The sequence below is a fragment of the Arthrobacter sp. FW306-1B-F12A genome (genome assembly GCF_058781865.1).
On the sequence record NZ_JBYSXD010000038.1, the window covers coordinates 1 to 46,261 of the forward strand.

The 46,261-nt window shown below is 63.8% G+C and carries 40 protein-coding genes; 12 read left to right on the forward strand and 28 right to left on the reverse strand.

The features are described 5' to 3' along the window. The first annotated feature begins 206 nt into the window (after positions 1-206). From AC3WJU_RS16490 to AC3WJU_RS16500, 3 genes are read left to right on the forward strand one after another with little or no spacing between them, the layout of a single operon-like run. Positions 207-1,337, forward strand: coding sequence for a cupin domain-containing protein (locus tag AC3WJU_RS16490; RefSeq protein ID WP_492260366.1), 1,131 nt, complete (start codon positions 207-209; stop codon positions 1,335-1,337). After that, the gene (locus tag AC3WJU_RS16495) at positions 1,334-2,170 is read left to right on the forward strand and encodes a fumarylacetoacetate hydrolase family protein (RefSeq protein WP_492260367.1); all 837 of its coding nucleotides are present in this window, start codon (positions 1,334-1,336) and stop codon (positions 2,168-2,170) included. The genes AC3WJU_RS16490 and AC3WJU_RS16495 overlap by 4 nt, the downstream gene beginning before the upstream one ends. Then, positions 2,170-2,901, forward strand: coding sequence for a maleylpyruvate isomerase family mycothiol-dependent enzyme (locus AC3WJU_RS16500; RefSeq protein WP_492260368.1), 732 nt, complete (start codon positions 2,170-2,172; stop codon positions 2,899-2,901). Before AC3WJU_RS16495 ends, AC3WJU_RS16500 begins: the two co-directional genes overlap by 1 nt. Before the next feature lie 155 nt (positions 2,902-3,056). Here the strand turns inward: AC3WJU_RS16500 and AC3WJU_RS16505 are convergent, their stop codons facing one another. Then, complete coding sequence (locus AC3WJU_RS16505; protein WP_284991734.1) at positions 3,057-3,521, reverse strand: DUF4383 domain-containing protein; 465 nt, start codon at positions 3,519-3,521, stop codon at positions 3,057-3,059. A 476-nt stretch (positions 3,522-3,997) separates the two neighbouring features. On the opposite strand from AC3WJU_RS16505, the gene AC3WJU_RS16510 reads away from it, so the two are divergent. Further along, positions 3,998-5,329, forward strand: coding sequence for a cell division protein PerM (locus tag AC3WJU_RS16510; RefSeq protein ID WP_492260369.1), 1,332 nt, complete (start codon positions 3,998-4,000; stop codon positions 5,327-5,329). 30 nt (positions 5,330-5,359) lie between these two features. On the opposite strand, the gene AC3WJU_RS16515 is transcribed toward AC3WJU_RS16510, so the two are convergent. Continuing rightward, the gene (locus AC3WJU_RS16515; protein WP_253257189.1) at positions 5,360-5,782 is read right to left on the reverse strand and encodes a hypothetical protein; all 423 of its coding nucleotides are present in this window, start codon (positions 5,780-5,782) and stop codon (positions 5,360-5,362) included. 38 nt (positions 5,783-5,820) lie between these two features. Here AC3WJU_RS16515 and purN point away from each other — a divergent pair, with 38 nt between their 5' ends. Further along, positions 5,821-6,393, forward strand: a complete 573-nt coding sequence (gene purN / locus AC3WJU_RS16520) for a phosphoribosylglycinamide formyltransferase (RefSeq protein WP_492260370.1) — start codon at positions 5,821-5,823, stop codon at positions 6,391-6,393. A 97-nt stretch (positions 6,394-6,490) separates the two neighbouring features. On the opposite strand, the gene AC3WJU_RS16525 is transcribed toward purN, so the two are convergent. From AC3WJU_RS16525 to AC3WJU_RS16535, 3 genes are read right to left on the reverse strand one after another with little or no spacing between them, the layout of a single operon-like run. After that, positions 6,491-7,843 carry an MFS transporter gene (locus AC3WJU_RS16525; protein WP_492260371.1) on the reverse strand — a complete coding sequence of 451 codons (1,353 nt, stop codon included), beginning with the start codon at positions 7,841-7,843 and terminating at the stop codon, positions 6,491-6,493. A gap of 20 nt (positions 7,844-7,863) precedes the next feature. Continuing rightward, on the reverse strand, positions 7,864-8,832 hold the full coding sequence (murQ, locus tag AC3WJU_RS16530; protein WP_307053051.1) for an N-acetylmuramic acid 6-phosphate etherase: 969 nt from the start codon (positions 8,830-8,832) through the stop codon (positions 7,864-7,866). Then, positions 8,816-9,754: an N-acetylglucosamine kinase gene (locus AC3WJU_RS16535; protein WP_492260372.1), complete on the reverse strand. Its 939-nt coding sequence runs from the start codon at positions 9,752-9,754 to the stop codon at positions 8,816-8,818. The genes murQ and AC3WJU_RS16535 overlap by 17 nt, the downstream gene beginning before the upstream one ends. A 120-nt stretch (positions 9,755-9,874) precedes the next feature. On the opposite strand from AC3WJU_RS16535, the gene purH reads away from it, so the two are divergent. Further along, complete coding sequence (gene purH, locus AC3WJU_RS16540; protein WP_307053053.1) at positions 9,875-11,545, forward strand: bifunctional phosphoribosylaminoimidazolecarboxamide formyltransferase/IMP cyclohydrolase; 1,671 nt, start codon at positions 9,875-9,877, stop codon at positions 11,543-11,545. 169 nt (positions 11,546-11,714) lie between these two features. Here the strand turns inward: purH and AC3WJU_RS16545 are convergent, their stop codons facing one another. Both AC3WJU_RS16545 and AC3WJU_RS16550 read right to left on the reverse strand, forming a co-directional pair. Continuing rightward, positions 11,715-12,746, reverse strand: coding sequence for a trypsin-like serine peptidase (locus tag AC3WJU_RS16545; RefSeq protein WP_492260373.1), 1,032 nt, complete (start codon positions 12,744-12,746; stop codon positions 11,715-11,717). Positions 12,747-12,918: 172 nt separating this feature from the next. Then, the gene (locus tag AC3WJU_RS16550) at positions 12,919-13,902 is read right to left on the reverse strand and encodes a trypsin-like serine peptidase (RefSeq protein WP_492260374.1); all 984 of its coding nucleotides are present in this window, start codon (positions 13,900-13,902) and stop codon (positions 12,919-12,921) included. Positions 13,903-14,112: 210 nt separating this feature from the next. Here AC3WJU_RS16550 and AC3WJU_RS16555 point away from each other — a divergent pair, with 210 nt between their 5' ends. After that, positions 14,113-16,332: an NADP-dependent isocitrate dehydrogenase gene (locus AC3WJU_RS16555; protein ID WP_059388022.1), complete on the forward strand. Its 2,220-nt coding sequence runs from the start codon at positions 14,113-14,115 to the stop codon at positions 16,330-16,332. Positions 16,333-16,411: 79 nt separating this feature from the next. Here AC3WJU_RS16555 and AC3WJU_RS16560 read toward each other — a convergent pair whose 3' ends face one another. Further along, positions 16,412-17,512, reverse strand: coding sequence for an FAD-dependent oxidoreductase (locus AC3WJU_RS16560; RefSeq protein ID WP_492260383.1), 1,101 nt, complete (start codon positions 17,510-17,512; stop codon positions 16,412-16,414). A 117-nt stretch (positions 17,513-17,629) separates the two neighbouring features. Between AC3WJU_RS16560 and AC3WJU_RS16565 the strand changes: the two genes are divergently transcribed. Next, positions 17,630-18,076: a DoxX family protein gene (locus AC3WJU_RS16565; protein ID WP_306964029.1), complete on the forward strand. Its 447-nt coding sequence runs from the start codon at positions 17,630-17,632 to the stop codon at positions 18,074-18,076. A 5-nt stretch (positions 18,077-18,081) separates the two neighbouring features. Here the strand turns inward: AC3WJU_RS16565 and AC3WJU_RS16570 are convergent, their stop codons facing one another. Further along, entirely contained in the window at positions 18,082-18,579 is a 498-nt protein-coding gene (locus AC3WJU_RS16570; protein ID WP_284992035.1) for a uracil-DNA glycosylase family protein, read from the reverse strand. A gap of 877 nt (positions 18,580-19,456) precedes the next feature. After that, the gene (locus AC3WJU_RS16575) at positions 19,457-20,866 is read right to left on the reverse strand and encodes a DUF3100 domain-containing protein (protein WP_307053056.1); all 1,410 of its coding nucleotides are present in this window, start codon (positions 20,864-20,866) and stop codon (positions 19,457-19,459) included. 210 nt (positions 20,867-21,076) lie between these two features. On the opposite strand from AC3WJU_RS16575, the gene AC3WJU_RS16580 reads away from it, so the two are divergent. Further along, positions 21,077-22,573, forward strand: a complete 1,497-nt coding sequence (locus tag AC3WJU_RS16580) for a chlorohydrolase family protein (protein WP_492260375.1) — start codon at positions 21,077-21,079, stop codon at positions 22,571-22,573. 117 nt (positions 22,574-22,690) lie between these two features. Here AC3WJU_RS16580 and AC3WJU_RS16585 read toward each other — a convergent pair whose 3' ends face one another. The 9 genes from AC3WJU_RS16585 to AC3WJU_RS16625 form a co-directional block, all read right to left on the reverse strand. After that, positions 22,691-24,034: a DUF320 domain-containing protein gene (locus tag AC3WJU_RS16585; protein WP_492260376.1), complete on the reverse strand. Its 1,344-nt coding sequence runs from the start codon at positions 24,032-24,034 to the stop codon at positions 22,691-22,693. Positions 24,035-24,143: 109 nt separating this feature from the next. After that, complete coding sequence (locus AC3WJU_RS16590) at positions 24,144-25,088, reverse strand: hypothetical protein (RefSeq protein ID WP_492260377.1); 945 nt, start codon at positions 25,086-25,088, stop codon at positions 24,144-24,146. A 101-nt stretch (positions 25,089-25,189) separates the two neighbouring features. Next, a complete protein-coding gene (locus tag AC3WJU_RS16595; RefSeq protein ID WP_492260378.1) occupies positions 25,190-26,260 on the reverse strand; it encodes a Gfo/Idh/MocA family protein in 1,071 nt (356 codons plus the stop codon). A 108-nt stretch (positions 26,261-26,368) separates the two neighbouring features. Next, positions 26,369-27,070, reverse strand: a complete 702-nt coding sequence (locus AC3WJU_RS16600) for an ABC transporter ATP-binding protein (protein WP_492260379.1) — start codon at positions 27,068-27,070, stop codon at positions 26,369-26,371. A 2-nt stretch (positions 27,071-27,072) separates the two neighbouring features. After that, on the reverse strand, positions 27,073-28,485 hold the full coding sequence (locus AC3WJU_RS16605) for an ABC transporter permease (protein WP_492260380.1): 1,413 nt from the start codon (positions 28,483-28,485) through the stop codon (positions 27,073-27,075). Positions 28,486-28,684: 199 nt separating this feature from the next. Further along, a complete protein-coding gene (locus AC3WJU_RS16610) occupies positions 28,685-29,785 on the reverse strand; it encodes a substrate-binding domain-containing protein (RefSeq protein ID WP_059388015.1) in 1,101 nt (366 codons plus the stop codon). 51 nt (positions 29,786-29,836) lie between these two features. After that, on the reverse strand, positions 29,837-31,105 hold the full coding sequence (mmsB, locus tag AC3WJU_RS16615; protein ID WP_059388014.1) for a multiple monosaccharide ABC transporter permease: 1,269 nt from the start codon (positions 31,103-31,105) through the stop codon (positions 29,837-29,839). Positions 31,106-31,149: 44 nt separating this feature from the next. Next, positions 31,150-32,706, reverse strand: a complete 1,557-nt coding sequence (gene mmsA / locus AC3WJU_RS16620) for a multiple monosaccharide ABC transporter ATP-binding protein (RefSeq protein WP_284992025.1) — start codon at positions 32,704-32,706, stop codon at positions 31,150-31,152. Between the two features lie 138 nt (positions 32,707-32,844). Beyond that, entirely contained in the window at positions 32,845-34,035 is a 1,191-nt protein-coding gene (locus AC3WJU_RS16625) for an ROK family transcriptional regulator (RefSeq protein WP_284992024.1), read from the reverse strand. A 236-nt stretch (positions 34,036-34,271) separates the two neighbouring features. On the opposite strand from AC3WJU_RS16625, the gene AC3WJU_RS16630 reads away from it, so the two are divergent. Beyond that, positions 34,272-35,084 (forward strand): nitrilase-related carbon-nitrogen hydrolase, encoded by an 813-nt coding sequence (locus tag AC3WJU_RS16630; protein WP_492260384.1) that lies wholly within the window; start codon positions 34,272-34,274, stop codon positions 35,082-35,084. Positions 35,085-35,114: 30 nt separating this feature from the next. Here the strand turns inward: AC3WJU_RS16630 and AC3WJU_RS16635 are convergent, their stop codons facing one another. The 7 genes from AC3WJU_RS16635 to alr all read right to left on the reverse strand — a co-directional run bounded on the left by AC3WJU_RS16635 (position 35,115) and on the right by alr (position 41,446). Further along, on the reverse strand, positions 35,115-35,651 hold the full coding sequence (locus AC3WJU_RS16635) for a hypothetical protein (RefSeq protein ID WP_306964045.1): 537 nt from the start codon (positions 35,649-35,651) through the stop codon (positions 35,115-35,117). After that, positions 35,648-35,965: a hypothetical protein gene (locus tag AC3WJU_RS16640; protein WP_306964048.1), complete on the reverse strand. Its 318-nt coding sequence runs from the start codon at positions 35,963-35,965 to the stop codon at positions 35,648-35,650. Before AC3WJU_RS16640 ends, AC3WJU_RS16635 begins: the two co-directional genes overlap by 4 nt. After that, complete coding sequence (locus AC3WJU_RS16645; RefSeq protein WP_306964050.1) at positions 35,949-37,376, reverse strand: hypothetical protein; 1,428 nt, start codon at positions 37,374-37,376, stop codon at positions 35,949-35,951. The genes AC3WJU_RS16640 and AC3WJU_RS16645 overlap by 17 nt, the downstream gene beginning before the upstream one ends. Further along, the gene (locus AC3WJU_RS16650; protein WP_492260381.1) at positions 37,377-38,093 is read right to left on the reverse strand and encodes an ATP-binding cassette domain-containing protein; all 717 of its coding nucleotides are present in this window, start codon (positions 38,091-38,093) and stop codon (positions 37,377-37,379) included. 72 nt (positions 38,094-38,165) lie between these two features. After that, on the reverse strand, positions 38,166-38,405 hold the full coding sequence (locus AC3WJU_RS16655; protein ID WP_059388008.1) for a hypothetical protein: 240 nt from the start codon (positions 38,403-38,405) through the stop codon (positions 38,166-38,168). A 223-nt stretch (positions 38,406-38,628) separates the two neighbouring features. Then, complete coding sequence (locus tag AC3WJU_RS16660) at positions 38,629-40,236, reverse strand: PucR family transcriptional regulator (RefSeq protein WP_306964054.1); 1,608 nt, start codon at positions 40,234-40,236, stop codon at positions 38,629-38,631. Next, a complete protein-coding gene (gene alr / locus AC3WJU_RS16665; protein ID WP_306964057.1) occupies positions 40,226-41,446 on the reverse strand; it encodes an alanine racemase in 1,221 nt (406 codons plus the stop codon). Before alr ends, AC3WJU_RS16660 begins: the two co-directional genes overlap by 11 nt. A gap of 219 nt (positions 41,447-41,665) precedes the next feature. Between alr and AC3WJU_RS16670 the strand changes: the two genes are divergently transcribed. Both AC3WJU_RS16670 and AC3WJU_RS16675 read left to right on the forward strand, forming a co-directional pair. Continuing rightward, positions 41,666-43,096 carry an amino acid permease gene (locus tag AC3WJU_RS16670; protein WP_306964071.1) on the forward strand — a complete coding sequence of 477 codons (1,431 nt, stop codon included), beginning with the start codon at positions 41,666-41,668 and terminating at the stop codon, positions 43,094-43,096. Beyond that, a complete protein-coding gene (locus AC3WJU_RS16675; protein WP_492260382.1) occupies positions 43,093-44,841 on the forward strand; it encodes a flavin monoamine oxidase family protein in 1,749 nt (582 codons plus the stop codon). Before AC3WJU_RS16670 ends, AC3WJU_RS16675 begins: the two co-directional genes overlap by 4 nt. On the opposite strand, the gene AC3WJU_RS16680 is transcribed toward AC3WJU_RS16675, so the two are convergent. Then, positions 44,838-45,362, reverse strand: a complete 525-nt coding sequence (locus tag AC3WJU_RS16680; RefSeq protein WP_306964061.1) for a gamma carbonic anhydrase family protein — start codon at positions 45,360-45,362, stop codon at positions 44,838-44,840. The genes AC3WJU_RS16675 and AC3WJU_RS16680 overlap by 4 nt on opposite strands. A 27-nt stretch (positions 45,363-45,389) precedes the next feature. After that, on the reverse strand, positions 45,390-46,112 hold the full coding sequence (locus AC3WJU_RS16685; protein WP_306964063.1) for a class I SAM-dependent methyltransferase: 723 nt from the start codon (positions 46,110-46,112) through the stop codon (positions 45,390-45,392). Positions 46,113-46,261 lie beyond the last annotated feature (149 nt).

Genomic DNA, 46,261 nt, shown 5'->3' on the forward strand with positions numbered 1-46,261 from the left:
CCACCCAAGCCGTGACCCACCCAACTGACTCGCAGTTGATGTCGTTTTGAGGGCCCATAACGACATCTATTGCTAGTCAGTTGGGTCTGCGGGCCCGTCAGGTGGGCCAGAAGATTCTGTCTAGCAGAATATGCTGGAGATCACTTAGGGGCTTCCCTAGGGTCTGGAGTACGCCAAAACTGTCCCGTACCCCCGAGGAGGCCTCTGTGTCCATCAGCGCCGATAGCACAACCCACGAATCAGTTGCCGCCGAGAACGCTGTTCCGGAACCGACTCCCGAGGAAGCCGCCCAGCTGGAGCAGCTGTATCAGGATTTCGAGGCCGGGAACCTGATTCCGCTCTGGACCGAGATCGCGGACCTGATGCCGATGGTGCCGTCCCCGAAGGCCGTGCCTTACGTGTGGCGCTGGAACGATTTGTACCCATTGGCGGCCCGTGCCGGGGACCTGGTGCCTGTTGGCCGTGGCGGGGAACGCCGTGCCATCGCCCTGGCAAACCCGGGCCTCGGCGGTACTCCGTATGCCACACCCACCCTGTGGGCTGCCATCCAGTATCTGGGCGCGCACGAAACAGCTCCGGAGCACCGCCACTCGCAGAACGCCTTCCGCTTCGTCGTCGAAGGTGAGGGCGTCTGGACGGTCGTCAACGGGGATCCGGTGGCGATGCGCCGCGGGGACTTCCTGCTGACGCCGGGCTGGAACTTCCATGGCCACCACAACGACACGGACCAGCCGATGGCGTGGATCGACGGATTGGACATCCCGTTCGTGCACTACGCGGACGCCGGGTTCTTCGAATTCGGCACCGAACGTGTCACTGACGAGGCCACCCCGGACGTTTCGCGATCCGAGCGGCTCTGGGCTCACCCCGGCCTCCGTCCCCTTTCCGGGCTGCAGGACACGGTGAATTCCCCGATCGCGGCCTACCGTTGGGAACACACCGACGCCGCCCTGCGCGAACAATTGCTTCTCGAGGACGAGGGCCACCCGGCCACGGTGTCCCAGGGCCACGCCGCCGTGCGTTACACCAACCCGACCACCGGCGGGGACGTCATGCCCACCATCCGCGCCGAATTCCACCGCCTGCGGGCCGGCGCTTCCACCGAGGCCGTGCGCGAAGTCGGTTCCAGTGTCTGGCAGGTCTTCGAAGGACGCGGCACCGTGGTGCTGAACGGGGGATCCAAGGTCCTGGAAAAGGGCGACCTCTTTGTCGTGCCGTCCTGGCAGGAATGGTCGCTCCACGCCGAGAGTGAGTTCGATCTGTTCCGCTTCAGCGACGCCCCCATTTTCGAACGACTGAATTTCAACCGCACGTACATCGAAGGACGCAACAAATGAGACTCCTCACCCTCCGCATTTCTGACGGGACCGGCACCGGCACCGTGGCCGTCCGCCAGGACGGCGACATCCTGACCGAGATCGACGGGTTCTCCGACGTGGGCGTCCTCCTGCAGGACCCCGCCTGGGCGACTATCGCTGAGGCGGCCAACGGCGCAACTCACGCGTACGACGGCGCCGACCTCGCCGCCGTCGTGCCCTCACCGGGGAAGATCATCTGCGTCGGGCACAACTACCGCAACCACATCAAGGAGATGGGCCGGGAAATCCCCGAGTACCCCACCCTGTTCGCGAAGTACCAGGAATCGCTAATCGGTCCCAACGACGACCTGGCGTTGCCGCAGGAATCGGACACGGTTGACTGGGAGGCCGAGCTCGCCGTCGTGATCGGCAAGAAGGGGCGCCGCATCAGCGAAGCCGACGCGGCCGATCACATAGCCGGGTACTCGGTGCTGAACGACATCAGCATGCGCGACTACCAGTTCCGCACCATCCAATGGCTGCAAGGCAAGACCTGGGAGAAGTCCACCCCGTTCGGGCCCGCCCTGGTCACTAAGGACGAGTTCTCGGCCGGGCCGCTCATGACCTCCGCGGTGGACGGCGAGATCCAGCAGCAGACCCCCACCGGGGACCTCGTGTTCACCCCCGAATTCCTGGTGTCCTACATCTCCACCATCATCACGCTGAACCCGGGCGATGTCATCGCCACCGGCACCCCCGGCGGAGTGGGCCATGCCCAGAACCCGAAGCGGTACCTCCAGGAGGGCCAGCTCCTGGTCACCACCATCGAGGGACTGGGCCAGCTGAGCAACCGCGTGGTCAAGGAAGCCTGATGGTCGCCCGCCACGACCTCACCACCGATCCTGGCCTGCAGGAACAGCTCCTGCAGGCCCGGCGTGGGACCGCGTTCTTCGCCCGCAAGCTCAACGAACTCACCGATGCCGGGCTCGACGGCGATTCGCTGCTTCCCGACTGGACCCGCCGCCACGTTGTAGCACACGTGGGCTACAACGCCCGGGCCATCGCCCGCCTCGTGGAGTGGGCGTCGACCGGCGTGGAGACTCCGATGTATCCCTCAATTGCAGTGCGGGATGAGGAGATCAACTTCGGCGCCACCCTGTCTCCCATCGCGTTGCGGAACCTGTTTGACCACTCCGCCGTGCACCTGAGCGTGGAATGGCGGGATCTGCCCGAGGACGCCTGGCACCACACGGTCCGGACCATCCAGGGCAGGGAAGTCCCGGCGTCGGAAACGGTCTGGATGCGCACCCGCGAAGTCTGGGTGCACGCCGTCGACCTCTACAACGGAGCATCGTTCGGTGACATCCCGGCGTCGGTACTGGAACGGCTGCTGCGCGACATCACCGGTTCGTGGGCCGCCCGGGGCACCGACGCCGGGTTGTTGGTCAGCGTCGCTGGCACGGACCTCACGTTTGGCGATCCGGACGCCGCCGTCGTGGTCGCCGGGCCTCTCGCCGGCGTCGTGCAATGGGCCACCGGACGCGGGGCCGGCGGGGTGACCGCGGGCGCTGGGCCCGTGCCGGCGGCACCAAAGTGGATCTGACGGCGTCGGGCACAAAGAAGGTTGGCACAGCTCCCGGCTTCTTCACCGCAGGAACTGCACCAACCGCTTGTATGACTATTCAGATTTAGCTGTAGATCCTACCCATCGGCGGCTCCTGTAATCCCGGGCTAACTCAATCCGGGCTTTGAATAGGGCTACTTTGCGTCGTCGGCCAGATGCCGTGAAAACATCCAGCCAGCGGCAATCATCAGGATGCCCAAGACCATGAACGTCCAGTTGTCGAGCGTGTTCAGCGACAGGAAGTTGGCCGCCGAATCAACCCCGACACTCAGTCCGTACACACTGAACACGATGTACAAGGCGCCGAAGCTCATCAGGATATTGCGTGCGCTATGGCCGCCCGAGCGGGACATCGCCCAGCTGGTTCCACCGATGAGGAGCTGCACAATGTTGAGCAGCAGCGACACTTGGAACACACCCAGGAGCATTGCGTGCGAATTTGGCCCGAAGAACTGCAATTCCCCGTACCGCATGGTGATTCCCGGAATGAATCCGAGAAGGCCCACCAGCGCCATCAGAATACCTACACCCATGCCGATGTTCTGGATGTCCGTCCGTCCAAAGTGAACACCATGTGCATGTGGGGTTGCGGTAGTCATTTATGCCCTCCATCCACCTATTGCGAACAATCCAATTTTACGTCTGACTTATGCAAAAAGCGCTGGGAGCGGCGGCGTCCGGCCGGCCTGGCGGCGGCGTGCCCGGCGGCCCCAGAGGCACTGCGCGCCCCGGACGCTCGCTCACCTATGGCGGGTTTTTCCCCGACGCTCGCTCACGTATGTCGGGTTTCCTGCCAACGCTCGCACACATATACGACGACAGCGGTGCGGCCGGAGTGAGCGCGCGTTGGCCCGGCGTGCCTCATTGGTGAGCGGGCGTTGGCCCGGCGTGCCTCATTGGTGAGCGCGCGTTGGCCCGGAAAACCTCATTGGTGAGCGGGCGTTGGCCCGGAAAACCTCATTGGTGAGCGAGCGTCCGCCCGGAACGCCTCATAAGTGAGCGGGCGTTGGGGGATTGGCGGGCCGTGCGGGCGCCTGCCGGGGGAGCGGGGCACGCCGTGGCACGATAGAACACGATGAAACTGCGCGCTGATCAGACTGGTAACCATGGCCTGCCCATGCCTTTGTGGCTGCAGGGTGCCCTTGAGTCGGCCCAGGCCGCCATCATCTCCGCGCTCGTGGTGGTCCTGCCGCTGATCGGTGTCTGGGCAACTGACGGATTCCAGAACCACACCGTCGATTTCCTGGCACGCCTGGCTGGCCAAGCCTGGTTGCTGGTCCACGGCGTTCCGCTGCAACTTGCCACTGTGAACATGGGAACCGCGGGTCTACCGGGTTCCGGGATGTTGTCCCTTATCCCGCTCGGACTGACGCTGGTCCCCTTCCTTTTGGCGTGGCGCGCGGGCCGCCGGCTGGCCAGGGCTTCCTACACGGACCAGCTGTGGCAGGCCTTCTTCGGAGCGTTGCTTGTCTACGGGGCGTTCGGCGCGGCCACCGGATTCGTGTGCCGGACGCAGGACGTCGTCATCAACATCTGGTTCGCTGCCTTACTTCCGCTAATCCCGTTCGGTCTCGGCATGGTGGTGGGTGCCCGGCGTGAGTCGGGCTCGTGGAGCAGGCTCATTGGGGTAGACGCCGTCGATTGGCTTGCGCGCACAAGCCAACATTCCCGCTGGGCCGGTTCCTACTTCGGCTCCGCCATCAAGGCCGGATTCGTCGCGATCATGGCAGCACTGACACTCTCGGCGACGCTGCTCGCCGTCGACCTTGTCATCCACTGGACGGACATCATCGCCGTCTACGAAGGCCTGAAAGCCGGCGCCCTCGGCGGTGGCGTCCTGACCATCGCCCAGCTCGGCTACCTCCCCAATCTGGCGATATTCGCTTTGGCTTGGTCCTCTGGCGCAGGGTTCTCCCTCGGCATCGGCTCACACGTCGGGCCGCTGGGCACCGCCGTCGGGCCGCTGCCCGCGATCCCCGTCTTCGGCGCACTACCCACCGGGCAGCTCGACTTCGGCGCCGCGGCCCTCGCCCTGCCGGTGATCGCCGGTGTGTTGGCGGGCTGGTGGTTCCTGCGGGCGGGGGAGAACCACTTCGACGAATGGCTCTCCATCAAGATCAAGGCGCGCTGGTTCACGGCTCCTGTTTCCACGCTGATCCTCGGCGCGCTCATCGGGGCCGTCGCAGGGGCTTTGGCCGGAGGCCTCGCCTGGCTGGCGCGCGGTTCCGCCGGGATCGGGCGTCTCACCGAGATCGGCCCGGACCCGCGGTGGACGGCAGTCTGGATCGCCGCGGAGGTGGGGATCGGCGTCGTGATCGGTTATTGGGTGGGGCCCTGGCTCGAAAGGCGGCAGAAGCTCCGCGAAGCGGATCTCGACGATTCCGTGTACGACGGCGACCGCCGCTAAGGTGCCTGCCTCACCTGGCTTGCGCCCCGGCTAGCGCAATCCGGAGGGAAGGGAATTCTGGAAATCCACCTGGCACGAGTTCTGGGCGTGGAGCGTCAGTGCGCCTCGTGCACAGTTCTCCAAGGTGGTGACCTGTTGGAAGAAGACGACTGCGGTGAGCACCAGCAGGCACATGATGGCCGTGACCACGAGCCCGGAAATGGTGCCGAACAGAACGATGCGCGGCTGCTTGAACCGGATCGCCCGCACGAGGACCACCACTCCAAGCACCGCCGCGATGACGGTGAGGATTCCACTGAGCCAGACGTAGCTGATGTTCAGGATATAGACGAACAGGGCGCCAAGCACGGTCAGCAGGAAAGTCCTGAACAGCGTGTGGGTAACGGCAAGCGCTGATTTGGCAGCCTCGCTCTGAGGCTGATGCTGCGGGGTGGGTCCAACGCCGGAATTCATGTTTTCCAGCCTACGCGAGCCAGCCATAAGCTAGTGCAATGCGTATTGTTGTCCTCGTCTCCGGCACCGGTTCCAACCTCCAAGCAGTAATCGACGCCGTGAAGGCGGGCGAGCTGGACATTGAGATCGCAGCCGTGGGAGCCGACCGGCCGGGTACCTACGGCGTGGAACGCTCTGCCGAAGCCGGACTGGACACCTTCGTGGTGGACTTCAAGGACTACGCGGACAGGGCCGATTGGAACGCGGCACTTACCAAAGCCGTTGCCTCGTACAATCCGGACGTGGTGGTCTCGTCCGGGTTCATGCGGATTGTGAGTCCGGAGTTCATCGATGCCTTCGAAGGCAAGTACCTCAACACCCACCCCGCGCTGCTTCCCGCTTTCCCGGGAGCCCATGGAGTCCGCGATGCCATGGCCTATGGTGTGAAAGTGACCGGCTGCACTGTCCACTGGGCCGACGCCGGCGTGGACACCGGGCCCATCATCGCCCAGGAAGCGGTGGACATCGCCCCGGACGACACCGAGGACACCCTGCACGAACGCATCAAGGTGGTGGAGCGTAGGCTCCTGGTCCGGACGCTCGCAGAGCTCGCGGCGGGAAAGCACGCCTAAGTCCTCCGTTCGGCCCAACTAGCTCGCATTAGATGTCGTTTTGGCGGCTCATAACGACAACAAATGCGAGTCAGTTGGGCACCCCCGTGGGGCATGCTCAGTCGAGCTCGAGCTGCTTGGTCTCCGGCGCAAACAACGCCATCCACAGCACAGCCACAACGATCAGCCCGCCAGCCAAGGCGAAAGACGTAGCCAGGCCAAGCTCGGGCCAGAAATACGAAGCGAACACGAGTGGCCCGATCCCGGCACCAACGCGTGAGAAGGTCGAGGCCCAGCCGAAGCCGGAACCCCGAAGCTCCGTGGGGTAGAGCTCCGAGACGTAGGTGTAGAGCGCCGGGATGGCCACCTGGATGACGAAGCCGAACGCCAGGAGCCAGAACACGGCCGCGTCAGGAATGTCCACCACCAATGACACGATCACCAGGGCCAACGCGGACAGTGGCCCGGTGATGGCCAGGATCCACTTGCGGCCCACCCGCTCCACCAGCACCGCGGCGACCGCCACGCCCAGGAGCCCGACGCCGGCCATCCCGGCTGTCGTCACGAAGGCCTTGTACTCCTCGAACCCGGCGCCGATCAGAATCCGCGGCATCCACGTCAAGCTCAAGTAGTAGACCAGAAGGATGCTGAAAAACAGGGCCCAGGCCGCCGTCGTGATCTTCCAGTTGAACTGCCAGATCCGTCGCAGTTGCTGCCACGCGCTGCCGGCGGAGAGACGGGGCGCATCTTGTGGTGCGGGCAGGCTGTAGGCGCGCGGCTCGGCTCCCGTGGCCAGGACGAGGCTGTCGATGACGTCGGCGGCCTCTTGGCGCCGGCCCCTGCGGATGAGGAAGAGCGGGGATTCGGGCACGCTCCGCCTGACCCAGAACACCAGCAAGGCAGGCAACACCATCACGAGCATGGTGAGGCGCCAATCGGCAAAGGCCGCAACAAGTCCGGCCGAAATGAAGCCGCACAGGGCGGCCCCTACGGGCCACCAACCATCCATAGCGGTAAGCACCTTGCCGCGATGCTTCCGTGGCGTGAATTCACCGACGAGTGCGTAATCCACGGGAATGCAGCCGCCCAGCCCGAAGCCGGCCATGAAGCGGAAGATGCAGAACCACACGATGTCCGGCGCGAAAGCTCCCAACACAGTAAAGATGGAGAAGATCAGCAGGGTGGCCGTGAAGGCCCGTTTCCGGCCGATGGTGTCCGCGATGGTACCCCAGGCGAAGGCGCCCAAGGCCATGCCGATCAGGTTTGCGGTGCCGATCCATCCGGCGTCGGCGGGCTGGAGGGACCAATGCTTGGAAAGCAGCGGAATGAGGATGCCGTTGAGGGTGACGTCCCAGGCATCGAACATGAAGCCGAGGCCCCCGATCAGGAAGATCCTGCCCTGGACCTTCCACCGCCACGGCAGCTCCTGGACAACCTGTTCGCCGCTCGGGACGGTCGTGTAAGTATTCATTTCCCCTCCTGGGGAAAACTCTATCCGTGCTTCTCGATCGCCTTTCGCAGGAAGCCGCCGGCCTCGTCCAAAGCGCTCTTGGCCTGCCCCGGATCGATCCCCGTCAGCACTACCAGGATGGCTGCCTTGACCGATCCACCCACGGAATCCAGCGCGCGAATCGCCGTCTCTGCGTCCACTCCGGTGGCGTGTTGGATGGTCCGTTGGGACCTTGCGAGGAGCTTGTTGTTGGTTGCCCGCAGATCGACCATCAGGTTTCCGTAGGTCTTCCCGAGCTTGACCATCGCGAGCGTGCTGATCATGTTGAGGACGAGTTTCTGCGCCGTGCCGGCCTTCAGCCGCGTTGAACCGGCAACGAACTCGGGACCAACCACGACGTCGATCGCCACGTCCGCCAGTTTGCTGATGGGCGAAGCGTGGTTGCAAGCGATCGAGGCGGTGAAAGCGCCTCGGCTGCGGGCCTCCTCAAGGGCGCCGATCACGTACGGTGTGCGTCCCGAAGCCGAGATTCCGACGACGGCGTCCGCCTCGGTCACGCTGATGTCGTGCAGGTCCCGGGCTCCGGCAGTGGCGTTGTCCTCGGCGTACTCCACTGGCTTCTGGATGGCTTGGGTGCCGCCCGCGATGATCCCGACGACGAGCCCCGGGGGAGTGCCGAACGTGGGCGGGCATTCGCTCGCGTCCAAAACCCCGAGCCGCCCGGCCGTTCCGGCGCCGACGTAGAGCAACCGGCCGCCGCGGGCGAGGCGCTCCGCAACGGCGTCGACCACTGCGGCGATTTCCCCGCTGGCTTGTTCGACGGCGGCCGGGACGCCGCGGTTCTGCTCATTCATGGCCGCGACGAGTTCGGCCGTGCCCATGGTGTCCAACTCACTGAGCGCGGGCAACGCGGCTTCGGTTTGCAGGCCCGCGAGCTCCGAACGGAGTTCCTCGAGCCCGTCGGGGGAGTCCGGGGTACCGGGGGAAGAAGCGTCAGGCTGTTCCGTCACGGTGAATGTACCTTTCCTGGAGGAGCCCGCGGCGGTTCGCTGCGAGGGCGGCCCCGTCCAAGCCATCGCCGAGAGCCGCAACCACCTCAATCCCAGCCGAAGCGAGGGCGTTGTGCAAGAGCCCGCCGAAGAACTCCGATTTCACGACGCCGCCAAGGAGCGCCACCTGCTTCGTGTCGCCCGCGGCAAGGGCCACGGTGTTCACGAGAAGCCTGCAGGCTTCGTCCACAATGCCGCGTGCGACGGCGTCTCCCGCCTCCGCTTCTTTCAGCACCACGGGCGTGAAACGCGCCATCGTCCGTGCCGGGTTGTCGGATTCGGCGAGCCACGCCGGAAGTTGCGCGGGGGAGCCTACAAGCGCGGCAGCCGCGCCGAGCAACGACGTGGCAGGGCCGCCGTCGTGAGCTTGTAGTGCGGCCTGAAGGCCCTGCTGGCCGATCCAGCGGCCGCTTCCGCGATCGCCCAAGAGCGGTCCCCAACCATCGGCACGGTGGAGGGTTCCGGCGTCGTCGAAGCGGAAGGCAACAGCCCCCGTGCCAACAATCAGCACCGTTCCGGGTGCGCCGTGCAGGGCGCCGAGCTGGGCCGCGGTTGCGTCCGAGAGAACCGCGGCCGGGACCTTGAAGCGCTCGGAAAGGAGGACGGCGAGTTCGTGGGAGTTGGCCGTTGAGGCCTCAACCCCGGCCACGGCGGCGCCGATTCCAAGCAACGAACCTTCCGGGAATGCTGCCGGAAGCCCCCGCGGCAGCATGGCCGCGGTGTCCGCGAGCAGCTCGAAGGCGAGCCGGGCGCCGTCGTCCATGCCGAGGCCGGGGAAGCCCTGCTGGTCCGCCGAGCCCACCACCTCATCGCCTCGCCTGAGTTCAACCCGGCATCGGCTCTTGCCGACGTCGGCTACCAAAATCACATCCGCGGAATCCATGGCCCAACCATATGTTGCGGACGCGGCCACGTCTCGAAAAACGAAGAGGAGCCACAACACGATAAACTCGTCCATATCCCCAGCAACCGCGGAATCCCGCGATATAAGACGGAGACTTTTGTGAGCTTGACGCAGCTTGACCGTGTTCCCATCCGCCGTGCACTGATCTCGGTTTACGACAAGACGGGGCTGGAGGAGCTCGCGAAGGGCCTGCATGCAGCAGGAGTCGCCATCGTCTCCACCGGTTCCACCGCGAAGAAGATCGCCGCAGCCGGTATTCCGGTCAAGGAAGTCGAAGAAGTCACCGGTTCCCCGGAGATGCTCGACGGCCGGGTCAAGACCCTGCACCCGCGCGTGCACGGCGGTATCCTGGCCGACCGCCGCGTTCCTGCCCACATGGAAACGCTGGCCAAGATGGAGATCGAGCCTTTCGACCTCGTTGTGGTCAACCTCTACCCCTTCGTGGAGACCGTCCGCTCCGGCGCTGCGCAGGACGACGTCGTCGAGCAGATCGACATCGGAGGCCCCGCCATGGTGCGTTCGGCCGCCAAGAACCATGCCGCCGTCGCGATCGTTGTTGACCCGAACTTCTACGGCGCCGTCGTGGAAGCCGCCGCCGCGGGTGGCTTCGACCTGAAGACGCGCCGCCGCCTCGCCGCGAAGGCATTCGCCCACACCGCAACGTACGACACCGCCGTTGCCACCTGGACCGCCAGCCAGTTCCTCGACGAAGACGGTGACGGCGTCATCGATTGGCCCGCCTACGCCGGCCTCGCCCTTGAGCGCTCCGAGGTGCTGCGCTACGGCGAAAACCCGCACCAGCAGGCCGCGCTGTACGTGGACAAGGCGGCCCCCGCCGGCATCGCCCAGGCAGACCAGTTGCACGGCAAGGCCATGAGCTACAACAACTTCGTCGACGCCGACGCCGCGCTCCGCGCCGCGTTCGACTTCTCCGAGCCGGCCGTCGCCATCATCAAGCACGCCAACCCGTGCGGTGTGGCCGTGGGTTCGGCCGATGCCGCGGACCCCATTGCCGACGCCCACGCCAAGGCCCACGCTTGCGATCCGGTATCCGCTTTCGGAGGCGTCATCGCGGCCAACAGCATTGTCACGGCCGGTATGGCCAAGACCGTGGCCGGGATCTTCACCGAGGTTGTCATCGCCCCGGGCTTCGAGCCGGAAGCCGTTGACATCCTGTCCAAGAAGAAGAACATCCGCCTTCTGGCGCTGCCGGACGGTTACGGCCGCTACCCGACGGAACTCCGCCAGGTCTCGGGCGGCGTCCTCGTCCAGCAGGCCGACAAGGTGGACGCCGACGGCGACAACCCCGCCAACTGGACCCTCGCCGCAGGCGTTGCCGCCGACGACGCCACGCTGGCCGACCTCGCGTTCGCGTGGACTGCTTGCCGCGCCGCCAAATCCAACGCGATCCTCCTCGCCAACAACGGGGCGGCAGTCGGCATCGGCATGGGCCAAGTCAACCGCCTCGACTCGTGCAAACTTGCCGTTGAGCGCGCCAACACCTTGGGCGTCCAGGTGGAGTCCAACGTCGACGGTGCCGGCGGTGCCTCCAACGCCGTCGCGACTGGCGCACCCGAGCGCGCCCGCGGTGCCGTGGCCGCTTCCGACGCGTTCTTCCCGTTCGCCGATGGCCTCCAGATCCTGATCGACGCTGGTGTCCGCGCCGTCGTCCAGCCTGGCGGTTCAGTGCGCGACGAGGAAGTCATTGCTGCGGCTAACGCCGCCGGTATCACGATGTACTTCACGGGCGCTAGGCACTTCTTCCACTAGGTCCTTTCCCTAGGTCCGGGCGCTCGCACCGGGTCCACTCGCGGCACCAAAAAATGGACATGTCCTCCCGGGAGGACATGTCCATTTTTGGTGGTCGGCGCTGGGCATATTCGCAATATGTCCAACCCTGGGAGCGAACAGGGGGCATGTCCCTGCTGCGCCGGGGAGGTTACGGGGCTGTGGACGCTGTCTGGTACGTGCCTTGGATGACCGTGCCCCAGTACGGGCCGTACATCGTGGTGGAGTTGCTTCCGTAGCCGTAGCTGTTCACCGAGTTCTGGTATCCGCTGGCGCTGCTTCCAAGGAACCACGGGCCACCGGAGGAGCCACCCGTCATGTTGCAGGGGATCCCCTGGGTTTTGAACTGGGGGTTGTTGGGATCGTTTGTGGCAGTGCCTGAGCAGCTCTTGAGCGATTCCCCGGTGAAGGGCGATGCCGCGGGGTAGCCGAACGACTTGTACGCCAGTCCTCGGGCAGCGTTGAACTGGACGCCTGAGGCGCCCACCACGGCTGAGAGCTTTTGGCCATTGAGGGTGTTCATGACGGCAAATCCGGTGTCGTACTGGATGTTTCCACTTGAGGACCACTGGCTGGTTGTGTAGAGCGCCTTGGCCGTCCACTTTCCGTAGGGCGCGGCGCCGTCCTGGTAGGCGGGAACGAACGTGAAGTTGCCCGCGAACGCCCCGGGGCCTTCGTTGAGGCAGTGGCCGGCGGTGGACACGGTGCTCTGGTTGGCGGAGGTGATGGAGTTGCCGGAGCAGACATAGTTCACCCCGCCGAGTGTGAAGAACACTTTTCCGATGTGTGAAACGGGAGACTCACCTGCGTTGGCTTTACGATCCACGGCGGGGGACGGCGCTGCAGTGCTGGTGGCATTCTGGCCTTCGATTGTCAGTGCGCGGCCAAGCCCGGGAAAAACCCGATCGGGAGAAGTTGGTATGTCCGAAAGGCCAACCGCGGCCTGTGTCCGGGTCAGTGCCTTGGTGACAAGAAGGTCACCGGAGACGGCGTTCTTCATCCGTTCAGGAGTCCAATAGTCAGCGGTGTTCGCGTCCGACGCCGAATTGCTGCTCACGGTCGACGCATCGGTGCCATCGCTTATGGACGGGGCCGCGGTGGCCCCGCTGCCGGCGCCCAGCGCGAGTAAGGCGGCGGCAGTGAGGCCGAGCAGGCTTGTGGCCAAGGTCTTGGTTCTCGTCACAGTTGTCCTAGATATCGAGCGGACGGCGGCCGGTTTGTGGAGGCCGCCGACTGACGGAACCGAAACTACCGAAGCCGTGACAAGCATGTAAAGAAATTGTTCAAGTTTTGTGAGATTTGACTTTCGTTTGACAAGATGCGAATTCTGCCTAGTTTCCAACTGGCCGAAAGACCTAGGATGTGGACGCCGTATCGTAGGCATCCCGGATGACGGAGCCCCAATAAGGCCCGTAGATCACAGCCGGGCCACCAGGGTAGCCGTAGCTCGTAATGGAGTTTTGGTAGGAATCCCGGCCCGAGTCGACCATCCAGGGTCCGCCCGATGACCCACCGGTCATATCGCAGGGAATGCCCTGCGCCTTGAACTGTGGATTGATGGGGTCCTTGGTGGCGTCACCCGAACAGCTCTTCAGCGATTGTCCGTCGAACGGCGGGGCGGCAGGGTAGCCAAAGGCTTGGTAGCTCAGTCCCCGGTCCTGGTTGAATTCCACGCCGGACGCGCCAACGACGTCGGCCAAGTGCTTGCCTTTCACCGTGGCAGTAACTGCGAAACCGGTGTCATAGCGGATGTCGCCGGCGGTGCGCCACTGGGGCGTGGTGTAGAGGGCCTTGGCGGGCCAGATGCCGTAAGGAGCATTGCCGTTGAGATAGGCCGGAACGAACACGAAGTTCTGGACAAAGGCTCCGGGACCCTCGTTGACGCAGTGGCCCGCGGTCGCCACTGTGCTGTCGTTGTCCGACACGACGACGTTGCCGGAGCAGACGTAAGCGAAGGCGCCCATGGTGAAGAAGACCTTGCCGACGTGGTCAATAGGGTCTTCGTCTTGGTGCAGGCTCGAGCTGCTGCCCTTGGCGCTGGCGATTTTCACTGGCGGGCCGGTTTCGACCGTGCCGCTGGCGGTGGCGCCACCTCGTGCGAGGGCTTTGCGGGCGAGGACATCGCCCGGGATGGCTGCTCGCATCCGTTCGGGAGTCCAGTACCCCGAGGGGTCGGTGTTTGTTGTCGCCAGGCTGACGAGCTGCTGCGTCCCAGGCGCTGCGAAGCTCGAAACCGCAGTAGGCGTTGCGGCTGCCGCCCCTCCAGCGGCACAGAGGGTCAAAACGGCGGAGGTAATGAGGCTCAGGAGACCAGTGATGGGGAGTGATTTCTTTGTCATGATTGTCCTGCCAATCGTTTGGCGGCCACGTGTTGTCGGCCACAGTTTGACCCAATGAACCTACTCCGATTTGGCGCGGAGGTACATAAGGTTCGGCGCGGTATGACGTTGCACAGCTCGCTTGAGGCCATCCCGGTACGCGCCAATCCGGCCCCCTCAGGTAAGTTAGAGATGTTGAAATCTGCAGACTTTCAGGGAGATGCCCCGCCAATGGCAAAGATTATCTATACCCACACTGACGAAGCGCCGATGCTGGCGACGTACTCGTTCCTGCCGATTGTGGAAGCTTTCGCCTCAACGGCCGGCGTGGAGGTCGAGACCCGCGACATTTCGCTGGCCGGCCGAATCATCGCCGTCTTCGGTGACTACCTGACTGAAGAGCAGCGGATCAGTGACGCACTGGCTGAACTGGGCGAACTGGCAAAGAAGCCCGAAGCGAACATCATCAAGCTTCCCAACATCAGCGCGTCCGTCCCTCAGCTGAAGGCAGCCATTGCCGAACTGCAGGGTCAGGGCTACGCGCTTCCGGACTACCCGGACAACCCCTCCTCCGACGAAGAGACGGACATCCGCTCGCGTTACGACAAGATCAAGGGCTCGGCCGTGAACCCGGTCCTGCGTGAAGGCAACTCGGACCGCCGCGCGCCCCTGTCGGTGAAGAACTACGCCCGCCAGAATCCGCACTCCATGGGTGCCTGGAGCGCCGACTCCAAGACCAACGTTGCGCACATGACGGAGAACGACTTCCGCTCCAACGAGAAGTCCGTGGTCATCCCGGCCGACGACACCATCAAGATCCAGATCGTCCGCGAAGACGGCACCGTCAAGGTCCTCAAGCCGGCCTTCCCCGTCCTCGCCGGTGAAGTAGTGGACGGCACCGTGCTGCGCGCCGCTGCCCTGGACGAGTTCCTGGCTGCCCAGGTGGTCCGCGCCAAGGAAGAAGGCGTGCTGTTCTCGGCACACTTGAAGGCCACCATGATGAAGATCTCCGATCCGATCATCTTCGGCCACGTTGTCAAGGCGTATTTCTCTGAGCTTTTCGACACCTACGGCAAGCAGATCGCTGCTGCCGGCCTGAGCGCCAACAACGGCCTCGCCTCCATCCTGAACGGCCTCGATGAACTCCCGGAAGACGTCCGCGAAGGCATCAAGGCGGCCATCAAGAAGGGCCTGGAAGACGGACCGGCGCTGGCCATGGTCGATTCGGACAAGGGCATCACCAACCTCCACGTTCCCAGTGACATCATTGTTGACGCTTCGATGCCGGCGATGATCCGCAGCTCCGGCCACATGTGGGGACCGGACGGCAAGGAAGCCGACACTCTCGCGGTCATCCCGGACAGCTGCTATGCAGATGTCTACCAGGTGGTCATCGATGACTGCCGTGCCCACGGCGCCTTCGATCCCACCACCATGGGTACGGTTCCGAACGTCGGCCTGATGGCACAAGCGGCTGAGGAATACGGCAGCCACAACAAGACCTTCGAGGTTGAGTACGCCGGAACCATGCAGGTTGTGGATTCTTCCGGAACCGTGTTGATCGAACACCAGGTCTCCCCGGGCGACATCTGGCGCGCCTGCCAGACCAAGGACGTGCCGATCCGCGACTGGGTCAAGCTGGCCGTCACCCGTGCCCGCGCCTCCAAGATGCCGGCTGTCTTCTGGCTCGATGAAACCCGCGCCCACGACGCCCAGCTGATCGCCAAGGTCAAGGAATACCTGAAGGACCACGACACCGAAGGCCTGCAGATCGAGATCATGTCCCCGGAGAAGGCCACCGCGTTCACGCTGGAGCGGATCCGCAAGGGCGAAGACACCATCTCGGTGACCGGCAACGTGTTGCGTGACTACCTCACCGACCTGTTCCCGATCCTCGAGCTTGGCACCAGCGCCAAGATGCTCTCCGTGGTCCCGCTGATCAACGGCGGCGGCCTTTTCGAGACCGGTGCCGGCGGCTCGGCTCCGAAGCACGTCCAGCAGCTCCTGCAGGAAAACCACCTGCGCTGGGACAGCCTGGGCGAATTCCTTGCCCTGGCCGTCAGTTTCGAGCACCTCGCCACCACCACCGGCAACGCCCGGGCACAGGTCCTCGCGGACACGCTCGACCGCGCCACCGGCACGTTCCTGCTCGACAACAAGTCCCCGAAGCGCAGGGTGGGCGAACTCGACAACAGAGGCAGCCACTACTACCTCGCGAAGTACTGGGCACAGGAACTGGCCCAGCAGAGCGACGATACGGAGCTCGCCGCCGCGTTCTCCGCCGTCGCCGAGGCCCTGACGGCCAACGAGGACACCATCATTGCCGAGATGCTCGGAGTCCAGGGTTCGCCTGCCGACATCGGCGGCTACTACCGCCCCGACGCCGCCAAGGCGGAGGCCGTGATGCGACCTTCAGCAAAGCTCAACGAGGTTGTCGCCACCCTGAACTAGGCGCCCCGCCCACCCAACTAACTCGCAGTTGTTGTCGTTTTGAGCGCTCAGAACGACAACAACTGCGAGCTAGTTGCATTTAAGTGCGGCGGAAGCGGCGCGGCGCGTCAATCCCGTCGACAAGATCGGCAAGTACGCGGCCAATAGCCGGGGTGAACTTGAATCCGTGGCCTGAGAACCCCGCGCCGACCACCAGCGGTCCAAAACGGTCGAGCAGGAAATCTTCGTTGGCCGTGCTCGTGTAAGTGCAGCTGATGGGAACCGCCGATTCGGCGTCGACCCCGGGCAGCCATTCACGAGCGTAGCGGCGGAGGGCCTCCAGCTGAACCGGCTCGGGTTCGAATGTGCGGGCATCCGGATCGGTGACAGGCCCTACGCCATGCCACCCCGCCTTGACCCCCTCGCCTGGAGTGAGCATCCCATAGACGGGGCTGTACCAATAGTCGTCACGGGGATCTCCCGGGTCCGGCGCGTGGTTGAAGCTCGGCCAGGACTGGGAATCATCGATGGGCGTGAAATGCGCAGGTTGCTCCTGGGTGACCACCAAACGGGGGAGTGGGACCTGCGCCCCGACAAGCTTGCTGGTCCAGGCGCCCGCCGCGATGACAATCCGGCGCGCCGTGATTTCCAGCGAATCGGTCACGACGACGGCGCGATCCTCGCCGAGCACGCGGATCTCGCGAACAGGGGTCGAATACTCGAAGCGGGCACCGTGTGCCTCGGCCGATGTGCGCAGCGCCTTGAGGGCCTCGGCCGCCCGGACCCGGCCCGATTCCGGCACGAAGAGGACATCGCTTCGGAACACCATGCCCCGCCAACGCTCTGACGCCTCCTTGGCGGAGATGAACTGGCTTGCGATGCCCCGCTCAGCGTGCGCGGTCCGAACTTCCCGGAGCCGGGCAACATTTCCGTGGTTGGCCAGACCCACAAGATCCAACAACTGCGTTTCGGTTTCCTCCGCGAGCCTGTCCCAGAGGTTCCTCGCTTCGCTGACCAAGGCGAGGTAGTCACCCTCTGCGTAGGCCGTGTTGAAGTTGCGCGTCGCACCATGGGAAGCCCCTACATGGTGCCCCTCCTCAAACTGCTCAAGGAGAACCACCGATCGCCCCTTGAGTGCGAGCTGCCAGGCCGCAGCTGATCCCATCGCGCCTCCGCCGACTACGACGACGTCAACATCCATCCCGGCTTCATCCATCCTGTCCTGCGGCCCTCCCACCGAGGTCCGCTGCGGTTTCCATTCTGCCGTGGACGGAGCGGCTGTTTTGAGCTGTGCCCTCGGCATGGAAGATTGGATCGGGTGAAATTCCTCCTTCCTTCGCAGACCTCGTCTTCGCGCGGCATCGCGTTTCTAAGGATCGTGTTCGGCGGCCTTTTGCTGGTGCACGGAGTCCAGAAGCTGCTCGCGGGGCAGCCTGCGTTTGAGGCAACCATCGCCGCGATGGGTGTTCAAAAAGCGGAGCTGATGTCCTGGCTGGTCATCTGGGGTGAAACCGGGCTGGGCGCACTTTTGGTGCTCGGCGCCCTGACGCGGGTGGCTGGCTTCCTGGCGGCCCTCATGTACGCAGGGATCTGGTTTGTCACCGAATCGGGCAAACCGTTGTTGAGCGATAGCCCCGGAATCAACGCCGAACTGCTCATCCTGTATATCGCGTTGGCGTTGGCGTTCGCCTTCATCGGTTCCGGGGCGGTTTCGCTGGACCGGAGACTGTTTGCCGGGAAGCCTGCCCGGAAATCGCGGCGCTAGGATTCCTAGCGCCGACCCGCCTGGAGACCCGCGCGGGCCATCGCGTCCGCGTAGGAGCGGCCCATTTCGATCAGCCATTCGGTCTGGCGTTCCTTGGAACCGGCGAAGGCGCGCCCGTGCAGCGAACGGGCCTTGTAGACCTTCAGGCCGCGGCGCCAGATCAGCTGGTTGTCAGTCTTGAGGAGCATCTGCGCCAGGCGGTTGGCTTCCGTTCCGTGCGCGACGATCGCCGATGCGCGCGGGACGAGTTTGAGGAACGCGATGAGCGGCTTGAGCCCGGCACTGACTTGCTCGGGGGTCAGTTTTCCGTTCGCCTCGCCCGGAGTAAACCACGGGTGGGTGTTCCACGGCATCATCCATTCCGGGCGCAGGCCGAGCTGGAACTGCAGACCCAATAGCCGGGTGGCGGCGGCGTCGTCTCCGGCCCACACAACGCCCCGCGGGGAGGCCTCGCTGGTGTTGGAGAACAGGCTGACAATCCGGCAATCCTCCACCGAGTGCATCGGATCTACGTAGGGGACTTCGAAGCCAGGGCGGAGCTTGCGGAGGAACTCCACATGCTGGTTGACCGGGGCGATGTGCGGGGCGAAGAAAGGGCTGTCCGGAACCGCGGGAGTCACCGATTCTTCCGCGGGAGCCGCTTCGGAGCTTGCGGGTTCGACGACGGCGGCGACCGGTTCGACGACGGCGGGTTCGACGACGGTGGCGACCGGTTCGGCGGCGGGAGCGGCCGCAGGGACCACCCTGCGGGTAATGACCGGGCTGGCCTTGGGCACCGAATTTGTGGGCGCCTTCTTCGGCGTGGCCGTCTTTGCGGCAGCAGCCTTCGGAGCGTCCTTCTTGGCGGGAACCTTCTTTTCGGCCTTGGCCGGGGCGTCCAGGTCATCATCCTCGTCGTCAAACAGACCATCGAAGAGCTTGTCGAGTTCGTCGTAGCCGGTGCCGTAGTCGTCGTCGAGCTCGGGGCCGCGCCCGAAACCTTCCTCGTACCGCGAGTCCAGTTCGGTGCGGTAATCCTCGTCGTGGACCTCGAAATAGTCCGGTTCGGCCAATGCGGTCATGAGAGCAGGGGTCTCCTGGGGTCGGGCAGGGGCCAGTATCGGGCGCGAAGGGGCGCGTCCGTTTCCGGGCCAGTTGATGGGGGCTCTCCGGGGGACCGGTTGAGCCTTTAGATCTTAGCAAGCCATAGATGGTCTGGAGTCCTTCAGCCGTTCATCTGACTCGGTATGTCGCGCGGCTCCGGGGATCAAGGAACCGCGATGCGTCGAACATCACCCGTGGGCGCCGCCGAGGGCGGGCGGAGACACGAGAGGGCGGTGGAATGGACGAAAGAGTCCATTCCACCGCCCTTGTTCGGCGTCAGTCGTCCGGCGTCAGCCCTCAGATGTGGATGACGAATTGTGCAAGTGCCGCGGCCGCTATGAAACTTGCGGAGAACGTGATGGTCGCCACAATGACCGTGCGCCAGTTGAGTGTCTTCAGCGCGTTGATGTCGCGTCCAACGTTCATGCCGAGCAGGGCGATCGAGCCAAGGCCCACGTAGAGCGGGTCAAGGTTGTGGGTGAAGGAGACGATCAAGCCGCTGAAAGGCAGAATCGGAGCTGTTGCCAACGTGGCGAGCGCAAGAACCCATACGCTCGACGGCACGGCGGGAACGTACTTGGCCAGTACGAATGCCAGGGCGGTAAGGAGGCCAAGGATCACCACGCCAATGACGTCGTTGATACTGGTGGACTTGGTGCCCAAGGCGTTGAGGACCACGCCCGCGGCGATGCTTGCACCGAAAGCGATAATCCACGTTGAGGGCTTCGTGCGCACTTCGGGGTCCTGGAGCACGGCTGAAACGTCCACTTTGGATCGGTCCTGTGGCCGGCGCAGCTTCGCGGCAACGGGGTTCCCGTTGCGGTCAAGGCGCTTGCCTTCGTCATCGCGGCGGAAGAGGCGCGACCAGAACTTGTAGAGCCGCAAAGACATCGGCAACGAAAGGAAGGCTCCGGCGTAGAAGCCCACAAGGTTCGTCACCAGGTTCGACAGGGCTGCAAGCGCCATGATCTCCGGTGCTTGCCCGGGATACAGGATGGACAGGGCCGCGACGCCGCCAAGCATCATGGATCCCGAGCCGAGGCCCAGGCCTAACGCGAGTGCAAGCGGGTCGAAGATGCCCATTCCGCCGAGCAAGCCGGCCAGGAGGGAGATGAAGACGGCGCCGAATACACTGCCCAGCAGCCACACGGAGAACACGCCGCGGTAGACCGGGGACTTCACGCCGAAACGCTGCAGTGCGTAGGCCAAATAGGATTCCCGGTCAATTGCCCAGGTGGCCCCGATGGCCGTGCGGCCCATGCCCAGCGCGACGCCGATCGGCAGGGCAATGATGACGGTTCCGAAGATGTGGCCGACTTCCTGGAGCAGGATGGCCGGACCGAGGGAAGTCAGTTTGGCGAAGGAGGGTCCCACCTGGGTGCCGAGGGCTCCGAGGAACATGACGATGCTGACGTTGAGCAATACCGAGGCCACGGCACGGCTCTGGCCGGACATGGGGCGCACCTTCTGGACGCCGATGACGGCGCCCATCAGCACGGCCCACAAGACGGGCATGAGTACGATAGCGGCGTTGCCGAGGGGAATCTTGTGTGTTCCGGCCAGGATGGCGACGGCGCAGACGGCTGTGGACAGCAGGATCATCGATCCCCATTGCCGTGCGGTCGGGGTGAAGAGGCGGGCCCGTCCGTGATCGACGTTGACTACGGGCGTATCCACCTCCGGAGTGGTTGTGGATTGGTTCTTCATTGTTGTGCACCCTTCGTGTGCTGCAGTGGCGAGGGACGGATACATCCATGCCATTTGGTATACCAAAGATGGTAAGGTGGATCACATCGCAATGCAAGACATGTCACAAAAGCTGCTCGGATTCCCCAAACCTAGGGCATTCGCGTGATCGTCCGATGCCGGACTCGGTGTGCAGCTTTTTGACCTTGGGATACCAAATTTGGAGGGTTTATGATCACTCAGCTTTCTGCCCGGTACGTCCTTGGCTATGACGGGACCGTGCACGTCATGCACACGGATGGGCACGTGGTGATGAGGGATGACGAGATCATCTACGTGGGTACCGACTACGCCGGTCCCGTTGACGAACGCCGGGACTTTGGACAGAGCCTCATCTCCCCTGGCCTCATCGATCTCGACGCCTTGACGGACATTGATCACATGATCTTCGACTCCTGGCCCACCGAGGAAATCGCTCCGGGCTTGCAATGGTCCGAAGACTACTTCCATAACCGCCGCCGCGATGTCTTCACCGCGGCGCAGCGCCAGAGCGTACGCAAGTTTGCACTGGCGCAGCTGGCCTTGCACGGCGTGACCACCTACATGCCGATTGCCTCGGAGATCCACAGCTCCTGGGCGGAAACCTTCGAGGAACTCAAAGGGATGGCGCAGTCCAGCATCGAGCTCGGACTGCGCGGCTTCCTGGGCTCCGCGTACCGTTCGGGGATCAACGTCACTGACCACGACGGCCAGCGCGTGATCCTTTTCGACGAGGAGGAGGGACGCACAGGGTTCGCCGACGCCGCACGGTTCCTCGACTACGCCGACGAGCTAGGACACCCGTTGCTTACCGGTGTCCTGCTGCCATGCCGGATCGAGACACTCTCGGACGAACTGATGCGCCGGACTGCCGAACTGGCCACCGAACGCAACGCGCTGGTCCGCCTCCATTGCCTCCAGGGGACCAATGAAGACGGTTTCCTCGTCAAGCTCACGGGGCGTACAGTCCTTGAGCAGCTTGCGGATTCAGGCCTGCTGGACACGCGGCTCCTCATCCCGCACGGGGTTGTCATCGACGGCACCGACCCGTCCTCCAGCGCAGAAGGCGGGCCGTTGGATGTGCTGGCCCGGCATGACGTCAGCATCATTCACTGCCCCCTGACGTCGTTCCACTACTCAGGCATGCTCAAATCCTTTGACGCCTTCGCAGCCGCCGGGGTCAACATGTGCCTGGGAACGGATTCATTCCCACCGGACCTGATCAAGGGCATCGACGTCGGCACGCACCTGGCCCGCATCGCAGAGGGCCGCTTGGACGCCGGTACGGTCTCGGCGTTCTTCGACGCTGCCACCCTGGGTGGTGCCAGGGCACTGGGTCGCGACGACCTGGGGCGCCTGTGTCCGGGCGCCCAAGCCGACATCATGGTCGCCTCACTGGAGGACTTCCGTGACGGAGTCGTGGAAGATCCATTGCGCACGCTCATCCTCAACGGTTCGGCACGCAATGTCACCGACACGTACGTTGCGGGCCGCCCCGTGGTTGTTGACGGCTCGCTCCCAGGCATCGACCTGGATGGACTGCGCGCTGAGGGTCAGCAGCTCTTTGGACAGATGGTGGACGCCTACGGCGAACGCGACTACCTGCGGCGCGATGCCTCCGAGCTGTTTCCACCGGTCTATGCCCCGGCAGCAGCTCTGACACATGACGCGACGGCGTACGCACCTTAAGGGTTAAGGGTCAGAAGTCCCTATGTTCACGCGTGAGCTCCTCCGCGGGGCTGTTTGCCCTGCGGAGGAGCTGCAAGCGGGCTACATCCGATGCGGTGGAGAAGCCCGAGCCGGTGACTATGCGGGAATTGTTGCCCGGATCTTCCGGCTGCCCACCATCACGATGAGGCCAAGCAACAGCAGCGCTGCCGCGAACAACAACCACAGGCCATTGAAGCCGGTGCTTGCGAGAACAGCCGTTCCGGTCCCAACAGCACCCGCTGCAGTTACAGAGGCCGCATTGGCTTGTGCTGCAGTTCCGGATGCAAGGGCCGCCGGTGTCTCAACCGAAGGAGCGGCTGCAGCCGGATCGACGAAGCCCTGAGATCCGACCGGCCCGTTCACGACGGGCAGGTTCACGACCGGCGGGGTGACAACGGGTTGGCTGATAGTGGGCAATCCCAAACCCACCGATGCGGTGCCGACAGTGTTCGGCAGACCCAAGGGTGCCGTCAGTCCTGCACTCAAGAGCGATCCGACGCCTCCATTGGTGCCCGTCGACGCGGTGCCGAGTAGGCTCGCCGAGGTGTCACCCAAGGAGGCCAGTCCGTTCACCGACCCAGCGACGCCAGTGCCTCCGGTGGCGCCAGTCGGCGTCGTGCTGAGGACGTTGACGGCGGTGTCACCCACGGTGACAGGAGCGGTGACAGGCGCGCTGACGCCGGTGCCTCCGGTGGTGCCGGTCGGCGTCGTGCTGAGGACGTTGACCGCGGTGTCACCCACGGTGACAGGAGCGGTTACCGGTGCCGTGACGCCGGTTCCGCCGGTGCCTCCGGTGGTGCCGGTCGGCGTCGTGCTGAGGACGTTGACCGAGGTGTCGCCCACGGTGACTGGAGCGGTGACAGGCGCGCTGACGCCGGTGCCTCCGCTGGTGCCCGTCGGTGTCGTGCTGAGGACGTTGACCGAGGTGTCACCGACGGCGGCCAGTCCGTTCACCGGTGCCGTGACGCCGGTGCCTCCGCTGGTGCCTGTCGGTGTCGTGCTGAGGACGTTGACCGAGGTGTCACCCACGGTGACTGGAGCGGTGACCGGTGCGCTGACGGGAGCCGTCGCCTGGGTGCCAGAGGCTGTTCCAGGGGCGGAGTTGCTCAGAACTGCCAGTGAGGTGGCTCCAATATTAACAGGGACCGATATCGGAGCCACCACCTGGGTTCCGGACGGGACGGCTGCTCCGCCGGAATTGGTCGCCGGGGCCGGAACCGGGGCGAGTGCAGGGGCGGTGGTCGCGGCGCCCGAAAGGATTGAGAGCGACGTCGACCCGACGTTCACCGGAATGGACACCGGTGCAACGACTTGGGTGCCTGAGGCATTGCCCAGCGCACTTGTAGTGGTGTCTGCCGCGTTCGCGGCAGTTGCGCCGAGGGCTATCAACCCACCGGCAAAGAGGGTGCCAAGCAGCCCCGTGCGAATCATGCTGTGCATTATGTTGTTCTCCTGAACGAGTAGTTCCAAAAGGCGCATTGGAGCGCCTGGATTGGCCATTTGCCGCGGTCCGGAATTGGCTTCCGGGAAAGCGGCGGGGGGGGAGGAACTAGTCAGGGGATGAACCCGGGTCAAACGACACCGGAGCCGGAACTCTGCCGGCAGCAGCTGTTGACACGATGGTCCCAGCCAAGGGGTAAAACAGCTTGGTGCCTTGGAGCCAAGCGGCAGAAGCTCCCGAGGGATTGCTGGAAAGGACCGCAGAGCCGCTTACGGTGTCGCTGCCGCCTGGCGCACCGGGCGGGAATGTCCCGTCGGAGGGCGCTGAAGGTTCGTTTGTACCGCTAGCCCGGACTGTCGACTTCGAAGGCGTTGCCATCAGGCCCGGAGGGCCACTGGAGCCAGCGAGGCTGAGCAACGGGGTCGCGATGTCCTGAGCCGACGTCAAGGGGACACTGCCAGCGGGCCCTGCAACAGCGGGTCCCGCTTCAAGGGCTTCGCCGATTCCGGCGGCATCGGGGATGTGGATTGAAGGGACGGTTACGTCCGGGACAGTGACCGGAAGGCTGCCAACCAAGGAACCAACGCCTGACCCGACCCCGTCAACCGCGCGCGCTGCCGGCGATACGAGGCTTGCAGTCGCGGCACTAACTGCGCCATCAGGGAGGACTGTGCTCACCATGGGCGTGTTGGCCAGAAGTTGATCGACGCTCGCAGTCAGCTGCGGAAGCTCGTTGACCACCGCAGGGGGCACCTGTACCGCGGGTAGCCGGACCTCGGGGACTGGAACGGATGCCACGGCCGGGGCCGGCACGGACGCGACACTTGCCGCAACCGCGTCGCTGACAGTTCCGGAAAGCCCCTTTGGCGTATTGTGCACCACGTTGGACACCGTAGAGCTCGCGCCGCCCAGAAGGGTGTGGTTGTTGGTGTTTCCGGAATCAGCGCTGGCTGCCGTGGAAGAGAGGGCGATCCAAACAACGGCCCCCGCGCCGGCAAGCATGACGGAGCGGAGAACATGAAGAACGCGCGACTTACTTTGCTCAGCTTCCATCTCGACACCCCCCAGCGTCAGCTTGGATCGACGATCGCTCCCATCCTAGGCCTCACTAGTTAACTAGTCCAGACGTTGGAGGGCGGATTCGCCCATTCAGTTCAGCGGGCGTCGTTGGCGTATCGGACTCCGAGCTGGGATCGCACCCCGTCGAAGAGGCGCATTGTGTTCAGCGAATCGTCCAAGGGCATCACGGGACTTTCGGTCAGTCCTTGCTGGACACAGCGGGTAACCTCACGCAGTTCGTAGGTGTAGCCGATCCCGACCGCGTCAAAACGTTCGGTCCGGGGTTCATCCCAGCCCGTTCGAATCAGCAGCTCGCGCGGATTGTTAATGGACCCCTGCGTCTGGAGGAAGCCCTTGGAGCCTGCAACGGATGCCGAGCGCGGCCCATGGGCCAGCAACGAGGATGTCAGCTGGGCGATAGCACCGCCGTCGTAACCCAGCGTGAGCGCATTCTGGGAGTCGACGCCGTCGTCCGTCAAAGTGCCGATTGCGCTGACAGACTGCGGGAAACCGAGGGTGCCCAAGGGCCACAGCAGGGCGTACACCGTGAGGTCCAAAAGGGCTCCGCCGCCGTCCGCCGGGGCCCAAATGCGGGCGGTGGGATCGTAAGGGGCAGGGAATCCAAGGTCGGCGCTGACCCACTTGATGTCGCCCAGCTCGCCGGACGCGGCAATGGCGAATGCCCTCTGCATGCTGGGCAGGAATCGACTCCACACGGCTTCCATGAGGAACAGTTTCCGTTCCCGGGCCAGAGCGACGAGCTCCGCCGCTTCACGGCCGTTGATGGTCAAAGATTTCTCGCACAGGACGTGCTTCCCGGCGTTGAGGGCATCCCTGACGATCTCGAAGTGTTGGGCATGCGGGGTGGCCACGTAGACGACATCGACGGCGTCATCGGCTAGCAGCCGCTGGTAGCCGGGTACACCGCCGTCGTCGCCATAGGACTTCGTGACCCCCTGCGCGGCGGCAAAGGCATCCGCGGATTCCTGGCGCCGTGAACTCACTGCATGGAGGTTTGCGTCCTCGAGCTGGGCGAGGTCGCCGCTCACGGTCTTGGCGATTCCTCCCGTGGCGATGATGCCCCAGTTCAAGGCCTTGCCAGTGGCCGCGCGGGGATCCTGGTTCGGCTGGCTGAACAACCACGGTTTGGCGATATACAGACTCATGCGGCCAATCCTCTCATTGCACAAGCCGCGTTTACAGGACGCATCCGGGCCAACGGGCCGGGAACCTTGCGATTCCCGGCCCTCCGTCCTGTAGCACTGAAGAGGCGATCAGGCCCCGGCGGCGACCCGCGGACGAACGGCTTCCTCGCTCAGTTTGCCCTGCTGCAACCTGAAGCGGCGCTCGGTCTTCTGAGCCAGGCTCCGGTCGTGCGTCACCACCAGAATGGTGGTGTTATGGTCCCTGCTCAAGGAACTGAGCAGTTCGATGATGTGCTCACCGGTCTGCTCATCCAGGTTGCCGGTGGGCTCGTCGGCCAGGATGAGCTTGGGCTCGTTGGCCAGCGCCCGGGCAATGGCAACGCGCTGCTGCTCGCCGCCCGAGAGCTTGTTGATGCGGCGGGACTGTTTCTCCGGATCCAGCTGCACCTGCTCCAGGAGGGACCTGGCCCGCTCCAAGCGGGCAGCCTTCCGCATTCCGGCGAACTCCATGGGCAGCATCACGTTATCCACTGCGGAAAGGTTGGGGATGAGGTTGAACTGCTGGAAAACGAACCCGATGTCCCGGCGCCGGTATTCGGTGAGTTTGCCGGCGGGGAGCCCGGCCAGGCTGACTCCCTCCACGACGACGTCCCCGCTGGTGGGCTTGTCGAGGGCACCGAGCAGGGAGAGCAGGGTGCTCTTGCCGCTTCCGCTCTTTCCCACGATCGAGGCGAGGGTGCCCTTTTCGAGCTCGAAGCTCACGCCGTTGACGGGCTTGATGGTGCGGTCGCCGGACTTGAACTGGCGGACCAGGTCTTTGACTTCAATCATGGCTATTCTCCTCGGAGGACTTCGATGGGGCGGATGCGGGCGGTGAGCAGCGCTGGTACCAAGGCGCCCACGACGGCGACGCCGAAGACCGCGGCAACGCCTGCAGCAATGACGCCGGGGGAGGCGCTCGCCGTGACCGAGGTCAGCAACTGGGAGGCTCCGCCGAAGGGGTTTCCACCTGGACCACCAAACCCTCCGCCGCCGGGACCGCGCTGGCTCGTGGCCGTCGTCGAGCTGTTGGAACTGATCAGCGCCGACGCGATGCCGCCGCTGGCGAAGGAGGCGATGGCAGCGCCAACGACGCTGCCAAGCGCCACGAGGACGAGGGCTTCGAGTACGAACTGCAAGCCGATGGTCCGGTTGCGGGCGCCGATGGCCTTGAGGACTCCGATCTCACGGCGGCGCTCGCGGACCAACATGACCATGATGAGCAGGATGATCAAGCCGGCGGTGCCGAGTGCCGCGAAGAAGGCCACGAGTGAAATGTTCTTGACGCTGTCCAGCGAACTGACCGCGGTTTCGAGGTTCCGCTGGCCCTGTGTGACGTCGGCCTTGCCGGAGCCGAGGGCGGCTTGAAGCGCCGTCTTGGCGGCGTCCACATTCGCCATGCTGTTGACGGTGACCACCATGCTGGAGAGCTCGCCCGGAGTCGCCGCGAGGGCCTGGGCCTCGGCGAGTGTCGTGTACACGGCGTTGTTGCCGAAAGTGGTGCCGGCGTCGAAGATGCCTGCCACCGTGAACGTCTTGCCGGCGATGGTGAACGTCGAGCCGGCCTTGAGGTTGTTCTTCGTCGCGAGAGTCGTTCCGACGAGGGCCTTGGTGCTGGCGACGGTGTAGTCGCCCAGGCCTGTGCCGCTCGTGATGTTCAGGGCCTTGCCGGCGGTGTCCACCTCGGCCCCGATACCCGTAGCAGTGATGGGCAGCGAGAACGTGGGCGCCGTTCTGGTGCTACCCGAGCCCGTGCTGCCGCTTGTGTTGTTGCGGTTGCCGAGCGTGCCGGCGTCGATGGCTGCCTGAAGGTTCGTGGTGACGCTCGTGCCGCCGCCGGGACCGCCACCGGGTCCGGCTTGCTGCCCCGTGGTGCCGGTGGTCGAGGTGGAGGCCGTCGTCGCGGTCTCCAGCCGCAGCGCCTTGGTGCCCACCACGGAAACGACGTTCGGTACCGCTGCCGCCGTCGCGGTCTGGGCCGCGGTGAGCGGCTCGCCGCCGCCGTCGAATCCCTGCGCGCCGGCCGGATTCACGGTCAGGACCGTGCCCACGGAGGCGTTCAGCTCCTGGACCTTGCCGCCAACGGCTTGGTTGGCCACGAGCATGGCAAGCGCCAGCCCGATCGCGACGGCCAGGACTGCCACTACAGCCGCGGTTCTTATCTTGTTGCGGAAGGCATTGCCTACACTCCGGGCGAGGACGCTCACGATTCTCCTTCTGGACCTGGCCCGCCCCAGCGGCGCGCCTGCTCACCTAACAGTGCTCACGGCGGCTGTGCGGCTGTGCTGCTGAAGCTATGCGGGGCCTGTGAAGAGTTGCGCGACGGCGGATGGAGTCGGACACACCGACGGCGGCCACCCCCTGGAGTGGGGATGGCCGCCGTCGGTGGTGCCTAGAGGAGTGCTACTACTTGGTGATCGGGCCGAGGACCGGATCGTCCACGTAGGCCGTCTTCACGTTGGCGAGGGTCACGATGACCGGAGGCAGCAGGTACGCCGGCACGGTCTTGACGCCGTTGTTGTAGGACTTGGTGTCGTTGATTTCCGGGGTCTTGCCGGACTGGATGTCGTTGACCATGGTGATGGAGTGCTCAACGAGCTTGCGGGTGTCCTTGTTGATGGTGGAGTACTGCTCGCCCGCAAGGATGGACTTGACCGACTCAACCTCGGAGTCCTGGCCGGTCACGACCGGAAGCGGCTTGCCTGCCGCCTTGACCGAGGTCAGGATGGCGCGGGCCAGGGTGTCGTTCGGGGACAGCACGCCGTCCAGCGAAGCGCTCGTGTAGGTACCTGCGAGCAGGGTGTCCATGCGCTTCTGGGCGTTCTCTGCCTTCCAACCCTGGGTGACGGCCTGCTCGAAGGACTTCTGGCCGGAAACCACCTTGAGGGTTCCGTCATCGATCTTCGGCTGCAGGATGCTCATGGCGCCGTCGAAGAAGACCTTCGCGTTGGCGTCATCGGGGGAACCTGCAAACAGCTCGATGTTGTACGGGCCGCTCGGCTTCTTGGCCTTGAGTCCGTCCAGCAGGGCCTGACCCTGCAGCACACCGACCTTGAAGTTGTCGTAGGCCACGTAGTAGTCCACGTTGGAGGTGTTCAGGAGCAGGCGGTCGTAGGCAATGACCGTAGCGCCGGCGTCCTTGGCCTGCTTGAGCTGCGTGCCCAGCTGGGCGCCGTCGATGGCACCGACGATGATGAGCTTGTCGCCCTTGGTGATCATCGCGCTGATCTGGTTCTGCTGCTCCGAAACGCCGCCGTTTGCGAACTGCACATCCGGCTTGAAGCCTGCGCTTGTGAGCCCGTCGTTGAAGAGCTTCTCTGCCAGGACCCAGTTCTCACTGGTCTTCTGCGGGAGCGCGACGCCGATCGAGGAACCCTTGGGGAATGCCTCGCTGCCGCTTGACGAGCCACCGGAGCTGCCGCTGTCCGTACGGCCGCAGGCCGTCAGCGCCAGTGCCGCGATCGCAGCTACTGCTGCTGCCTTTCCTGCTTTACCAAACATTCGCATATCTTGGTTCGCTTTCTTTGTTGTGGATGGAACAAGCCGTCTTGAAGCCGATCAGGCTTCCTTGGAGATGACTTCCTTGGTTGAGGTCGTCTCGTCCGGGGCACTTTCGCTGCTCCGGCCGAAGTTCTTCATCATCAATCCGATGATCGATTTCTTGCCCTGCGTCTTGTTGTAGACGTCGAAGGCAACTGCCGCCAGCAGCACGAGGCCCTTGATGATCTGGGTGAGGTCCGCGCCGACGCCGAGCAGCTGGAGGCCGTTGTTGAGGACAGCCATGACCAGGCCACCAACGATGGAGCCGATCACCGTGCCCACGCCGCCGGTGACCGCTGCGCCACCGATGAATACGGCCGCGATCGCATCCAGTTCCCAGCCGACGCCGTCGAACGGACCCGAAGCCGTGGAGCGGCCCACGAAGATCATGCCGGCGAGGCCGGCAAGGATGGACATGTTCATCATGACCATGAAATTGACCTTCTTGGACTGGACTCCGGAGAGTTCGGCCGCGTGGCGGTTGCCGCCGACTGCGTAGATGTGGCGGCCAATGACCGTCTTGGCGGAAATGAAACCGTAGATCAGGACCAGCACGGCCAGAATAAGGCCCGGGATGGGGAACGAGGTGCCGGGGCGGCCAGTCGCGAACAGGTACGTGGCGTAGAGGATGGCTGCATTGACGAGCACGAGCTTGGTGACCATCACCCAGCCTTCTTGCACTTCGGCACCCAGTGCCTGGGCGGTGCGGCGGGAACGGATCGCACTGACAATCACGAATGCGACGGCGATAAGGCCCAGCAGGATTGTCAGGTTGTTATACCCCGTCTTCGGCCCTATCTCGGGCAGGTACCCGGAGCCCAGGTACTGGAAGTCTTCCGGGACCGGAACGGTGTTGGACTTGCCCACGAACTGGTTGAAACCGCGGAAGAGCAGCATGCCGGCAAGGGTCACGATGAAGGCCGGGATACCGACGTATGCCGTCCAGAATCCTTGCCAGGCTCCGATCAGGGCGCCGAGCAGGAGCCCGAACAGGACGGCTACGTACCAGGGCAGGTGCCAGTCCCTGATGGCCAGGGCCACCGAGATGCCGACGAAGGCCGCTACCGAACCTACGGAGAGGTCGATGTGGCCGGCGATGATGACCAGGACCATGCCGATGGCCAGGATCAGGATGTAGGAGTTGCCGTTGAAGAGGTTGATGACGTTGCCCGGGGTGAGCGTGCGGCCCGAGGTGAAGATCTGGAAGAAGATGACGAGTGCAACCAGGGCGAAGATCATGCCGAATTGGCGGGTGTTGCCACCGAATAGCTTCTTGAGCGCGTTCATTGTTTTGGGTCCTTGTGTCCGTGTGGTTCTGGAGATGACCGGGGTCAGGCAGCTTTGCGGCTGGATGTCATGAGCTTCATGAGGCTTTCCTGGCTGGCTTCGTCCTTGTTGAGTACGCCAGTGATGGAGCCCTCGAAGATGGTGTAGATACGGTCGGAGAGGCCCAGCAGTTCGGGAAGTTCGGAGGAGATCACAATCACGCCCTTCCCTTGGTTTGCCAGCTGCTGGATGATTCCGTAGATCTCGTACTTGGCCCCGACGTCGATTCCGCGGGTGGGTTCATCCAGGATGAGAAGGTCCGGATCAGTGAACATCCATTTGGCGAGAACAACCTTTTGTTGGTTTCCGCCGGAAAGCTTCGATACGCCTTCCTCCACCGACGGCGTTTTGGTGCGCAGCGACTTCCGGTATTGCTCGGCCACCATGAATTCCTTGTTGGTGTCCACAACGATTCCCCGGCTGATCTTCTTCAAGTTGGCAGACACCGTGGTGGTCTTGATGTCGTCCAGGAGGTTCAGTCCCAGGCTCTTGCGGTCCTCCGTGACGTAGCCGAGACCGGCGTCGATCGCTTGGCGGACGCTGCGCATGGTGATCGGTTTGCCGTCCTTGTACACCTGCCCCGAGATGAACCGGCCGTAGGAGTGGCCGAAGACGGAGCGGGCAAGCTCGGTGCGCCCGGCGCCCATCAGGCCGGCAAAGCCGACGATTTCACCCCGGCGCACATGGAAGCTGGAATTCTTGCAGACCAGGCGGTCCTGGATCTGGGGATGCCCGACCGTCCAATCCTTGACTTCGAAGAACACCTCGCCGATCTTCGGCGTGTGGTCCGGGAAGCGGGACTCGAGCGTCCGCCCGACCATGCCCTTGATGATCCGGTCCTCGTCGACGCCGTCTTCCACGACGTTGAGCGTCTCGATGGACTTGCCATCGCGGATGATGGTGATCTCGTCCGCGATCTGCTCGATCTCGTTGAGCTTGTGGGAAATGATGATGGACGTGATGCCCCGGCCCTTGAGGCCAAGGATCAGGTCCAGCAAGTGCTGGGAGTCCGATTCGTTCAGGGCTGCCGTGGGCTCGTCGAGGATGAGCAGCTTGACGGACTTGTTCAGCGCCTTGGCGATTTCCACCAGTTGCTGCTTGCCGACGCCGATTTCCTTGATGGGGGTATCCGGGTCTTCGCGCAAGCCGACCCGTGCGAGGAGTTCGATTGACCGCTTGCGTGCCTCGGCCCAGTCGATGATGCCGCGCCGGACGGGTTCGTTGCCGAGGAAGATGTTTTCCATGATGGACAGCTCGGGGATCAGTGCCAGTTCCTGGTGGATGATCACGATTCCCGCATGTTCGCTGGCCCGGATGTCCTTGAACTGCTGGACTTCCGCCTGGTACACGATGTCGCCGTCGTAGCTGCCGTAGGGGTAAACCCCGGAGAGCACCTTCATCAACGTGGACTTTCCTGCACCGTTTTCGCCGCAGATCGCATGGATTTCGCCCACCTTGACCCGGAGGCTCACGTCCGAGAGCGCCTTCACGCCGGGGAATTCCTTGGTGATGGACCGCATCTCGAGGAGAACCGGATCCTGGTGCGTTATGGGGGTCGACATACCCTCGCGCCTCCAATGTTTGACGTCGTTGTCGGCTCGGGGATGGCGAGCCTATCTGATGAGAAAGTAAACTGGATCACACCGCTTGTCGTCAAGACTTTAACGCAAGACGGCGATAACAGCGTGGTAACGAAATGTTTAGGACTGCTTAATTCCGGCGTGCTGGAACACCAAAGCGGCCGCCCCCAGGGCCTCCGCCCGGGCGCCGAGCGAAGACATCGCGAGGTGCGTTGTCTCGCCGATTACGGGCACTGCATGGCGGACGAGGCCCCGCCGGATCGGGTCCAGGAGGATGTCGCCGAGGCCGGCCAGAGGGCCGCCCACCACGATGACTTCCGGGTTTATGAGATTCGCCACATTGCCCAGCGCGCGCCCCACCGCGAGTCCGGCGTCGTCCACTACGCGAAGGGTCGCCGGATCCCTCGCCAGGGCGTTGCGCACAATGTCCTCGGGTTCGAGATGGAGCCCTGAGCCCTTCCCGAGCAGCTCGATCATGGTGGTGGTGGAAGCCATCGTTTCCAGGCAGCCCCGGTTGCCGCAGCGGCAGATCGCGCCGTATTCGTGGATGGTCGCATGGCCGATTTCTCCTGTGATTCCCACTGCCCCGTAGTAGGGCGCACCGTTGATGATGAGGCCCGCTCCGATGCCGGAGCCGATCTTGAGGAACATAAGGTTGCTGATCCCGCTGTGGGGCCCCCAGGTGACCTCGGAGAGGGCACCCAGATTGGCGTCGTTGTCAACGTATACGGGAAGATCGAGGGCTTCCTCCAGCCGTTCGAGAATCTGGATCCCCACCCATTCGGGCAGGATGGCGCCCTGCGCCACGGTACCGGAACGGCGGTCGATGGGGCCCGCTATGCCGGCCCCCGCGCCAACCACCGCGCTTCGGTCCACGCCGCTCTCGAGCAGGAGCTTGTTGAGGAGTGCGACGGCGGCGCTGATGCCCTGTTCGGCGTGGTGGCCAAGGGGGAGCGTGACCGTTTCCTCGACGATGATGTGATAGCCCAGCGAGGCCAGGACCACCCGCAGGTGGCGCCGGCCAAAATCGATGCCGACGGCCACCGCGCCGTTGCTGTTGAGCCTGACGTTCAGTGCCCGTCGTCCGGAGCTTGTGATCGGTTCGGTGGAGACGAGCCCTGCGTCCTGCATGATCTTGACGATGTTGGACACCGTTGCCGTGGAAAGGCCGGTCTGCCGGGCGAGTTCGGCCTGGGTGGAGGGGCCGCTCAGCAGGCACTCGATGAGCCGCTGCTGGTTCAGGTGGCGCAGCGCTGATTGCGAGCCGGGGTTCTTGCGGTGGCTCTTCGTCGAGCTGGATGTTGCGGGCATGACATGAAGCGTGCCTCAAATCACAGTTGCAGTCAAGAAGTTAACGCAACGGCGTGAACTTGCGTCGTCATCATGAACTATGCCCCAGTTTTGTACGAACCATCCCCGGCGGGCTGCCCACAGGTCCTTTTGTCCCGGGTGGCGAGCCTTCTGCTGGCTAGGCTGGAAGGACGAGTGATCCCGGGCGTGCCTCCCATGAACGCCTGACGGGGATGCAAGGTGCTATTGAGGTGGTAATGATGCTGCTGTCCGTTCTGCAGGCCAACGCTGTTGTCCTGGACATCGACGCCAATCTGAAGACGGTCGATGCGGCGGCACAACGCGCTGCCGCGGCCGGGGCCGCCTTGTTGCTGACCCCCGAGCTCTTCCCGGTGGGGTACGCTCCGTTGCGGCTCCACGCGGAGCTGGATTTCGCAACGCTTCCAAGCATCCGGGAACGCCTTGCGGACATCGCCCGCACGCACGGAATCGGACTGGTCTACAGCCTTCCCGCACCAGCTGCCGATGGCGGCTGGCATATCTCCGCCACTCTCCTGGACGCCCACGGAACCGTGCTCCTGGACTATGGCAAAGTGCACCTCTTCGGCGAGGAGGAGCGAAAGGCGTTCTCAGCCGCCCAAGCAGCTCCCGGCGTCGTGGACTTCAACGGGATCAAAACCTCGCTGCTGATTTGCTACGACGTCGAGTTTCCCGAAAGCGTCCGCGCCGCGGCCACGCGGGGCGCCGAGCTTCTGCTGGTCCCCACCGCCCTTTCCGCCGGATTCGAAACGGTACCGCAGGTCCTGATCCGGGCCCGGGCACTGGAGAGCCAGCTCAACGTTGCCTACGCGAACCACAGCGGCCACGAGGACGGCTGCGACTTCCTCGGCGGGAGCGTGGTCGCGGGTCCGGACGGTTCGTTGTTCGCTGCGGCCGGGGACGGTGCGGCCTTGCTGTTCGCCGAGATCTCCACGGAACGCGTCAACGAAGCCCGGGAACAGGTGCCCTACCTGCGCGAACGCCGCCCGGAGCTGTACCGGGAGTGGGAAGGTTCTGGCCCGAAAGGTTGAGGCCGCGAATGCATGGGGTGGATGAGTAGCTCAGCGGTTGACTACGGGCGCGCGTAAGCCAACCGGCCGAGCCCAAGCACGGATTCCGAGAATGAGGCTGCGTCCGTCGCCAAAGAATGGCAGAAGAAAGACTGCATGCAACAAGAACCAGTACTGCAGGAATGAACCGGGTGCCAGTAGTGCAACCAGCGCCCCCACCAAGCATGATCCACCCGGACCGAGTATCGCCACGATTGCGATCTGCCACCCGTAGAGATGCCCGACGGGAATGACGGAGAAGCGAAGGATGCCGGAAGAAACTACGACGTCGGAAATCCCGTGAAACAGCCTCATGCCCGCAACGTGAGACCACTCATGCACCAGAAATCCGCACAGCAGGCACAGCACATGCACAAGAAGCCACAGGCCAGCCCGGAAAAGTATCGGGTCAGTGGTCATGGCGGCCAGGAAGGTGCACGCCGTGAAGCCGAGAGCAGCGGCGGCAAAAGGCAAGCTACATGACCATATGAGTTGCTTGGCTATCAGCCCGGCAGTGACATCCCGGAGGGCGAACTTTCGAACAGTCAATCCTGGTTCGCTTGTAGGAGTCGCTTCTTGTGGAGCTTTAGCCGTTCCAGGACTGATGCAACGGCAACATAAAAGACCAGCGATGCCGCGAAGACTAAAGCGATGGGCGCGCCGTTCGACACCCCGATTTCCAACGCGGTGGCCCCGTCGGGCTTTGCATGGGGCTCGAAGAAGAGCGCGCCGAACAGGCCAGATTTCCTGACTCCTATTTCTGACGCCGAGAACATCGTGGTGATGAAACTTGCGACAACGACGATCATGGTGACAACAAAAGAGACTGTCATCCCGACGATGGATCTAAGCAACCACTTCATGGCGTGCAATCCTTTCCATTCTCCGCATACCCAGGATGCTGTAAAAGACGACGAGCATGTTAAGCGCGGTGAAAATTCCCGCACTGATCATTGGATCAAAGTTAAAGACGTTCAAGCCGAGCGCCACAATCATGACGACTATCACCGTGAGCAGGACCCCCATGATGACAGTGAATGGGTTTCCCTTCTCAGGAGGGAAAGCGATGCCAACTAGGGTTGATATGAGAATGTTGCTCAAACACAATCCAAGCACCGGCAGGCACGCTTCGAAGGTAATTCCTTGCGACAAGGAAATCGTGATGACTGGAATGCCCACAACCATCAAGAGGACGCCTTGCGAGCCGACGAGGCGTAAGTAGTTCGCAACGGTGCGGCCCGGATAAGTGACCATGCGCCGCAGGGGCTCCGAGTTTGAAAATGCATAGACTCCCTGAAATGTTATGAGAGCGAGGACGTAGGGTGGGAACACCAAATGCTCGAGCCAGGCGAAGACTGAATAAATGATGATAAAAGAGATAGCCACCATCGTTTCGAAACTTCGAAACAAGACCAGAATGTAAACGCCGAACGTGCGATCTGCCAAGCGTGAAGGCAGAAAGACGAAGAAGCGACGCATCGGGACGTAGTTCCTGGGTGCGATGGCGACGATTGCCGGAATTACTGCCGCCGATGTCGCAAGGAGGATTAAAATGGATAACCAGAGCCCAACGGCTTCCTGCAGTTTCGCGTAGAGCAATGCAGGTGCAAAGTAGTCGCGCCCCAATACGTAGCTTTCGGCGATCTGGCTGCTCTGCTCGTTGGTTTGAGGAAACGCCACCGCCAGCCCGAAAGCCAGCACCATCGGGACTATCAGACTGCGAAGTCGGGCGATCCCGAGGGCCTGCAGAGCACGCTCAAGCAGGTAGTAGCCGAGGCTCAGAAGCAAGTAGGTTGAAATAGCGGGGAACCAGATGGATGCCAGAACCCTCGGAATGTAATCAGGACCCTCGATCAACACGGTTGAAATGGAGAAAGCACCGAAAACGAACACGGTCATAAGGAGAACGAGGGATGACTCAAAGAGCGCAAACGCCATCGTCCTTTCCTTGTTGGTCACGGGCAGATTGAAGGAGAGCTTCAGAAGCTCATCTGCCTTCATGAACAGCACCCGGATCAGTGTGTACGCAATAAGTACCCAAAATCCGACCGATGCGTTGGCCACTTGAAGAACCGGCTCAAGCAGGCCGGTTCCACCGAGATACTGACGGATGACCACATAGCTCAACACGTTGAATCCCGCGAACGCGAGAACGAGCAGGAATATGGTAGAAAGCCGAGCAGCCGGGCTGGCCAACAGGCCTCGTCCCAAGACGCGCCTCACGATGAAGAGCCAGAACAATCGAGACAGGAGAACTACGCTCTTGAAGCGCATTTAGGATGGCTCCATTGCCTGGATGAATTCGTTGGCAAGGTCAGCTGTCGTTCCGTGATCTTCGATAATCTTCCGGACGGGAGCCTGAACCACCAGGGCCCCTTGGATGAGAAGCGCCAGCTCGTCAGCGACGTGCTCCAACATGGTGAAGTCATGACTGCACAGCAGAACCGATCGGCCTTCTTTGGCAAGTTGTCGGATATCTCGTTCGAAGAGGTTGATGGCGTCGATGTCGACGCCATTGAGGGTCTCATCGATGACGGTAAACCTTCGCCGGAGCATGAACGCCGCGATAAGTTGCAGCTTCTTCCTCATGCCGTGTGAGTAGTCCTCGATCAAGTCGCGGTGCCTGTCGCGCATGGAGTACCTGGCGAATTGCGTCCTCAGTGCCGCGTGATCCATGGATTCTCCATAGAGCCCGTGCATGAAACGCACGTATTCCTCCCCCGTGAGGAACTCAGGGAGGTAATCATTGCTCGACAAGTAGATCGAAGACATCTTGGCGCTGCGGCTCTGACTGCTGACAGGTCCGATGCGGACGCGGCCGCTTTGAAGTTGGAGCAGATCCAGGATGACCTTTATCAGGGTGGACTTCCCGGATCCGTTGGGACCGATGAGGCCCATGATCTGGTCCTCGGCGATCGTGAACGAGACATCATGAAGCACTTGGGTTCTGGAGTTATAGGCGTAGTTGACGTTGGCAACACTGAGAGTCATGAGGCGTGATTCCGATGCTCTGGTCGTGGTGGCACGTTGTCAGTGCCACCACGACGGCTGGCTTGCTGGGAGTTACCTGCATTCAACCCACACAGAGACGCCCCATTGGCTCCAACTCCAATTGCCAGTAAAGCGGCCTCGTCCTTGCGTCAAACACCAGACGGCCATCGCTGCGAGCATTGCAAAAGCAAGCACCATCAGGACGGCGAGAACCACCAGAAACCAGCCATCGTAGCGAACAATCATTTCGTCAATCTTGGTTCGTGCCGTTGCCATGGTGCTGCTTGCATTCAAGGCGGTCGTAGTGAGCATTTCGTTCCTCCACTTCGATTTGAGCTACTGGCGGATCCCGTGTAGCCGGCACTCGAATGCTAGGCCGCGAAAACCGCGTCTCAGTGGTCAAACGGCGAAATTAAGTGGTGAAACCCGGCAAAATACGTGCAAAATCGACGTTTCTCCGTGTGCCGGCGGCTCCGTCTACGTGTTTTAAGCAGCACGACACGTAGACGGTGCCGCAGTCAGAAAGTGCCCGGGACTAGGCATCCCCTCCGCCCGCCAAACCGTCCGCGTACTGCAGCGCGATCCAAAGCTCCGCACGCACCTGGGCCTGGTTCAGATCCGTATCGAGCAGTTCGGCGAGCAGGCCGATCTGGCGGCGCACGCTGTTGCGGTGCAATCCCAGCAGTTTGGCGGAGGCGTCCCAGCTGCCGTTTTCGCTTAGCCAGCCCCTGAGCACTGCCAAGAGGGGATCGCGCCGATCAGCTTCCAAAGCAAGCACCGGTTCAAGAAGCCTCGCAGCTAGCATGGACCCGGCCTCGCGGCCCAGGAGCCCGGTAACCGACCAGGTCACCTCGTCGACGCGGGCGCTCCGTCCGCTGGACTGGACCCGTGAACGTAGCGAGGTCACCCGCTGGTGCGCTGCGGCGAGGCCTGTCAGTTCGGTCGGGTCTCCGATGACGAGCCGCCAGCCCAGCTTTTCTACGTCCGCCAAGAGCGCGTCGTCCACCTTCAAGCGAGTGATCGCGGCGAATCCGTACTCGGTGATTTCCACCAGTTTGGTGTCGAAAAGGCGCCGCCACTGCAAGAGCTCACGCACCGGGCTGTCGCCGGCGGGCCATTCGGGAGAGTCCACCTTGATGCCCTGGACCACGCGCAGGGGAGCGGATCTGGTGGAAGACAGGCTCTGCGCGAGGAGGTCCTTGAGCCCGTTCACGTGCCGGGTCCCGCCGCTGGCAAGGCTTTCAGGGTGCAGCAACAACGCCGTCGCCAATTGGCTCGGGGCGAGCGAGCCGCTGGTCCGTTGGCGGACCAGCAACTCCAGCAACCCCACCACCGACTGCACCACACTGTTCTGTGCGGGCGTCAGCGCAGCGTCCGAGCCCAGGATCAGGGCGCCGAGGTTGGCGTCCTTGGTGCTCCGCAGCGGGTGGCCAAAGACCCTCTCCGATCCCGGCTGCTCAAAGCCGTCCACCTCGACTCGCGGCCCGCTGCCCGAAAGGAGCCGTTCCAGCATGGGCTCCAGCAGTGAATGCTCGACGCCGGTGCTGCCGCCGGCCGCGTGGGCGCGCGCACGTACCCGCCCGTCCGCTCCGACCAGAAGTGCCCAGACGGGCACCTTCTGGACCAAAGCGGCGAGCAGCTCGTGTTCAGGCCGAGGGGAGAGGACCGCCCGCATGAGTTGCCGGTTGGTGTCCGCGAGCTGGCGGAAGACCTTCGCATTGTCCGATTCCAGGAGCTGGGAGAACTCTAAGCCGATCGCTGCGAACGGGATGGACTCGGGAATCTCGATCAAGGTGAGCTTGTGCCGGCGGCACGCTTTCAGCAGCTCGGACGGGACGGCGTCGAAATACGGCCTGATCCCGAAGCCCAGCGCCGCCACTTTGGCCCCCACCAGCCGCTTCACGTAAGCATCGACGTTCTCGCTGGACCCGCCGTCCCCCAGGAAAGGGAGCCCCGCGGTCAGCAGGAACTCCCCGTCCGGCAGGTAGGGCGTGGGGTCGTCCAGTTCGCTGGGTTCAACCCAGCGCAGCAGCTCCCCGCCGCTGCCGCCGTCGTGGAGTATCTCCAACTCCGGCGGCAGCTGCTTCAGAAACTGCTCAAGCGTGACGAAACTCAGGCGGCCGGCGGCTGGCTCAGGCGACATCGCTCGGTGCCTCCTGGTAATCGGGGCACTCGTAGGCGCTCGACTCATACACGCGGGGGAGCCGCGGTGCGATCCGGTTGATGATCTCGTCGCCGTGGCTTCCGATGGCGGCGCCCCAATCGTCGGCACTCGCGGCCCCTCCTGCGGGATCACCGAACAAAACCGCTGTGTCTCCGACCTCGATTCCGGACGCGTCCGGGCCGAGGTCCACCATGAACTGGTCCATGCACACCTTGCCAATCACCGGGACCCTCCGGCCGGCGATCTGGACCAGGCTCCGGCCGCTGATGCCCTTGGGGATACCATCGGCGTAGCCGAGGGGGATGAGTCCGAGGTAGCGCGGCTCGTGCGTGATGGCCTGGTGTTCGTAGCTGACGCCAGTCCCCGCCGGGACTTTCTTGACCATGACGAGCGGCGCGGTGACGCTCAAAGCGGGGCGGAGTCCGAAGTCGGCGGGATCCAGATGGTCCGCTGGGGCCAAGCCGTAAATCGCCAGTCCGGCGCGGACCATGTCGAAGTGGAATTCGGGCCGGTCCAGGATGTTGGCCGAGCTCGACACGTGCCGCAGCTGCGGGTCCAGTCCGGCAGCGCGGGCTTCGCCAACTGCGTCTTCGAACTCCGCGACGGCCGCGGCGTTGCCGGGGTGGGCGGGAACGTCGGCCCAGGCCAAGTGGGTCCAGATGCCGCGGACAAGCACCGTGCCGTCCTGCTCCGCCTTGCGTGCCCGGGCCACGAGTTCGGGCCAGTCTTCCTTCCGCGCGCCGCCGCGGCTGAGGCCGCTGTCCAGCTCCAGGTGCACGACGGCGGGGCGGCCCAATTGCTCCGCGATCCCGGCCAGCACCTCAAGTTGACCGACGCTCCCAAGCGAAACGTCGACGTCGTACTCGAGTGCCTCACGGATGGTCGCGCTGGTCTGGGATGCCAGATACAGCCACGACAGGACCGGCACGGTGATGCCCGCCTGACGCAAGGTGATGGCTTCGCTCAATTGGGCCGTTCCGAGCCAATCAGCCCCTGCCCCCACCGCCGTGCGGGCCACGTCGACGAGGCCGTGACCGTAGCCGTTCCCCTTGACCACGGCCATGAAATGCGGCGCGGCGGTGCGCTTCTTGAGGGCCTTGATGTTGTCTGAAATCGCAGACAGATCAACGCTGACCTGCCCGGAAAGCGCCGCTCCGGGCGCCGTTTCTGATTGTGCAATACGTCTCATGGTTGATCACTATAGGTCATTTTGCACCGCCGTGAGAGCTGGCTCACAGGCTTACGGTTGTCAGGGGAAACCGCCAACTACTCTGAAGGGACGTCAACGGTGACTGTGCCTACCTCCACCCAGACCAAGCCAACGCACGCCACGAATACGGATGCAGGCAATGCCGCCCGCCGCCCGGGGCTCGGTTCGCAGCTCCTGCGCCGCAAGCCGATCGGGCAAATGGTCAGCGAAGCAGGAAGCAGCGAAAGCGGTACGCCGCTGGTCCGCAGCTTCGGCGTCCTCCAGCTGACGATGATCAGCGTCGGCGCGACCCTGGGAACCGGCATCCTGGTGATCCTGGGTGAATCCGTGCCGCTGGCCGGACCCGCGGTCTGGATTTCCTTCGTGGTCGCTGGGCTGGCCGCCCTGTTCTCGGCCGTGTCCTACGCCGAAATGGCAGGCCTCGTGCCCGTCGCCGGGTCCAGCTATTCCTACTCCTATGCCACGATGGGCGAGGGCATGGCCTGGATCTGTGGTTGGTGCCTCGTCCTCGAATACGCGGTCTCCGTGGCTGCCGTGGCCGTCGGCGCAGGGCAATACGTGAACGAAACGCTCGCCGCGTTCGGGCAGTTCCTGCCGGACGCGATGTCCCAGCCACCGGGCAGCGGCGGCGTGGTCAACGTGCCGGCCATGCTGATCGTGGTCCTCGCCATGGTCCTGCTGGTGCGCGGCGCCAAGGAAAGCGCCTGGATCAACACTGCGATCGTGACCATCAAGATTGTCATCCTGCTGTTCTTCTGCGCCGTTGCGTTCACCGCGTTCAACGCCGGCAACTTCGAACCTCTCATGCCGATGGGTGCCGCAGGCGTTTCGGCCGCAGCATCCCGGGTGTTCTTCTCCTACATCGGTTTCGACGCCGCTTCTACCGCTGGCGAAGAAGCCCGCAACCCCAAGCGAGACCTGCCCCGGGCCATCCTGCTCTCCATGGTGATCGTGACCAGCATTTACGTCCTGGTTGCCGTGGCCGCAATCGGTGCCCGGCCCTGGGAATGGTTCGGCGGCACAGAGGCAGCCCTCGTCCAGATCCTCGAGGAAACCACCCACCAACCCTGGATCGCGCTCGTCTTCTCCATCGGTGCCGTGCTCGCCATCGCCAGCATCGTCCTGACCGTCCTCTACGGCCAGACCCGCATCCTGCTCTCCATGTCCCGCGACGGACTGGTCCCTGAAGTCTTCGGCCGGATCTCCCCGCGCACCGGCACTCCGGTGGCCGGAACGCTCATCGTGGGCACCGCCGTCGCACTCACCGCTGGGCTTGTCCCGCTCGGCGCGCTGGCCGACGCCACCAGCATCGGCACCCTCTTCGCGTTCGCGCTGGTCAACGTCGCCGTCATCTACCTGCGGCGCAACCGCCCGGAGCTCAAGCGCAGCTTCCGCGTACCGCTCTACCCGATCACCCCCGTCCTCGGCACCCTCATGTGTGCCTACCTCATGGCCAACCTGGGTGCCGACACCTGGGTGGTGTTCGGTGGCTGGATGCTCGTGGGGATCGCCCTCTACTTCGGCTATGGACGCCGGAACTCCAAGGTAGCGGCCCTGACCGAACAGGAATACCGTGAACTATCCGCCAGGGTCGCCGACCCGGAAACTGTGAAGGCAGAACTTTCATGACCATCGCCACCGAATTGCCCACGGAACCCACACCCCGCGCGGGGGATGCCGGAATTTCCCAAGCAACGCCGGCCGACGCTCCCATCACCATGCTGAACCCGGACTTCCCGTTCAGCTACGACCACTACCTGGCCCACCCCGACGGGCTGGCGGTCATTCCGCCGGAACTGTACGGCACAGAGGTCGCGGTGATCGGTGCGGGCCTTTCGGGACTCGTGACGGCCTACGAGCTCATGAAGCTCGGGCTGCGCCCCGTTGTCTACGAGGCCGACCAAATCGGCGGGCGGTTGCGCACCGCGAGCTTCCCGTCCGCTCCCGGAGTGGTGGCAGACCTCGGTGGCATGCGCTTCCCGGTGTCCGGAAAGGCGTTCTACCACTACGTGGAACTCCTCGGCTTGGACACCCAGGAATTCCCCAACCCGCTTGCCCCGGCAACATCGAGCACCGTGATCGAGTTGGCCGGACAGAAGCACTACGCCGCCACGTCGGCTGAGCTGCCGGAGTTCTTCCACGAGGTTGCCGCAGCCTGGAAGGCCGCAGTGAATGACGGCGCCGCGTTCCAGGAAATGCAGGAGGCGATCCGGGTCCGCGACACCAAGCGCATCAAGGAGCTATGGAACGGGCTGCTCCCGCTGCTCGACGAACAGACCTTCTACGGATTCATCGCCGCAAGCACGTCCTTCAAGGACGCCGGATTCGCGCACCGCGAGGCCTTCGGCCAAGTAGGTTTCGGCACGGGTGGCTGGGACACCGACTTCCCCAACTCCATCCTCGAAATCCTGCGCGTCGTCTACACCGACGCCGATGACCAGCACCGCCTCATCACCGGGGGAGCGCAACGGCTCCCCGAGGCACTCTGGCACCACGCGCCGTCGGGCATGGCCCACTGGCCCGAGGGCACCTCGCTCGCATCGTTGCATTCCGGTTCCCCGCGCGGAGCCGTGGACCGCATCGAGCGCGGAGCCGTGGACCGCATCGAGCGCGGAGCGGACGGCGACCTCATGGTGCGCGAGCGTTGGGGCCGCGAAACCGGGTACTCCGCCGTCGTGACCACCTGCCAGTCCTGGCTGCTGTCCACGCGCATCCACACCCAGGAATCGTTGTTCCCCTCGGAACTGTGGACCGCGATCGAACGCTCGCACTACATGCAGTCGTCCAAGACCTTCGTCATGGTGGACCGGCCGTTCTGGAAGGACATCGACCCCGAAACGGGCCGCGAAGTGTTGTCCATGACGCTGACCGACCGGCTCAACCGGGCGACGTACCTGCTCGACGACGGCCCGGACAAGCCTGCCGTCATCCTGCTCTCCTATACGTGGAACGACGACGCCCTGAAGTGGCTCTCGCTCAGCGCCGAGGAACGCGTCAGGCTCATGCTGCACTCGCTCGAGCAGATCTACCCGGGTGTGGACATCGCGAGCCACATCGTGGGACAGCCCATCACCGTTTCCTGGGAGGCCGACCCCAACTTCATGGGTGCCTTCAAGGCCAACCTGCCAGGGCACTACCGCTACCAGCAGCGCCTGTTCACGCACTTCAAGCAGGACAAGCTGCCGGAGAGCCAGCGAGGCATCTTCCTTGCGGGCGACGACGTCTCGTTCACCGCAGGCTGGGCCGAAGGCGCCGTCACCACAGGGCTGAACGCTGTGTGGGGCGTGGTGAACCACCTCGGTGGTTCGTCCGTGGCAGGCAACCCCGGTCCCGGTGACCTGTTGGACGAGCTGGGGCCGATCAGCCTGGACTAACCCTGCGCGTGCATCCCGCGGTGCGCCGCCGCTAGCTCCCGGTAGTGCGCTGCGTTGCGCTTCACGCCGTCGAGCTCTTCTTCGCTCAGTTCGCGTCGCACCTTGGCAGGCACGCCCGCAACCAAGGAACGCGGCGGGATGACAGTTCCCTCAAGCACGACGGCGCCCGCGGCCACCAGCGAACCCGTACCGATCACGGCTCCGTTCAGGATGGTGGCGCTCATGCCAATGAGGCAGTCGTCCTCAACGGTGCATCCGTGGACGACGGCGCTGTGGCCGACACTGACGCGCTCGCCGACGGTGCAGGGGAAGCCGGGGTCGGCGTGCAGGACCACATTGTCCTGGAGGTTCGAGCCGGCACCGACGCTGATGGCGGCGGTGTCGGCACGGACTGACACACCATAGAAGGCGCTCGAGTCCTGGCCGAGGGTTGCCTTGCCGATGATGGAAGCCGTGGGTGCCACGAAGGCGGTGTCATGGATGGCCGGGGTATCCCCGGCGAACGTGTAAATGGGAGCCATGGGGCAAGCCTAGATGACGGCGCCTGCCTAACCTCGCTTCGCTCGGCCAGGGAACCCTGGCGGCGTGGGCCCAAGCGAAGGAGTCCGGAGGACCAGGAACTGGTAATGCTGCGTCCAGTTCCCGGCGCCGGGTCCCGACTCGACTCCTGTGCCCTCGGGCCAGGTCTCAAAGCGCTCGACGTCGCCGTGCGCGCCAAAGATGCGGTGCAGGGTGTCATCGCTCCGCCGGCTGAAGAACCGCCGCGGCTCGTCTTCGTCCTCGGGGTTGAGGACTTCCTCATCGTCACCGGACCAGAGTCCGACGGCGATTGGCGCGCCAGCCGCGCTGACCCGCACGAGTTCACTGACGACGTCGTGGATTACCACGTTGGGCACGTGCAGGAGGGTGCTCATAGTCCACACGGCCGGGAAAGTAGCATCGGCGAACGGCAGGGACCGGCCGCTGGCAACGCTGGCGTCGAGCCCTTTGGCACGGGCAACGTGGATGCTCTCCTCGGACAGGTCGACGCCGGTGTAGTGCAATCCGGCCCGCACGAATTCCAAGCCTTCGACGCCTGTGCCGCAGCCTAGTTCGAACAGCGAGTGCCTGTGTTCTTCCTTGAGCAGGCGGATAAACCAGTCGCGGCATTCCGTCCGACGCGGGGTCATGGCGCGGGTGTTCTGGATGCCGGCCTGCCGGTCGTAGTAAACGGCCAGGTTCGCCTCGTGATAGTCGGCTTCGTCGCTGAAGGCCCTTCGGGTCCCGTCCATGGACCCAGCGTAGAACACCCAACTAACTAGCAGTAGGTGTCGTTATGAGGCCTCTAAACGACAACATCTGCGAGTTAGACGATATGAAGTGAGGGCGTTCGTTCCCTGCCCGTCCGGACCGGGCCATTGTCGCCGGGCGGCCGCGCAGC

Coding starts and splice junctions, on each gene's coding strand:
- AC3WJU_RS16495 (WP_492260367.1), top strand. CDS start 1,334: ATGAGACTCCTCACCCTCCGCATTTCTGACGGGACCGGCACCGGCACC.
- AC3WJU_RS16500 (WP_492260368.1), top strand. CDS start 2,170: ATGGTCGCCCGCCACGACCTCACCACCGATCCTGGCCTGCAGGAACAG.
- AC3WJU_RS16505 (WP_284991734.1), bottom strand. CDS start 3,521: ATGACTACCGCAACCCCACATGCACATGGTGTTCACTTTGGACGGACG.
- AC3WJU_RS16510 (WP_492260369.1), top strand. CDS start 3,998: ATGAAACTGCGCGCTGATCAGACTGGTAACCATGGCCTGCCCATGCCT.
- AC3WJU_RS16515 (WP_253257189.1), bottom strand. CDS start 5,782: ATGAATTCCGGCGTTGGACCCACCCCGCAGCATCAGCCTCAGAGCGAG.
- purN (WP_492260370.1), top strand. CDS start 5,821: ATGCGTATTGTTGTCCTCGTCTCCGGCACCGGTTCCAACCTCCAAGCA.
- AC3WJU_RS16525 (WP_492260371.1), bottom strand. CDS start 7,843: ATGAATACTTACACGACCGTCCCGAGCGGCGAACAGGTTGTCCAGGAG.
- AC3WJU_RS16535 (WP_492260372.1), bottom strand. CDS start 9,754: ATGGATTCCGCGGATGTGATTTTGGTAGCCGACGTCGGCAAGAGCCGA.
- AC3WJU_RS16550 (WP_492260374.1), bottom strand. CDS start 13,902: ATGACAAAGAAATCACTCCCCATCACTGGTCTCCTGAGCCTCATTACC.
- AC3WJU_RS16555 (WP_059388022.1), top strand. CDS start 14,113: ATGGCAAAGATTATCTATACCCACACTGACGAAGCGCCGATGCTGGCG.
- AC3WJU_RS16560 (WP_492260383.1), bottom strand. CDS start 17,512: ATGGATGTTGACGTCGTCGTAGTCGGCGGAGGCGCGATGGGATCAGCT.
- AC3WJU_RS16570 (WP_284992035.1), bottom strand. CDS start 18,579: ATGCACTCGGTGGAGGATTGCCGGATTGTCAGCCTGTTCTCCAACACC.
- AC3WJU_RS16575 (WP_307053056.1), bottom strand. CDS start 20,866: ATGAAGAACCAATCCACAACCACTCCGGAGGTGGATACGCCCGTAGTC.
- AC3WJU_RS16580 (WP_492260375.1), top strand. CDS start 21,077: ATGATCACTCAGCTTTCTGCCCGGTACGTCCTTGGCTATGACGGGACC.
- AC3WJU_RS16585 (WP_492260376.1), bottom strand. CDS start 24,034: ATGCACAGCATGATTCGCACGGGGCTGCTTGGCACCCTCTTTGCCGGT.
- AC3WJU_RS16590 (WP_492260377.1), bottom strand. CDS start 25,088: ATGGAAGCTGAGCAAAGTAAGTCGCGCGTTCTTCATGTTCTCCGCTCC.
- AC3WJU_RS16595 (WP_492260378.1), bottom strand. CDS start 26,260: ATGAGTCTGTATATCGCCAAACCGTGGTTGTTCAGCCAGCCGAACCAG.
- AC3WJU_RS16600 (WP_492260379.1), bottom strand. CDS start 27,070: ATGATTGAAGTCAAAGACCTGGTCCGCCAGTTCAAGTCCGGCGACCGC.
- AC3WJU_RS16610 (WP_059388015.1), bottom strand. CDS start 29,785: ATGCGAATGTTTGGTAAAGCAGGAAAGGCAGCAGCAGTAGCTGCGATC.
- mmsB (WP_059388014.1), bottom strand. CDS start 31,105: ATGAACGCGCTCAAGAAGCTATTCGGTGGCAACACCCGCCAATTCGGC.
- mmsA (WP_284992025.1), bottom strand. CDS start 32,706: ATGTCGACCCCCATAACGCACCAGGATCCGGTTCTCCTCGAGATGCGG.
- AC3WJU_RS16625 (WP_284992024.1), bottom strand. CDS start 34,035: ATGCCCGCAACATCCAGCTCGACGAAGAGCCACCGCAAGAACCCCGGC.
- AC3WJU_RS16630 (WP_492260384.1), top strand. CDS start 34,272: ATGATGCTGCTGTCCGTTCTGCAGGCCAACGCTGTTGTCCTGGACATC.
- AC3WJU_RS16640 (WP_306964048.1), bottom strand. CDS start 35,965: ATGAAGTGGTTGCTTAGATCCATCGTCGGGATGACAGTCTCTTTTGTT.
- AC3WJU_RS16645 (WP_306964050.1), bottom strand. CDS start 37,376: ATGCGCTTCAAGAGCGTAGTTCTCCTGTCTCGATTGTTCTGGCTCTTC.
- AC3WJU_RS16650 (WP_492260381.1), bottom strand. CDS start 38,093: ATGACTCTCAGTGTTGCCAACGTCAACTACGCCTATAACTCCAGAACC.
- AC3WJU_RS16655 (WP_059388008.1), bottom strand. CDS start 38,405: ATGCTCACTACGACCGCCTTGAATGCAAGCAGCACCATGGCAACGGCA.
- AC3WJU_RS16660 (WP_306964054.1), bottom strand. CDS start 40,236: ATGTCGCCTGAGCCAGCCGCCGGCCGCCTGAGTTTCGTCACGCTTGAG.
- alr (WP_306964057.1), bottom strand. CDS start 41,446: ATGAGACGTATTGCACAATCAGAAACGGCGCCCGGAGCGGCGCTTTCC.
- AC3WJU_RS16670 (WP_306964071.1), top strand. CDS start 41,666: ATGGTCAGCGAAGCAGGAAGCAGCGAAAGCGGTACGCCGCTGGTCCGC.
- AC3WJU_RS16675 (WP_492260382.1), top strand. CDS start 43,093: ATGACCATCGCCACCGAATTGCCCACGGAACCCACACCCCGCGCGGGG.
- AC3WJU_RS16680 (WP_306964061.1), bottom strand. CDS start 45,362: ATGGCTCCCATTTACACGTTCGCCGGGGATACCCCGGCCATCCATGAC.
- AC3WJU_RS16685 (WP_306964063.1), bottom strand. CDS start 46,112: ATGGACGGGACCCGAAGGGCCTTCAGCGACGAAGCCGACTATCACGAG.